Source organism: Bacillus cereus group sp. RP29 (assembly GCF_040459765.1).
GTDB lineage: Bacteria > Bacillota > Bacilli > Bacillales > Bacillaceae_G > Bacillus_A > Bacillus_A paranthracis.
Genome location: NZ_JARVHN010000001.1, coordinates 518,641 through 575,000 on the forward strand (window position 1 = coordinate 518,641; position 56,360 = coordinate 575,000).

Genomic DNA, 56,360 nt, shown 5'->3' on the forward strand with positions numbered 1-56,360 from the left:
AGGATGGATATACATAAGTTAACGGTAGAAGAAGCAAATGAGATAAATACGTGGACGTATGAAGAACCTTATCATTTGTATAGTTTTTCAGGCGAAGAAGAAGTAATAGAAGAATTATTAGATGGGACGTATTATGGCTGCTGTGACGATAATGGGGAGTTTATCGGCTATTTTTGTTTTGGAGAAAATGCACAAGTGCCAGGGGGACGAGATGCCCATTTATATGGTGGAGAAGATGTAATTGATATCGGACTTGGCATGAAGCCGGCGTTAACAGGGAAAGGGCTGGGAAAAATGTTTTTTCAAGTTGGCATAGCATTTGCTGTTAAAGAATTTAGGCCGAAAACGTTTCGACTTAGTGTAGCAACATTTAATACAAGAGCGATTACGCTATATAAAAACATAGGTTTTCAGCAAGGGCCCATTTTTTTGAGCCGCGGAAGAGAATTTATGCTCATGGAATATGAAAGACCGTCAGTATGACACTGACGGTCTTTCATATTTTATTATTCCGAATGCTCAGCTCTGTGCGCTAAACGGCTTGAAGCAGCGGCAGCGATTCCGCCAACGATATCATCAAGGAATGTATGCACCTTTCCAGTTGATTTATCATTTAAGTATTCTAAAATACCAGGTTTTAATTTATCGATATATCCAAAGTTTGTGAAACCGATAGAGCCGTACACATTAACGATAGAAAGTGCGATCACTTCATCAATTCCGTATAAGCCTTCATCACGTTTTACGATATCTTGTAACGGCTCACTTAACATGCCTTTTTCAGCGAGAACATCGAGTTCGATACCTGTAATCAGTGCGTTTTGTACTTCACGTTTTGATAATACACGCTCAACGTTATAACGGCATTCTGACATCTCTAAATTTGGATGATATTTTTTTTGAAGAAAATGAACAAGTTCAGCAATATCATCAATTGTTACACCGCGTTCTTGTAATAGTTGCAATGCTCTTTCTTGTAGTTGATTTGATTCTTTCATGTTTATCACCTTTTTTTCTTTTTAGTATTTGTATACGTTTCGTTGCTTTATCATGTGCATAGGAATGAAAGGCGAGCACAAGCTCATATATATAAAGAAAAACCATAGGTGGCGACTGCGATGATTCATCATATTTATGAGCATTATCATATGCATGTTAAAGAATTAATCCCCCTTGGCCCCTATAAAAGCTTTTGGATTCGCAACAAAATTTATGTACTTGTTCCAATTGGAGAAATGGAGGAAGAAGTACTTGTAGAGATGAAAAAGCTCAGTGATTATATGAACCAGCAAGGGGATATAACTGTAGCGACTTTCGTTCCGACTATACACGGCTACTATGTAAGTGAGATAGAAGAACAAAATTACTGCTTATTAAAAGGTATGCGCGCGTTAGAACGACATGCTATGTCATTAGGAAGTGAGCTTTCTATATTCCATAAACGAGGTGCATTCTTTCCAGAAGAAATTGAGCAACTAAGCCGCATTGGTGAATGGAAAGCATTATGGGAAAAAAGGCTCGATCAATTAGAAAAGTTTTGGCAATCACAAGTGATGAACCACCCTACAGACGTATTCGATCAATTGTTTATTGAATCCTTCCCGTATTACTTAGGAGTTGCGGAAAATGCCATTCAATATGTTGTTGATACAGAAATGGATGACACACCGCAACTAACGGATGCAGCAACCATTTGCCAAGAACGATTCACACCTTTATTATGGCATCAAACGAAGCGTCTCAAACTCCCTTTTGATTGGGTGTATGATCACCCAACTCGAGATATAGCAGAATTAATCCGCTATATGATGATTGAAAAAAAGAAAGACTGGGAGCAAACAATCGTTCAATTTGTTACAGATTATGAACGGAATTATTCGCTATCCTCATTTGGGTGGCGCCTATTATTTGCAAGGCTCCTGTTCCCGCTTCACTATTTTGAAACAGTCGAACGATATTACCAAACAGGAAACGAAGAACAAAAAAGCATGTATAGAGATCGTTTAGAAGCCATTCTACACGATGTGAACCGCTCTGAGCAATTTATGAAGCATTTTTATGGCTCACTCCGTTTACCAGTTGATAAGCTTGGGATTAGAAAATTAGATTGGCTGTCTTAAAAATATAAAAAAGAGACCGATTGAGGTCTCTTTTTTATATACCACAATTGTATGTAATACATTATGCCCCTACCTGTTGATCTGCACATATATTTAAAATGAATTGATGTTGTTCGATTTTTTCATTTACTTTACTCAATAATTCTTGCTGGATTTCTTTAAATAAAAATTGATAGCTCGCATTCCATGTCGGTATAACGGATGAAAGGTCTAATAAATACTCTTTTTTCTTTTCTAGTTCTTGAATTGTTAAAAACGTGTTCCCCATTTTTGGCATGTGTCGTCCCCCTATGTTTTTTACTTTATATGTGTGAACGATTCACTATATAGTATCAATTATCGCATTTTTTGAGAAGGATTTCCAATTTTGCTTTATGATGTTAACGGATAAATGTGATTTGTATAAAAAAAGGAGACCAAATTTGGTCTCCTTTTAGCAAGTGGCTTTGAACGAGCCGCTAGATAATATCTAGCTCTAGCGGCTAAAATGTTCGGTGGCTAGAACAGTCGGCCATTTCGCGCCTTCCTGTGAGGCAAAAAGCGCCTCTTCGTCAGGAGCTCCAATGACCTCCTGTTCTGAACGAGCCGCTTCCGCTTTTAGATTAAAATACTTGTTCTACTTCGATAACGCCTGGTACTTCTTCAAGTAATGCGCGTTCGATACCAGCTTTTAGTGTGATTGTAGAACTTGGGCAGCTTCCGCATGCACCCATAAGGCGTAATTTTACGATACCTTCTTCAATGTCTACTAATTCAACGTCTCCGCCATCGCGAAGTAAGAATGGACGTAATTTATCTAATACTTCTAGTACTTGTTCTTGCATATGTGGGTTTTCCATTTTTATCGACTCCTTTCATCAGTTTTATTATAATCAAGATAGAGGGGAAAATCTATTTTTTCTGTTCTTGTTTTATTGCCGAAATTTTTTATCATGTTTACAACGTGTTTTTTCAGTATAGGGGTATGGAATAAGTTTGTAAAATGATGTGCTTATGTAATAAGACATCTGAATATACTGTCAGAACAAGAAGTGGGGGAGAAGAAATGGTTAATGTGCAAGTGTATGGGACGAAAGTAATTTGTGCGAGCTGCGTTGGAATGCCATCTTCAACAGAAACGTTTGAGTGGCTACAAGCGGCGATTGGTCGTAAATATGAAGGACAAGAAAATAAATTTAATTTCGAGTATATTGATTTTCAAGAAGAACAAGAAGATGAAGATAAAAAAGCATTCGCGGAGCGCGTAGTAGAGGAAGATTTATTTTATCCGGTCGTTCTTGTAAATGGAGAAATTGTTGGAGAAGGAAATCCTAGTTTGAAGGATGTTTACGAAGAAATCGAGAAATATTTATAAAGCAGGAAGCCTTTGCGAATTTGCAAAGGCTTTTTTTATTGGAGGGATAGATGTGGAGAATGTAGTAAAGCATGCGTTACCGAAAGAAGTAGAGCAGTTGATGGAGCAGTACATAGTAGGACTGAAAGAAATTTTTTTAGATGAAAAAATAGTCGGGGTGTATATTTACGGATCCATCGCACTCGGTGCATTTCATGCAGAAATGAGCGATGTTGATTTTGTCACGGTAATAAGTGATCCCGTGAATGAAGCTGAAAAACAGCAACTTGTAGAGCTTCATAAGAAACTTAGTGGTAGTACGTTAGGGAAAAGAATGGATGGTATGTATATTCCGCTTGCTGATTTAGGAAAATACAATGATGAAATGAATGAGTACGTGTATTGTGCAGATGGTAAGGCGAATATAGGGCATTGGGATATTAATGCAGTCACATGGTGGACATTGAAAAATCAAGGTATTACAGTGAGCGGGAAAGAAGCAGAAGACCTTTCGTTCCAAATAAGGTGGGATGATGTAGTAAATACGATGAAATACAACGTAGAACAGTACTGGAGCGGGAAGGCGAAGCAGCCATATGTATTCTTTATAGAAGAATGGGTAGAATCAGCGGTCGTTACGATGGGGCGTATTTTATATACACTAGACCATAAAACAATCGTTTCAAAAGATAGAGGATTGCAATACTTATTAGAACATTCAGCGGAAGAGTGGGAGCTTTTATTAAAAGAAGTAGCGAGAATACGGCAAAATCCAAAAGAAAAGCGAATGCTCTCAAGGTGGAGAAGGGCAGATATGACGAAGAGGTACTTACTGCATTTGATTGAAACATGTAGAGAGAAATGGTAGGGAAGAAAATGGACAATACAGTTGAGTGTATTGTCTTTTTTTACGTTTAATTTGGTATATAATGGTTTGAAAGGTTTAATTATACTGGAGGGGATATAGTGGACACGGAATTAGTTACATATGAAGAAAAGAATGTACAAATGAGTATGCTAGAAGTAATCGGTATGATCGTAATTATTTTTGGGGTAATGTACGGAATTGGTTATTTGAACTTTTTATATGAATTCTCATTATATCCGTGGTATGTAAATCATCTCATTTCACCCTTCACGTTTTGTATGATTATTGTAATGTATGCACCGGCAAGAAATTACTGTGTGCATTTACTAAAATCAATACAATTCAATAACTCAAAACATTATGTAACAATAATAATGACAATGATCGTACTGCTTATATATCTTGCGGTATTAAATTTAGTTTTACCACATGTGCTTCGTGTGGGGGAATCTAATATAGTAATAGAGCCTACTAAAAATGAAATCATTTTATATGTAGTTGTACTCACGATTTTTGCGCCGATTTGGGAAGAGCTTGTATTCCGAGGTATGTTTTTTATGAAATTATCTCAGCGCTTCTCTACACTTAGTAGTGCCGTTATAAGTGCTTTCATATTTACTTTAGGGCATCCCCTTACAGTAGGGAGTATTTTATATATTTTTGGTATAGGCATAAGTTTAGCCTACACCTATAAGAAAACAAACAATTTACTCGTTCCAATTGGAATTCATGTATTAAACAATTCATTTTATTTATTAGTAAATTTTCAACTATAAAAAGACGCCCTTTTGAAAAGGGCGTCTTTTCTATTTTGTAGTAGGTAGAAAGGGCTTTACACGCATTGTGTAGAGGCAAGGTAATACAAAATATAAATAGTTTCATGTGAAACATTTTTATTATCAAATATACAAAATGATTAACTTAGTGTATTAAACCTATCATTCATAAGTATTCTAATATATTAAAAAGAAAAATGAAATAATAAACGAGAAATTGTCGGAATATATTCGATTTCCGTTCATTTTTATGAAATATATGTACTTCTTGTTAGATTCTTTCTTTTTCTTTCTATAAAATACACGTATGTAGAAAGAAGAAAAGGATGATGTACGTGAAGGACACTGTTTTACAAGAAACAATTTCTCCGCAAGAGTTACATAAAGTTGTTCAAAAGAATACAGCTTATTATGACTTTAAATGGGGCAAAGTAGAAAATCCAGCGCAAGGGAATACGTGGAATTGGGTAGCCTTTTTCTTCCCAACTTTTTGGTTAGCTTATCGTAAAATGTATAAGTTGTTTATTATACTTACGTTATTGGCGGTACCTAGTATCATTGTAACTCCTTTTATAGATATTCCAGATGGGATTTATTTAACATGTAGTTTAGTTCTTCAGTTAGGAACGATGATATTTACTGGATGGCAAGGAAACCGTTTATATTATAAGCATGCTGTTCGTGTATTACATAAGGGAGAAGATATGCCAGATCATGAGAAGGCGTATTACTTACAATCAAAGGGTGGCGCTAGTTTTGCTGGTATGGTTGGTTTCCAGGTTATAGTTGGAATCATGTTTGGTGGAGCTATGTTCGGACTCTCACTTTTACCAACTGAGCCGAATATTAAAAATGTCGTTCGTTCAAGTAGTGAAGGTGTGACTTTAGAGATTATGACGGATAATCCAACTTGGAAGTTTGTGAAGAAAGAACAAGATTATGATGTAGTAGAATTTACTGGTTATGATTATACAGAGAAGAAAAACGTGAAAATTAAATTTGCTGTTTATTTTAGTGAAGACTATTTTGAATGGCAAGAAGTATATGAGAATAATAAGAAGTTAAGTGAAGATGAGCTAGAAGAGTATCAATTTTATATTGAAGAAAATGGTTGGGGGTTCTAGTCAGAACTCGTTCATTTTGAAAAGGAGGATCTTGTGAAGGTTCTTCTTTTTTACTTGGAAACACCATACGAATTGAAATTTTGTAAAATACAATAAAAAATGAGAATTTGAGGTAGGCTTGTCAATAACGTGAGACTATGGCACTATATAGAAATGCTATATAAATTTTATTTATCGAGATGTAAACATCAATTTTGATTTTTACGTATAAATAATGAACGGAGGAAATGAATTTATGGCTACTTTACCAAATTGTCCAAAATGTAATTCAGAATATACGTATGAGGATGGCGTTCTTTTCGTATGTCCTGAGTGTGCTCATGAGTGGGGCCAAGAAGCAGAAGCTGAAAATAATGATGGTGCAAAAGTTGTAAAAGATGCGAACGGAAACGTTCTTCAAGACGGCGATGCTGTTACTGTCATTAAAGATTTAAAAGTAAAAGGAACTTCTTCAGTTGTGAAGATCGGTACGAAAGTAAAGAGTATCCGTCTAGTTGATGGCGATCACGATATTGATTGCAAAATCGACGGTTTCGGAGCTATGAAGTTAAAATCACAATTCGTGAAAAAGGCGTAAGTAAATAAAAAGAGGAGGCGTATAGGCCTCCTCTTTTTATTATGTCATTTTTTGTCGGTAAGTCGATATTCCTTGTCGAATCGTCGATATATTTCAAAAATCGTTGATATATTTTGAGTTATGATAGATATATTCGAAAAATCGTCGATATAATTTCAATCACCGAGAAAGGTGCATCATTTACCGAGCAAAAAGCTAGATTACCGTCCACCATAGTCAATATCCTTCAACTGACACCTCTTATTAAAGAATGTTTTATAGCCAAGCTGTAAAAAGATAATAACCGCAAAAGCGGTACTTCCTGAAATACCGAGTATAATTGCGATTTGATATTGAATGGCTGTAAATGGTGATACACCAGATAAGATTTGTCCTGTCATCATGCCTGGTAAGCTTATAATTCCCATTCCGACCATAGAATTGATCGTTGGTAAAATGGCAGAGTCAAAAGCGTCGCGTATGAGCGGGGCAGCGGCTTCTTTCGGCGTTGCGCCGAGCATAAGTGCTCCTTCAATTTGACCTCTTTGCGATTTCATATTGTTTAAGAACGTATTTGCACCGAGAGAAACACCTGTCATTGCATTCCCAACTAACATTCCGGTAATCGGAACGATATATTGCGGGGCGTACCACGGATCATGTCCGATAATAACAAAGATAAATAGTAGAAGTGGCCCAATTGATCCGGCTACCATGGAAAGGGCGGCTACTCGTTTTAATTCTTTAGACATTGGGATATTCACTCGTTTATAAATATTAAAAATTGCAAAGGTAGTAATAGAAGTAATAAGAGCAATTGTATAAAATGGATTACTGTTTTCAAATACGTATGTAAGGACATAGGCAACAAGTACGAGCTGAATCGTCATACGGAATGTTGCGAGCGCGATTTGTTTTTCGCGAGGTATTCCTTTTAACTTCACAAGCCCAATTAAAATAAGAATGAAAATATATGCAGCGGCAAGTTGCCAAATTTGGAGTTCAATCACGCCCTTCAACTGAGAGCACTTCCTTTCTAGTTGCACCGTTTGCTTTACTAATCTCAATAATATCGTCTGCAATTTCTTCTGGAAGCTGTTGTGAGTGTGTGATGAAGATGACTGTTTTTTTCTTTTCTTTTGCTAGCATAGTGAATTGCTTCATAACGCGTCGTTCTGTATCGCTATCTAACGCCGAAGTTGGTTCATCTAATAAATAGACAGGTGGATCCATAAGTACGATACGTGCAAAAGCAAGTCGTTGTTTTTCGCCACCTGATAATGAATCAGCGTTGTCTTCTAAATTTTTTTCCAAGCTAACAGTCGTTAATGCACTTCGCAAGGCAGCATCATTTGGAAATGGCTTTTCAGAAAGACGAAGTCCCATTAATAGATTGTCTTTAATGGTTCCATCGAAAATAGGTGGCGTTTGCCCAAGCATGACTACGTCACGTCGTAATTGAATAGGGGGATAATCAGAAATTAGCTTTCCGTTATATTCAATTGTTCCAGATGTTGGAGATTGTAGATCATTTAACATACGGAGCAATGTGCTTTTTCCGCTCCCACTCTCGCCGATAATACATGTGATTTTTTCTTTTTGAATCTGTAAATAAGGAATGTGCAGTATATCTTTATATGTAACGTCTTTTAATATAAACATAGATGGCTCCTTTCTGATTCTAGTTCTATCGTATCAAAAAAGAGAAGGTAACGGTTATAAAGAGCAACGTTTTTTCTTCGTCTTGATTTCTATTAATAAGTTAAGTAAACGATCTAATTCTTGGCTGAAAGAAATTACTTTATGATGAGTGAATCCGTACTTTTCAACGAGATAGATCAATTCTTTCTTCTTCGCTTCTATGCGATCATTTAGTTTCGTTACGTTCATAAGTGAAATGAAATGCCTCCTGTAAAAGTATTTACAACACAAAAAATAAGACCGAATGAATTCGGCCTTAAAGGAAATAAAACAACTTATCAATAGCATACACTGTTTATTGGTAGTTTTTAATATAAAAATGAAAAATAAATCATGATTCATATTGAGAAAGATGTGTCTGATAATTATATTTTAACGAATAAGAGAGGCTGCCTAATTAGGAGACAGCCTGTAAAGTATTAACCGTTATGATATTTGTACATCCAGAGGATACCGGATTTTAGTAACCTTGGTACACGTCCCATTAATGGTTGGTTTGCTAGCAAACCAAAGCCATGCTTCTTACCAAGAGAGCCGAGAACACCTTTTAATTTAATGACAGGTAGTTCGTCAGGAAGTGGTTCATTATGCCAACGTTTTAATAATATTTGGACAATTTGTTCCCCTTGACCTTCAGCAAGTTGTGCAGATGGTGCGTGTGGAAGTGCTGCACAATCTCCTACAACATATACGTGCTCGTTATTTGGAATATTGTGATATTTTGTTAAAACAACCCGTCCGCTACCATCTTGTTCAACTGGAAGGTTTCGAACAACTTCATTTGCTTGAATACCAGCTGTCCAGACGATTGCATCACATTCAAGTGGTTCATCGTGGTTGTACACAATATTTGGCTCTACTTTTGTAATGTTAGAGTTTCGTATAATAGTAACTTTATGTTTTACGAACCATTCTTCTACATATCTACTTAATTTCTCTGGATATGGGAATAAAATTCTATCTTTTCGATCAAATAAGTAAATTTTTAAATCAGAACGGCTTTCGCGAAGTTCACTTGCAACTTCAACGCCACTTAATCCAGCACCAACGACAGCTACCGTTGCATTTGGTTCTAGACTATTTAATTGTTCATATGTCTTACGTGTTTGTTCAATCGATTGTAGGCTATGTGTATATTCCTTCGCCCCAGGAACGTTATGATATTTATCCTCACAGCCAAGTCCAATAATTAAATCATCATATTGGATTGCTTCGCCGCCATCGAGATGAACAGCTTTTTCTTCGAGATCAATATTTGTTACTGTGCCGTATTGAATATTGAGGCGTGAGTGTTCAGGAAACGGTATACGAATATGCGTTTCTGAAATAGTACCCGCAACTAATGCATAATATTCAGTTTTGAAGCAATGATATGGTACTTTGTCGATTAATGTCACTTGTACATCATCCGGAAGTTGGTTGCTTGGAAGTAGCCGTTGCAGAATTCTCATTCCACCGTAGCCGCCACCTAATATTACGAGGTGTTTCATGATGGATTACCCCTTTTCTGTTGAAATATCCCCTAATCATAAAATTTTATATTAATAAAATATTTTGACTTTACTCAATCAAATTATATCGAATTTGTGAACAAATAACAATGCATGAATGAATACTCTGTTGTACAATAAGAAGAAAAGTAGAGTAAACGATCTGCATTATTTAGTTACCATTTCATCGTAAATAGCATGTTATATAGAAGGAATCATCTATTTTGAAGTGAAATAATGAAGTAACTAAATAGTTTAGAAGGTGTAATGAAAACAACAAGAAACAGCTTAGTTTTTTTCTTATAGATGAAGTCAGAAAGTAATTTGTTTTGTAGTACAGGGGGGGGAGAATTTTGATTAAACCATTAATTGAATTTTGTGTAGGTAACCTTGCGAGTGGTTCACAAGCCGCTTTAGAGAAATTAGAAAAAGATCCGAATTTAGATGTAATGGAGTATGGTTGTTTAGGATATTGTGGTATTTGTTTTGAAGGACCGTTTGCTCTTGTAAATGGTGAAGTGGTACAAGGGGCTACAGTAGAAGAACTTGTTAATAATGTATATGAGTATTTGGATGAAAATCCAATGTTTTAAGGTGTTGCAATCGGCAGCACCTTTTTCTTTTTCTATTAGATAAAATTTTATTTCGCAGGGGAGGATAATATTGTATATAAATAAAAAAGGCCCTTTTTAGAAGGGCTTTTTTCTTACACAATTTGCGCAAGAATGGCTCATCGCCAAATGTTGTCAAATATGAGAAACGGGGGACATTCATATTGTGTTCTAAAAGCGTGCATTTTATACTTGAAATAACAAATTATTTTTGGAGTGAATACAAATGAGCCAATTTTCTTTTACAAAAATGCATGGTCTTGGCAATAGTTATATATATGTAAATATGTTTGAAGAACAAATTCCTGAAGAAGATTTAGCTCTTGTGGCGGAAAAGGTTTCAAATATTAATACTGGTATTGGAGCAGATGGAATGATTTTAATTTGTCCGTCTGACGTAGCGCCGGTGAAAATGCGCATGTTTAATAATGATGGATCAGAAGGAAAGAGCTGTGGTAACGGTCTACGCTGCGTAGCGAAATATGCGTATGAGCATAAACTAGTAGAAGATACAGTTTTCACAATTGAAACGTTAGCTGGCATTGTAACGGCTGAAGTAACGGTAGAAGAAGGGAAAGTTACGTTAGCGAAAATTGATATGGGAGCACCGCGTTTAACGCGTGCAGAAATACCGATGCTTGGCGAAGGTGAAACACCATTTATTCGTGAAAACTTCTTATACAATAACCATCGTTATGCATTTACAGCTGTTTCAATGGGAAATCCGCATGCAGTTATTTTTGTGGATGATGTAGAACAAGCACCTCTTACAACACTTGGACCAGTTCTTGAGACACATGAAATGTTCCCAGAACGAGTAAATGTTGAATTCATTGAGATTTTGAATGAGGAAGAGATGAACTTCCGCGTTTGGGAACGTGGATCTGGTGTAACACAAGCTTGCGGAACAGGGGCGTGCGCTGCAGTTGTAGCCTCTATTTTAAATGGAAAAATGGAACGTGGTAAGGAAATTACAGTTCATTTAGCTGGTGGCGATTTAATGATTGCATGGACAGAAGAAGGCAACGTTTTAATGAAAGGACCAGCAGAAGTAATTTGCCACGGAGTGTATGAGTACAAGATAGAAGCGTAAAGATGTATAATAGAACGAGAACAGAAAGGATGGTGTATTTCATGATTGAAGTAACAGAACAAGCAGCTTTTCAAATTAAAGATATGTTAAAAGATGCTGAAGATGGAGAGAAGTACGTGCGCCTTGCTGTACACGGCGGCGGATGTAGTGGTCTTTCTTACGGCTTAGGATTTGAAGTAGAACCAAAAGAAGACGACACAGTTCTTGAGTTTTTCGGTGTCGAATTTGTTATCGATAAAGAAAGTGCTCCGATTGTTAAAGGAGTAAAAATTGATTATAAACAATCTATGCTTGGCGGCGGATTCACAATTGATAATCCAAACGCAATCGCATCATGCGGATGTGGATCATCTTTCCGTACAGCGACGAATGCTGGTAAGCCAGAAGAGTGCTAAGTTTTTAGGTGAAATAGAAAAAGACCTTTTTAGCGATGAAATAAAATCGCTAAGGAGGTCTTTTCTTTTGGTGTAAAAGTCCAATTGATAAGAGCTTATTAAAGTTTTACTGTATCTTTGCATAGATACAAGTATCAGTTAGTTGTTTGCCGGCAGCTGAAACATCTTCATTACGTAATACCCCTTCAAGCTCAAAACCTAATTTTTCAGGGATCGCACGACTTTTCGTGTTATTAGATTCACATCGTATTTCAATCCTTCTAAATTTAAATAACTGAAATCCAAGGTTTGTTAACGCACGTACTGTTTCTGTTATGTATCCACTGCCACTAAATTGCGTGTTAACCCAGTATCCAATTTCACATTTAGAAACATTCCAATCAATTCGGTGAAGGCTAGCTGTTCCAATAAAATTATTCGTCTCCTTATGGTAGATAAGGTAGCGAAAGCTTTCTCTGTTCAAAAAATTTATATGGGCATTTCTCAGAAGAATTTCCGTTTCTTCAACAGTAGGAATGGACTGGAATAAAGACAACCATTGCTTTAATTCACGAATGGAATCTTTAATAGCTTCGTGTACTACATTCCCTTCACCAGCTTGCAGTGGTGCTCGAAGAATGAGTCTATCTGTTTCTATTTGTAACGGAACATCTAATAAAATAGGATTCATATTATTTCTCCTCTCAAAACCTTTAATTGGGATATAATTAAATTTATGGAAAAAATCACCTGAGAGCTAGAAAACAATAAATATATATTCACTTCATCATTTAGAAATCCCTTTTCACATATTGAAAACGAAATTGCTAGTTGATACAAAAAATAGCTGCTGAAGTAGCTTTAAGTTGGTCAAATCTTGCATGATTATTTATTTGAGCTTCTTTTAAAGTTCTCTTTTTTCCAGTTATAATTGAAGGGTAGAAAGAGGGGATATATGCTGGAAAATATTTTTGAATTTATATTGAAGTACGTTATAGGTCCTATTTTTAGATGTATAAGATACCTTGTGATAGATATTATAATAGAATGCATAATAGAAGGTGTAATAAACGGTATAAGGAAATTACGTGATAAGTGGCGAAAGTGGCGTGAAAGACGTTATTGGCGGTAATAGGTACATAAAAAATTGGCAGTAAAGAGATAGAGGATAAAAAGCCTTAAGGGAGATGATTCATTCATTTCCCTTAAGGCTTTTTATAATGAAGTAGTAGCAACTCATCTATATTTAGAATCTGTACTCATGCCAATTGGTGACGGCATGACGGTTTCTAAAGTGAAGCAATAATTATTATCTTACAAAAGTGTAATGTTCATGTCATGTTTTTGAATTTCTTCTTTAAGCTTTGGGCTTTAAGATAACAATATAAGAAAAAACATATGAGGTGAAGGAAATGAAAAGATATATTGCACTGTTTAGTATTTTAGTTGTATTCGCAAGCCTTTTAGTTGGTTGTGATATTAACCGTATGGGGAAAGATCAGTACTATGTTCAAATCACAGCTGATGGAATTGAAAAAAATGAGAAGTCTGATAGCGGAGAGCCATACAAATATTTTGAGTATAAATTAAAAGGATTCGATAAAGACGGAAAAGAAAAAGAAATAGAATTCACAGCTCATAAAAATCTCCGTAAAGATGCATTCCTACGTGTATATCACTCAGATAAAAAAGGTGTAACAGCTTGGGAAGAAGTGAAAAAAGATGAACTTCCAGCGAAAGTGAAAGAAAAATTAGGTACAAAATAAGAAAGAAAAAAGGAATTGACGAACAGGGTCAATTCCTTTTTATATTTTCAAAATCATCTTCTGAAATGACTGTAAATCCATGTCTTTTGAATAAAGCAGTTGTTACTCCATAACCAGTTTGTTTATTCCCGTTAAATTCTCCTGTATAAATTGTGGAACTACCACAAGAAGGACTGCGTTCTTTTAAAATAATATATTCTGGGCGCAAATCTTTCATTTGTTCTAATGCTTTATAAGCACCATTTACAAAAGCTTCCGTGACATCTTCACCGTCTTTTGTCATCACTTTCGCTTTTCCATCCAAAACGTCATCGCCATTCCCGCCAATAATTTCAGCTGAGGGACGAGGCGTTGGCAATCCTCCTAATACTTCGGGGCAAATGAGGAGTGTCTCTTCTTGTTGCAGCAAATCCCCTATTTTTGAAACGAGATTGTCATTTCCATCATACCGACAAGCGATACCACCTAAACAAGCGCTAATTACGATCATATTTTCATCTCCACTAAAAAAATATTAAATAGCACGCCAAATCCCCTTCCTGCCTCTTACTTATAAATGAGGTGATAAAAATGGGAAGCTTATATAACTTAATGAAACCATATAGTGAATTTCGAAGTAAAGAAGAGTTTAATACATATCAAAAACAAGTTTTGAAATGCTACCGATTTCAATTGAATAAAACAGATGCTACCATTATTCATTTTTTAGGAAAGTATGCAGTGAATGAGAAACAGAAAACAGTGGGGGTTGCTTGTCCATTAATGGAGACGATTGCGACAAATGTTGAAAAAAGTATTCGTACAGTACGCCGCTCCATTGCAAAGTTAGAGGAATTAGGAATTATAAAGCGTGTTGCAACGAAAGAAAGACATAAACGCGGCGGGTATAGTGCGAACTTATATGTATTTCTTATATCTGCAATTGACCGCATGGATGACCGTATGAAATTGTCCGCATGTGAAAGTGAGAATGATGCAGCTGGCTGTAGTGGAATGGGGCAAAAATATGAGGGGGAAACAATTCTTTCTAAAAACATTCCACAAATAAAAGAGAATAGAAAAGGAACGTACGAGCTTGATGAGACGTATTGCCGTCATGATATACCGAAGCCTTTTATATATGCACTTCTGCCGATGACGAGTAATCCGAAGAAGATTAATATATTTTGGAGTAAGGTGGAGCTTGCTTATAAAAAGAGCGGATTATTAGAGCAAGGTGTTTTACTGGAGCAAATATTAGCTGATGAAGAAGTGTATGGAAATTTCATTTGGCGCGTAAAAAGTGTTGTGAGAGCGTATAAATACGGAGAAATCCGTAAAAATGTTAAGGCTCTTTTATATAGTACAGTGCGAGATTTATTTTTAGAGGTTGGATTAGAATGGGGAGCAGCTGTGAGAAGAAGTAAAGGGATACCGTTATTTGATCCGTTTAAAAAGGAGCCATGCGTAAATGCATGACTCCAAGTAGTTAATCAAACTTTCTTACAACTGGAACACGAATCGCTACAAATAGTACGAAGACGATAACGGCGATTGCACCACTTTTCATAACGGTTACGATTGGAATTCCTATTGCAAGCGCGATTGATGTGAATGCATAAGAGAGCGGGATAAAGCCCATTGATGATAGCATAAGTAAACTCATTACGCGTCCCATCATTTCTTCTTTTACTGTCGATTGAATCATCGCCATAAGCGGAACGATAGCCATTGCGATTGTAATACCGTAAAACATACCAGCTAATAATGCTTGCCAAAGTACGGTGCTAAAGTTGATGGATAAGAAGAAAACACCAGACAGTAGCATCATGATAATGCAAAATAGACCGCGTCTACGATTAATATTTTTTAAACCGACAATGACTGCGCCTATTGCCATTCCGCCTCCTACAGATGCTTCTAAGTAACTGAATTGAAGCGAGTCACCGTGTAGAACATTTTTAATGAAAAGCGGGAAACCGACTTGCATCGGACCGATTAAAAATAAGTTTAGAAAGGCGCTACAAATAAGGAAAGTTGAAAGGAATGGAGATTCCTTTACATATAAAATTCCTTCTTTAATAGAAGTGAACATGCTTTTGTCTGTATTTTGCTGCTCTGGCATCGTAAATTGTATTTTTTGAACGAGTATGGCTGCGACAATGAGTAATAAAATTGTAATCGAGAAAATCGTTTCATAGTTCGTAAATTTAATAAGAATGCCGCCAAGTACAGGGCCTAAGATGACCGATGCTTGGTTCGTCATTTGTGTAAGTGAGTTTGCTTGTGTTAAACGGCTTTTTTCGACAAGTTCAGGCAAGATAGATCCATCAGCCGACCAGAAAAAAGCATCAGCAAGTCCAAAGAATAAAGCGAATAAAGCAAATGTATATAGTGTTACATCACCTACGATAAACCATGTAAGGATAGTTGCGACGAGAATAGCACGAACAATATTAGAATAAAACATAATGTTTTTTTTCGGGAATTTATCAGCTACAGCGCCGCCGATAATCATAAAAATAAGCCTTGGAACACTAAGAGCTACGAAAACCACACCGAGTGATGCCTCAAGGTTTAATGTTTTTGCTATGTACCACGTTTGTGAAAAAGTAAAAAAGGCTAAAGCGAAACTTGAAAAAAGAGTAGCTGCCCAAAGAAAAAGGAAATTCGTATTTTTTAATAACGGTTTTCCGCTTCCTTCTAAAGCAGATTTATTTTGTTGTAGTTCCTCCATATTGCTTCCTTTCTATGCGACAAATTTAAACTAAAAAACTTGTTAACAATCACTTTATCCCGCGTTAACGGGCAGTAAAACTCCTACCTCAAAATTTGGCTCGAGCAAAGAAGTTAGGTGGGAGACTAACTGCCCGTAAACGTCCGATTGGTGAGGGCTAATACTCAGTGGTGGGGGATGAATACCCCCCACCACTGAGTATAGTTTCACTTTATACAGTTTCTAATATTTCTATACTGCACTTTCTCATTGTAGACAATTATGTTGGATTTGCACAGTGGCTATTTAACGACAAAAAAGAAGATACCATTTGGTATCTTCTTTTTTGTCGTTTAGGCTAATGCAATATAAATATCTAATTGTACGTTAGTTGGATCTAACGCTCTTTCATCATAAAGCTCAAAGTCTGTTGTAAAAGCACGTTTGTTTTCCTTTGACCATTTCCAAATATATTCCCAAGCCTCGCAAACGACTTCAGCAACCGGTCCCTTTCTCGTTGTAAATACCGCATACGTAGCGGCAGGTATTGTTAAAGTTGTCATATTTTCAGGAACGTCTTCTAATGAAGAAACGGGCATACCGATTGTGAATTGATATGTACCCGTTTCGTCTGATTCGTAGTTTGAATAGAAAGCGAATGTTTCTTTCGTTTGTTGATTTGGAATGTGCTGCATCATTTGTTCTTGAAAGTATTGGTTCCAAAGCCCGGGAATTTTCCCTTCAGTAGATGCCTCTTTTTCGTTGGTCGTCGTAATCGAAATGCCGATTGCTTGGAAAGCTTCTTTTTTTACGATGATAGGTTCTTTCATTTTAAAATATCCCCCTTATTATATAGAACATTCGTTCTTGTTTAATATAACATATTTTTACATATAACGGTTACTATTTTTAAAAAATTTCAATGATACATAACAAACTGGAATAAGTAAAAAATGGTAAATTTATCATTGTATGTATAAATAGATTATGGAGTATGTTAAGATTTTTATGTATCCTTAAACTGTTATATAAACCTATATCATAGGGGCTTTTTACTATAAGTAAAAAGTGGTAGAGGTTTATATGAGTATCCGATATATATACTATTTTTGATAAATTAAAATAGTAATATTCTATGAGATTTATATTGTTGAAATAACGATTTCAACGATAGATTTTCATAGGACGGATTGTTGCGAGTGGATATATATTGTTATGTTTTCGTCTATAAGTAGACGGATAGCAAATATATAGGAAGGAGAAAGGTACAAGATATGAAGAAATCGTTGAAGTGTTTTAATGTCGTAACAATAATCGCACTTCTCCTATCCATCACCTTGCCTTCACCTAGTGCTTTTGCAGAGATGCATAAGAAGAGCTGGGATGAGTTACAAGGAAATGATGTAAGAATTAAGGCAGAGCAAGTAAATGCTGAAATATATAGGGGAGAAGTAGCTGAGAGGGAGCACGTATTTCAATATACGATTGAAAATACGGGAGATACACCAATTCAAGAATTGGTGCTTAAACAAAGTAATGAAAATGAAATTACGTTCCTCTCGCAATCTGTGAAAGTAAACGGAGAGAAGTTACCTGAAAATAAAGTGGCTGATTTCTATGTAGAAGAAAAAGATAAGGGAGGAAAGCTTCTTTCTTCTAATCTTAAAATTCGAGATTTAAAATCACATGAAAAAATGACGGTGTTAATAAAAGGTAGTCGCACGCAGCATTTTAATAAAGAGTACAAACAAAAGATTAGTGTGCAAAAAGATCAAGTACAAATAGGGAGCATGTCCGTTGATGTTGAAGGGATTCCCTCTGAAGAAAAAGTAGAAGCTAATGCTGATGATGAGCCTGACAGTAGTAAGAAAGAAGTAGGTCCATCAGCTGATAGTACAACTAAAAAAGTTGATGAAAAGCTAAAAGTATCTGCAGAAGATAAAAATAAATCTACATTAAAAACAGAACTGCCAAAACAACCAGTAACTGAAGCTGAGAAACAGCCAGAAAAAGAGGCAGCAAAGCAGAGTAATGCAGAAGTACAAGCTGCGTCAGAGAATGCTTCGAAGGTTCAAATCCAAGTAGGAGATAAGCAAGGGTTTGGAGATCCGCTGTATTCTACAATTGCTGCTGGTAATTTAGTACAGACTGGTAATGTAACACTTGGTTTGACAACTGATCATTATGGCAGACAAAGTATGGGGTATAAGACGAATAAAATGACTGTGGACGTTGATAACGATGATAGTACTTTTAATTCGTCAACAGGAGCTTTTCCTAATATTCCCGCTGGAAGTAAAGTGAAAAAGGCCTATCTATTTTGGACAGCAGCAATGGGGTTACCGGGAAATATTGCTGATAGAAAAGTTACCGAGGATCAAGTAAGGCAACCAGTCAAAATGAGAATGGGTAATAAAGAATATGCAGAGGTAAGTGCTGATAGCATACGAAAAGCGGATAGCTTACCTTTTATTTCTAATTACTCAGGTGCTGGTGCTGGTTATGTTGCATATGCGGATGTAACAAATGTAATTGCACAACAAGGAATTTCTCAAACGTTGACAGTTGCGAATGTACCACAAATTAAAGATGTAACAGGTGGCGGCTATTACTGGGGCAATTGGAATCTTATATTAGTGTACGAAAACTATAAAGAAACCGTAAAAGATATGAAGATTTGGGAAGGGTTAGTTTCTCAAAAAAGCGCAGCTTGGACAGATATTAGTATTAATAAAATAAACACGCCAAAAGAAGGTGCTTTTAAGGCGAAATTTAGTTATTTTTCTTCACAAGGTGATCCAGCTGAGAAAGATGGATATGCATATGATTATGGAGAATACGATTTTGGCGCTGGATATATAAAAATAAAAAACATTAATGGTAAAGATAATGATGCAAATGATTCTTCTATGACAGAAGTGCAAGTAGACGGCACGAATGAATTTGTTACAAAAAAATATCCAGGATATAACCCGGATTGGACAAATTCATTCAGTACTGATATTCATACGTATCATCTTGAAGGACCGAATCAAGTAAAAAATGATTTAAAAGAAGCAAAAATGCGTTTTAGGGCAAATAGTGGCTATGGTGATATTTACGTATTAAACAATGCTACATTCGTTACAGAACATAATGCGCCAAATTTACAAGTAGATAAAAAGGCATTAGATAGTGCCGGAAAAGAAATTAAGGAAGTTAAAGCTGGCGAAGAGATTACGTACCAAATTGAAGTGAAAAATGATACGAAGAACAATCAAGCGCCGGTATCTAATGTAAAAGGATTTGATAAATTAGATGATCGATTAGAGTATGTCCCGGGATCAATTCAATATGTTACTGGTAGCAATACAGGACAAAAAACAGATGATATAAGCGATGATGAAGCAGAGTTTGTAAATAATCAAATTGATTTCCGTATTGGTGAAGGAGCAGATGCTAAAGACGGTGGTGTTTTAAAGCCTGGGGAAAGTGCCGTTCTTACATTTAAGGTGAAAGTGAAAGAATCTATAAAATTAAATACAACAGTAAAAAACGTCGTTGCTGTAAAGGGACAAGATAGTGCCGAGATAAAGTATGAGAGTGAAGACGATGCAAATGTTACGGTTACGATTCCAAAAGAGGTTCCTGGAGAAATAGAAGCGAGAAAAATAGCTTCTAATAAATCACCGAAGTTAGGTGATGAGGTAGAGTATCGTATTACATTTAAAAATAAAGTCAAAGATGGACGTCTAGATGTATTGACGATTGAAGACCAATTACCGAGTAGGCTTGAGTTTGTGAAAGACAGTTTGAAAGCTGAAGGTGTACAGCCAGAGCCAGTAGAACTGAAATTTGAAAATGGAAAAATCATTGCAAAGTATCCAGCAATTACGGATATGGAAGAAAGAAGTATTGTTTTTAAAACAAAAGTAAAAGAAACTGCAAAAATTGGTGAAGAAATTGTTAATAAAGCAGTTGTTAGTGATAAAACAAATCCACCAAAGAATATAGAAGAAAAGATTACACCGCAGCATAAGGCTGGCAAGATTAATGCAAAGAAAAAAGCAACAAATAAGCATCCGAAGCTAGGAGAAGAATTTGAATATCAAATTAGCTTCAACAATACGGTGGAAAACGGAAAACTAGAGGCCGTTACAATAGAAGATGAAATTCCAGCTAACTTGGAATTTGTTCAAGGCAGTGAGAGAGCTGAAGGTGCTGGACCAAGTCCAGTAGAGTTAAAAGTAGAAAATGGTAAGGTAATCGCAAAATATCCAGAAATTACGGATACAAAAGAGCGAAGCATCATTTTTAAAGTGAAAGTAAAAGAAGAAGCAAAAGCAGGAGAAACAATTGTTAATAAAGCAGTTGTGAGCGATCCGAATGGTCAGTCTGAGCATCCAGAAGAAAAGGTTACGCCAGATTATAAAGACGGTAAAGTAGATGTAGATAAAAGTGTAACGAATCAAACACCAAAACTAGGAGAAGAAGTGGAGTACCGCATTACATTTCATAATACGGTAGAAAACGGAAAGCTAGAAAAGGTATTGGTAGAAGATACATTGCCTGCAGGTGTTGAATACGTGAAAGATAGTTTGAACGCTGAAGGCATCAAACCAGAGCCAGTAGAACTAAAAATGGAAAATGGCAAAGTAATTGCAAAGTATCCAGAAATTAAGGATACAGAAAAAAGAAGTATTGTTTTTAAAGTAAAAGTAAAAGATTCGGCAAAAGTAGGGGAGGCAATTGTAAATAAAGCAATTGCAAAAGATTCGACACATGATCCTGTGGATGCAAAAGTTGTTATTACACCGCAAAGTAAAAAAGGTGAAATTGCTGCTACAAAGGTAGTTAATAATGAAAAGCCAAAGCTAGGAGAAGAAATCGAATATCGAATTAGTTTTCATAATACGGTAGAGAATGGAAAACTAGCAGAGGTGCGAGTAGAAGATACGATCCCAAAAGGTCTTGAATATGTAGAAAATAGCATTAAGGCTGAAGGGGAAGCACCGGGTCCAGTAGAATTAACAGTTGAAGCTGGGGTAGTTAAAGTTAAGTATATCGATATTACGGATACGAAAGAAAGAAGTATTGTCTTTAAAGTAAAAGTGAAGGAAGAAGCAGAAGTAGGCAAAGAAATTGTTAATAAAGCAATTGTTGATGATACGAAACATCCGGCAATTGAGCCGGAAGAAAGAATTACCCCGCAATATAAAGAAGGGATAATTGATGCGGCTAAGATAGTAGATAATCCATCACCAAAACTAGGAGAAGAAGTGGAATACCGAATTAGCTTTAAGAATACGGTAGAAAACGGAAAACTAGAAAAGGTAAAAATAGAGGATACAATCCCTAACGGTTTAGAGTATGTAAAAGGTAGTGAAAAGGCGGAAGGCGATAAACCAGCTCCAGTAAAGTTACATGTGAAAGATGGAAAAGTTATTGCTGAATACGAAAATATTACAGATACGAAAGAAAGAAGTATCATCTTTAAAGTAAAGGTGAAAGAAGAAGCGGAAGTAGGCAAGGAAATCGTCAATCAGGCAATTGTTGATGATACGAAAGATTCGAAAAAGCCAGAAGCAAAAATTACGCCATTACACAAGGACGGAAAAATTAAAGCAAAGAAAAGCGTAAATAATGAAACACCGAAGTTAGGAGAAGAAGTAGAATACCGAATTAGCTTTAAAAATACGGTAAAGAACGGAAAACTAGCAGAGGTGAAAATAGAAGATACTTTACCAGAGGGCTTAGAGTATGTAGAAAATAGTTTGAAAGCAGAAGGTGCCGGACCAAATCCAGTAGAGTTGAAAATGGAAAATGGGAAGGTAATGGCGAAGTATCCAGAGATTACGGATATAGAAGAAAGAAGTATTACTTTTAAAGTAAAAGTAAAAGTAAAAGAAGAAGCAAAAGTCGGTGAGAAAATCGTCAATCAGGCAATTGTTGATGATACGGAACATGATCCAATTAACCCAAAAGCAGAAATTACTCCTCAGTATAAAGATGGGAAAATTGAAGCGGAAAAGGTTGTAAATAATCGATCACCGAAGTTAGAAGAAGTAGTAGAATACCGAATTAGCTTTAAGAATACGGTAGAGCATGGAAAGCTAGCGGAGGTAATAATAGAAGATGATTTACCAAATGGATTAGAGTACGTGAAAGGTAGTTTACAAGCGGAAGGTTCTAAGCCGGATCCGGTGGAATTGAAATTTGAAAACGGTAAGGTAATGGTGAAGTATCCAGAGATTACGGATACAAAAGAGAGAAGTATCACTTTTAAAGTGAAAGTAAAAGGTAACGTGAGCGATACAATTGTCAATGAAGCAATTGTGAGCGATACGAAACATCCGCCAGAGACACCGAAAGCAGAAATTATTCCGCAGCATAAAGACGGAAAACTTGAAGCGAAAAAAGTAGTAAATAATCTATTACCGAAGTTAGGAGAAGAAGTAGAATACCGAATTAGCTTTAAAAATACGGTAGAAAACGGAAAACTAGCAGAGGTAAAAATAGAAGATACTTTACCAGAAGGTTTAGAGTATGTAGAAAACAGTTTGAAAGCAGAAGGTGCCGGAACAGATTCAGTAGAACTGAAATTTGAAAACGGTAAGATAATGGCGAAGTATCCAGAGATTACGGATACAAAAGAGAGAAGTATCACCTTTAAAGTGAAAGTAAAAGATGAAGTGAAAATTGGTGGAAAAATCGTCAATAAAGCAATTATTGATGATACGAAAAAAGAGCCAGAAACACCGACGGCAGAAATTACACCGCAGCATAAAGATGGAAAACTTGAAGCGAAAAAAGTAGTAAATAATCCGTCGCCGAAGTTAGGGGAAGAAGTAGAATACCGAATTAGCTTTAAAAATACGGTAGAGAACGGAAAACTAGCAGAGGTGAGAATAGAAGATAATTTACCAAATGGCTTAGAGTATGTGAAAGATAGTGTGAAAGCAGAAGGATCTAAGCCAGGGCCGGTAGAACTGCAAGTAAAAGACGGAAAGGTAATCGCCAAATATCCAGAGATTACGGATAAAGAAGAAAGAAGTATCGTCTTTAAGGCGAAAGTAAAAGAAGATTTCAAAGTTGGAGAAGGAATTGTCAATAAAGTAGTTGTTGATGACACAAAAGATCCAACGACTTCAGAAGTAACGATTACCCCAGAATATAAAGACGGTAAGCTGAAAGCTGAGAAATTTGTAAATAATAAGAAGCCGAAATTAGGAGAAGAAGTAGAATACCGAATTAACTTTAAAAATACGGTAGAAAACGGAAAACTAGTAGAGGTTAAAGTAGAAGATGAAATTCCAGCTGGACTAGAGTATGTGGAGAACAGTTTACAAGCAGAAGGTTCTAAACCAAGTCCGGTAGAACTGAAATTTGAAAACGGCAAGGTAATGGCAAAGTACCCAGTAATTACAGATACAAAAGAAAGAAGTATTGTCTTTAAAGCGAAAGTAAAAGAAGAAGCAGAAATAGGCAAGGAAATCGTTAATAAGGCAATCGTAGTAGATACAAAAAATGAGCCAAAAGAACCTTATGTGGAAATTACGCCGCAATATAAAGATGGTAAAATTGCGGCGGAGAAAGTGGCGAATAATCATAAGCCAAAACTAGGAGAAGAAGTAGAATACCGAATTCGTTTTAAAAACACGGTAGAAAACGGGAAACTAACAGAGGTAAACATAAAGGATACATTACCAAAAGGTTTAGAGTATGTAGAAGGCAGCATCACGGCAGAAGGTTCTAAACCGAAACCAGTAGAACTTAAAGTTGAGAATGGAAAAGTAACAGCAAAGTATCCAGCAATTACAGATACAGAGGAAAGAAGCATTGTCTTTAAAGCGAAGGTAAAAGAAAGCGTAAAAGCGGGAGAAGAAATCGTAAATGAGGCGATTGTAGATGATACAAAAAATGTACCAGAAGAGCCTTATGTACCGATTACACCGCAATATAAAGACGGAAAAATTGAGGCAAGAAAAGAAGTAAGTAATTACGAACCGAAGCTAGGCGAGGAAATCGAATATCGAATTATTTTTAATAATACGGTGAAGGATGGAAAGCTAGCAGAGGTGAAGATAGAAGATGAAATTCCAGCTGGCTTAGAGTTTGTACAAGGAAGCGAAAAGGCAGAAGGTGCAGAGCAAAAACCTGTGGAGTTGAAGGTAGAAAATGGTAAGGTAATTGCAACGTATGCAGAGATTATGGATACGGAAGAAAGAAGTATTGTCTTTAAAGTAAAGGTGAAAGAATCAGTTACAATAGGAAAGGCTATTACAAATAAAGCAATTATTCATGTGGATGATCCGAACCATCCTATAATTGAACCAACCGCAAAAATTACACCGCAACATAAAGAAGGTAAGATTGCTGCTCATAAAAAGGTAAATAATGATAAACCGAAGCTAGGAGAAGAAATCGAATACCGCATTTCATTTAGTAATACGGTGAAAGATGGAAAGCTGGCAGAGGTGAAGATAGAAGATGAAATTCCTTCTGGTTTAGAATATGTGAAAGATAGTCTAAAAGCAGAAGGTGATGAGCCGGCGCCAGTAGAGTTGAAAGAAGAAGCTGGTAAGGTTACCGCGAAGTATGAAAATATTACTGACACGAAAGAAAGAAGTATTATCTTTAAAGTGAAGGTGAAAGATTCAGTTGAAGTGGACAAAGCAATTGTAAATAAAGCAATTGTTGATGATACAAAAAATCCACCAGAGCGACCAGAAGTAGATATTACACCGCAACATAAAGACGGTAAAGTTAAAGCCGATAAAAAGGTAAGTAAAAAGGATCCAAAGCTAGGAGAAGAAGTAGAGTATCAAATTCGTTTTAAAAATACGGTAGAAAACGGAAAGCTAGCAGAGGTGAAAATTGAGGATCAATTACCAACTGGTTTAGAGTATGTGAAGGATAGTTTAAAATCAGAAGGTAATGAACCAAATCCAGTAGAGTTAAAAGAAGAAGCTGGGAAAATTGCAGCGAAGTATGAGAATATCACTGATACAGCTGAGCGTAGTATTATCTTTAAAGTGAAAGTAACGGAAGTAGCAAAAGTCGGTAAGAAAATTGTGAATACGGCAATTGTGGATGATGATAATCCGAAGAATCCTCCGCAAAAACCAGAAGCAATTATTACGCCGGAGTATAAAGATGGAAAACTAAAAGCTGAGAAAACAGTAAATAATCCAGCTCCAAAATTAGGAGAAGAAGTAGAGTATCGAATTACTTTCCGTAACGTAGTAGAGCATGGAAAAGTAACGAAGGTGAAGATTAAGGATGAATTACCAACGGGCTTAGAGTTTGTAGAAGGTAGTGAAAGAGCCGAGGGAGAGAATCCGAAACCGTTGTATGTGAAAGTGAAAAATGGAATCGTCCTTGCGGAATATCCAGAAATTACGGATACGAAAGAAAGAAGTATCGTCTTTAAAGTGAAAGTGAAAGAAAAAGCTAAAGTAGGCGAAGAGATTGTGAACAAGGCGATTGTGGAAGATACGATAAATCCACCAGAGCAACCGAATATCTCTATTCAGCCTCAATATAAAGATGGTGCATTACAAGCAGAAAAAACAGTAAGTAATCATGAACCGAAGTTAGGAGAAGAAGTAGAATATCGAATTAGCTTTGAAAATACGGTAGAAAACGGTAAAGTAGCCGAGGTAAAGGTAGAAGATGAAATTCCAGCCGGTTTAGAATACGTACAAGATAGTATAAAGTCTGATGGGCCGGAACCACATCCGGTGGAACTTAAAGTAGAGAATGGAAAAGTAACAGCAAAGTATTCAGAAATTACGGATACGAAAAAAAGAAGTATCATCTTTAAAGTGAGAGTACAAGAGACGGTACAAGTAGGAAAAGAGATTGTAAACAAGGCGATTGTTGATGATAATAATCCGACGACTCCGCCAGTTGAGTCACTTATACCAATCACACCGCAATATAAAGATGGGAAACTAGAGGCAAGGAAAGAAGTAAGTAATCATGAACCGAAGCTAGGAGAAGAAATTGAATATCGAATTACTTTTAACGGCACAGTAGATGGCGGGAAGTTAGTTGATGTGAAAATTGAAGATGAAATTCCAGCCGGTTTAGAATATGTGAAAGATAGTCTAGAGGCTATAGGTGATAAGCCTGTACCAACAGAGCTTAAAGTAGAGAATGGAAAAGTAACAGCGAAGTATCCAGACATCATGGATACGAAAGAAAGAAGTATCATCTTTAAAGTAAAGGTAAAAGAAACAGTAAAAGTTGGAGGGGAAATAACAAATAAAGCGATTATTCATGTGGATGATCCGAACCATCTAGTTATAGAACCGACAGCGACAATAAAGCCAGAATATAAAGATGGTCAGTTAAAAGCAACGAAGACAGTAAGTAATAAAGAACCGAAGCTAGGAGAAGAAGTAGAATACCGAATTAGCTTTAAAAATATGGTAGAAAACGGTAAAGTAGCCGAGGTAAAGGTAGAAGATGAAATTCCAGCTGGTTTAGAATACGTGCAAGATAGTCTTAGATTTGAAGGTGCTGAGCCAAATCCAGTAGAGTTAAAAGTGGAGTTTGGAAAAGTAATCGTGAAATATCTAGACATTGTGGATATGAAAGAACGTAGTATTGTTTTTAAAGCGAAGGTAAAAGAAGCACCAAGTAAAGGGATAACAAATAGAGCGGTAGTGGATGATGGAATAAATCCGCCACTTGAGCCTACAATTACAATTTTACCGAAAACAAAAGAAGATTTTAAGATACCGGAAGAACCAGAAGTGAAACCGGAAGATCCGAAAGAACCAGAGGTGAAACCGGAAGATCCGAAAGAACCAGAGGTGAAACCGGAAGATCCGAAAGAACCAGAGGTGAAACCGGAAGATCCGAAAGAACCAGAGGTGAAACCGGAAGATCCGAAAGAACCAGAGGTGAAACCGGAAGATCCGAAAGAACCAGAGGTGAAACCGGAAGATCCGAAAGAACCAGAAGTGAAACCGGAAGATCCGAAAGAACCAGAAGTGAAACCAGAGGATCCGAAAGAACCAGAAGTAAAACCGGAAGATCCGAAAGAACCAGAAGTGAAACCAGAGGATCCGAAAGAACCAGAAGTGAAGCCGGAAGATCCGAAAGAACCAGAAGTGAAACCAGAGGATCCGAAAGAACCAGAAGTGAAGCCGGAAGATCCGAAAGAACCAGAAGTGAAACCGGAAGATCCGAAAGAACCAGAAGTGAAACCAGAGGATCCGAAAGAACCAGAAGTGAAACCGGAAGATCCGAAAGAACCAGAGGTGAAACCGGAAGATCCGAAGAAACCAGAAGTAAAGCTGGAGAAACCGGAAGTAAGATTGGAAAAATTAATTAAAGAGCCGCAAGTAAAAGTAGAGAGAGAATTACCGAAAACAGGGGCAGCGTCTCCGTGGATGATGTCAGTTGGTGCGGGAATTTCATTCTTAGTTGGCGGAGTATTATTTGTATTAGGTAGAAGAAGAAAACAATAATTCTTTTTAGATGAAAAGCAAAATGAGTTCGATTTTGTATCGGATTCATTTTGCTTTCGTTTTCTGATATAAAAGGAAAAGCTCCTTCCATGCGTGGAAGGAGCTTTATTTTTGTATATTAAAACATACTAGAGCTGTGCATCGGTTGGAGTTTTGCGTTTGGATCGAAGTAAGCTTTCGCATTGTTTACTGCTGTTGGTGCTTCACCGAAGCCGCAAGCAATGAGTTTTACTTTTCCTTCATATGTACAAATGTCACCAGCAGCGTAAATGCCAGGAATATTTGTTTCCATTTTCGAATTCACGAGAATGCTGTTTTTTTGTATATCTAAGCCCCAGTTTTTAATTGGGCCAAGAGAAGAAACGAAGCCGTAGTTTACGATTACATCATCAACATCGATGATAATTTTTTCTTCCGTTTTTACATGCTGAAGAACGACTTGTTCAATTTTGTCATCACCAATGAGTTCTACTGGAACGTATGGTGTGCTTACTTCTGCACGAGAGTTCATTAAGCTTTCTACGCTATGTTCATGCGCGCGGAATTTATCACGGCGATGAACGATTGTAACTTTGTCAGCGATCGGCTCTAACATCATTGTCCAGTCAACAGCTGAATCGCCGCCGCCAAATACTACGACGCGCTTACCAGCAAATTTATTCATATCATCAACGAAATAATGTAAGTTTTTCTTTTCATACTTTGCTGTTCCTTCTAATTCTAAGCGGCGTGGTTGGAAAGCACCATTGCCAGCAGTAATAATAACTGATTTAGAATAGTGAGTTTGCTTATTCGTAACAAGTTTAAATATACCGTCAGCTTGTTTCTCAAGCGTATCAACAGCTTCTTCTAAACAAACGGTTGGATCAAATTTCTTCATTTGCTCTTTTAAGTTATCAACTAATTCTTGTGCGCGCACTTTCGGGAATCCGGCTACATCATAAATGTATTTTTCAGGATAGAGCGCGGATAATTGTCCTCCAAGCTGAGGTAAGCTTTCAATAATTTTTACACTTGCTTGTCTCATACCACCATAAAATGCTGTGAATAGTCCTGTTGGCCCACCACCAATAATTGTTATGTCGTAAACTTTTTGATTTTCTGCCACTTTCATTCCCCCTATAGATGGAATTTTGATATTGATTTCATATATTGTTCATATGTACACGAAAATCCTGCAAATGATGATACTTTCAAATAAATGATAGCATATTTGAGTGCATAATACTTCTGAAAACGACTGAATTGTGTGTAAGTTTTCGCATAGATGTTTTTTACATTGTATAAAATATACAGAAAGGAAAATACATGAAAAAAAGGCTGAAAAACCCTTGAAAACGCTATGTTATTTTAAAATATTGATAATTCTCCAGACGCTTGAATTCTGGAATAAAACCGACTAATATAGGGAAGTATTATGTTAAATTTCTATGACAAAATTCGTACGATTTTTTGACTGCGTTTTGTTATGATATAGAATGTGATAAATTCCACATTCTTGACAAATAGAGTTTTTAGTACTTGGTATTATTTTTCATTACTATTATATAAAGAAAAGGGTTGTGATTTGGTGAAGACTCCAAAAATCGTAGTTTTAGGTGCAGGTTATGGCGGGATGATTACGACTGTTCGTCTGCAAAAAGCATTATCTGTAAATGAAGCTGAAATTACGTTAGTAAACAACAACAGCTATCACTACCAAGCGACTTGGTTACACGAGAGCGCAGCTGGTACATTACAAGATGAAAAAATCTGTCTAGATATTCAAGACGTTATTGATACAAATAAAGTGAACTTTGTACAAGATACAGTAGTAGAAATTAAAGCAGCTGAAAAACGCATTATCTTAAAAGACGGCGAGTTAGAATATGACTACTTAGTAATCGGTCTTGGTTTCGAATCAGAAACATTCGGAATTACAGGATTAAAAGAGCATGCATTCTCAATCGCTAACATTAATGCAACTCGTCAAATTCGTGAGCATATGGAAGCTAGCTTCGCTAAATATGCAGATGAAAAGCGCGATGAGTTAGTAACAATCGTTGTTGGTGGTGCTGGATTTACTGGTATCGAGTACGTAGGTGAGCTTGCAAACCGTGTTCCGGAACTTTGCAAACAGTACAATGTACCACGTGAAAAAGCACGTATTATCTGTGTAGAAGCTGCTCCAACAGCACTTCCAGGTTTCGATCCAGCATTAGTAGAATACGCTGTGAAACAACTTGAGAAAAAAGGTGTAGAATTCCGCATCGGTACAGCAATTAAAGAAGCAACTGAAGAAGGTATTATCGTTGCAAACGGTGATGATACTGAATTAATTAAGTCTGAAACAGTAGTTTGGGCTGCAGGTGTTCGTGGTAACGGTATTGTGGAAGAGTCTGGCTTTGAAGCAATGCGCGGACGTGTAAAAGTTGATGAGTACATGCACGCTCCAGGATACGAAGATGTATTCATGGTTGGTGACGCAGCGTTAATCATTAACGAAGAGATTAACCGTCCATACCCACCAACAGCACAGATCGCAATTCAACAAGGTTACAACATTGCGCACAACTTAACTGTGTTAGTTCGTGGTAAAGGCGAAATGAAGAAATTCGTATTCGACAATAAAGGATCTGTATGTTCTTTAGGTCATGACGATGCAATGGGCGTTGTTATGGGCAAAAAGTTAACAGGTTGGAAAGCTTCCTTCATGAAGAAAGTGATCGATAACCGTTACCTATTCTTATTAGGTGGACCTTTATTAGTTCTTAAAAAAGGTAAATTAAAGTTCTTTTAATATATAGTAGAAAAAGCAGAAACGGCTAAGAGCTGTTTCTGCTTTTTTCATTTAAAAAATATAGTATAATATATAAAAAAAGAAAGAATATTCTGTCCGTTCTAATAGAGGAGGGTATGACATCATGGAGAAGCGAGGAAAAGTATGGTTAGCTGTCAGTGGCCTAGTAGCTACAAAAGATGGCAGGTGGTTATTCGTTAAGAAGAAATACAGTGGGTTAAAGGGGAAATGGTCTTTACCGGCTGGTTTTGTAAATGAAGGTGAGACCGTTGATGAAGCTGTGAAACGTGAAGTGTTAGAAGAGACAGGTATTGTCGCTCATGTAAAGGGGATCATTGGTGTTAGATCGGGCGTAATTCGCAATGAGATTAGTGATAATATGATTATTTTCCTTTTGGAGCCTGAAGGGGAAGAGATTATTGTACAGGAGAAGGAATTGTCTGAAGTAGCGTTTCTACATCCAGATACGATTGCGGACGATCCAAATACGTCTGTACTTATTACATATTTGTTAGAAAGACAATCAGAATTACATCTTGAAATGGACAAAACATTAAATCCAGGAGAGCAGTTTGGTTATACAGCCTATCACGTATTTACGGCACATACGAAGGAGAGGGAGAAAGAGTGAGTATACCGGTATTACTTATTTCAATGATGTTATTTTTCATTTTGTTTTTTGGAATTGGATTTTTACTCAACATGATATTGCGAGCGACATGGGTAATGGTTATTGTATATCCGATTGTTTGTATGCTTATTATTAATAAGGCGAGTATGTGGGATTATTTTTCAAAGCCAAAAGAAACATTCTCTTCATTTGGGACAAGTGTATCGCATTTAGGACAAGCAGATGTGTTTATTTTATCTACTGGATTGATTGGTGCTGCTTTAGCGGGAATCGTTATTAAGAAACTTCGGAAAAGCGGATATCAAATGTTTTAATCTCCAATGCAATTGGAGATTATTTTTTTGCATATTCTTTCATCGTATAGGGAATGATTAACGATGAAGGAGTGTGGCATATAAAAATGTTAAAACGATATTGTATTCGCATTATGATGACTTGTTTACTTGCAATTGCATTATGCGTAACATGGAATGCTTTCACAGGAGTTTCTTTATTAGAGATTGTAAAGAAATATGAGGGAACGAGTGCAAAAGAAGTACATGCAGCAGAAGTTAAAAGAAATGTTGCTCCGAGTAAAGAAGTGATAAATGCTTTAGAGCAGGCAAACGACTGGTCTAAATATCGTTCAATTGAAATGACTGCAACAGGTTATACGTCGGGAATTGAGTCAACTGGTAAGAGGCCGGGACATCCGGAGTATGGTATTACATATTCAGGTGTTAAGGCGAAACGGGATTTATATTCCACAATTGCAGCAGACTTACGCGTATTCCCAATTGGAACAATCTTATTCGTACCAGGTTATGGGTATGGTGTAGTAGCTGATAAGGGCGGTGCAATAAAAGGAAACCGTCTTGATTTGTACTATGATACAGTGAAAGATGTTTATAGCCAATGGGGTAAGAAAAAAGTAAATGTATATGTAGTTAAGATAGGAAATGGTAAGTTTTCAGAAGAAGAGTTAACGATGTTAAACCAAGATGAGACGATGCAAGTGTTTCGTGGTCAATATTTAAAACAAAGATAGTCTAGTGGTAAGTACGCTAGACTTTTTTTATTTTATATAGGGTATAACAGAAGTTAGAATTGTCGCATTTTATCGAAAATAAAGTTATAATAAAGATAGAGTAGAGAAATTTAGGGGGTCTGAACATGTTCCAAGTACAAAAAGAATTAGCAAGCCATGAAGCGGTGATTGTTGCCTTATTTGAAGAAGAGGAAACGAGTAACTTTGTACAAGAACTGGACAAAGCGTTTGAAGGACAATTACAAGTTTTATTAGAAGAGAAAGAACTTTCTACGAAGAAGAAAGCTATTTCAAAAGTACATAGTTTAGGAAAAACAGAAGTGAAACGTTATTATTTCGTTGGTTTAGGCAAGAAAGAATCTTATACGACAGAAACATTACGTTCGGCTCTTGGTAAGACGTTTAAAACACTGCAAGCAGCAAAAGTACAAGATGCAGCAATCTTACTTGATTCTTTCGTAACAGAGAAATTAGACGCGATTGATGTCGCTCATATTGCGGCAGAAGTACAAGGCCTTGGTACATATGAGTTACAAACGTATAAATCAGATAAAAAGGATCGTGTAGAGTTAGAGAAGTTTACGGCTATTACAGCGGAAGATGCACAGGAAATTGAAGCGGCATTAACAGTTGGCTACGTACATGGACGTGCAACAAATTCAGCTCGTACACTTGTAAATATGCCGCCAAACGTATTAACAGCGACGAAGCTTGCTGAGTATGCTGTTGAGTTAGCGGAGAAGTATGATATGGATTATAAAGTTCTTGAGAAAGAAGAGATGGAAGAGCTTGGTATGGGTGCGTTACTTGCAGTAAACCAAGGTAGTGTAGAGCCACCAAAAATGATCGCTCTTATTTATAAAGGAAAAGAAGAGTGGACAGATGTTATTGGATTCGTTGGAAAAGGAATCACATATGATACAGGTGGTTATTCTTTAAAACCACGTGAAGGCATGGTCGGTATGAAAGGTGATATGGGCGGTGCGGCTGCTGTATTAGGTGCGATGGAAATTATCGGTGAACTTCGCCCAGAGCAAAATGTGATCGCTGTTATTCCATCAACGGATAACGTTGTAAGTGGTACAGCATTTAAGCCAGACGATGTAATCACATCTATGAGCGGAAAAACAATTGAAGTATTAAATACAGATGCAGAAGGTCGCTTAGCATTAGCTGACGGTATTACGTATGCGAAAAAATTAGGTGCAAACTATTTAATTGATGTTGCGACATTAACAGGTGGTGTAATTGTTGCACTTGGAAATCATACGACAGGTGCAATGACAAACAATGAAGAGTTATTCGAGCAAGTGCTAGAGGCATCTATGGAAACAGATGAATCAATTTGGCAATTACCGATTTTTGATCGTGACAAAGAACGCGTGAGAAACAGTAAGTTTGCTGATTTAAATAACTCACCAGGCCGCGAAGGACATGCGGTTATGGCAGGTACATTCCTAGGTGAATTCGCTGAAGATACACCTTGGGTACACTTAGACATCGCTGGAACATCTGAATCATCAGGAGCGCATGATTTAGGTCCAGCTGGAGCGACAGGTGCAATGGTACGTACACTTGCAACGCTTGTTGAACGTTTCGGCGAAGAATAAGATCGTAAGAGAGGGCTGTTCCTACATTTTGGAACAGCCTTTTTTATTGATATATGTGGTGTTACGGCCGGTGTAATTTCACTTTATAAAGAAATCGTATATAACGTTCCGTTTAAAGCAAAGGAAGTGCGGCCCGTTTCTTCAGAGACAACTAAAATAAGGGCATCGCTTTTTTCTGATAAGCCAATTGCAGCTCTGTGACGTGTTCCTAGTTCAGGATCAACTTCTGTGCTTTTCGTGAGCGGAAGAATATTGGCAGCTGAGACAATATGATTATTTTTAACGAGAACGGCTCCATCATGAAGAGGGTTACCTGGATAAAATATTGATTCGAGTAATGGTGCGGTTAAATGAGCGTTTAATGTCGTTCCAGTTTGAATGAAAGCTTCAAGCGTCTCGTTTCGTTCCACAACGATAAGAGCGCCATGTTTTCGGGCGCTTAAATGTTGGATAGCTGTCGTAATAAAAGATGAACTTTCCGTATAAGGTGATAAATATGCTTGAATATAGTATGTAGCTGCCAATGTTTGTACATTTGCTAACATATGATGAATATCTTCCATTTTGCATAAAATACATTCGTCTTCTTTATCGATTGCGCTCCTCATAATCGATAGTTCTTTTTCAGCAATTTCAATCATTTGCTTTGTTTGTATTTTGAGCTCTTCTGACAAGCCCCATTCGCGCATAATCCTCATTCCCTTTAGTGGAGTATTTAACAATAGTGTATACAAATATTCCTAGTAAAATCCTGCTAGATTTTATAAAATATTGAGATACAGCATGTTTTTTTCATATAATAAAGGTATGACGAGCGAGAGGAGAGAGAAGAATGAATTGGAAACAAGAATTTAATCGCTGGCTTTCTTACGCACAATTAGATGCAGAATTAAAAGAACAGCTAGAAAATATGAAGCAAGATGAGAAGAAAATCGAGGATAGCTTTTATAAAAATCTAGAGTTTGGCACAGGTGGTATGCGTGGTGAACTTGGTGCTGGTACGAACCGTTTAAACGTATATACAGTTCGTAAAGCGACAAAAGGATTAGCAAGCTTTATCGAAAAGTTAGGTGAGGAAGCGAAAAAACGCGGTGTTGTTGTAGCATATGATTCTCGTCATAAGTCACCTGAGTTCGCAATGGAAGTTGCTGCTACACTAGGTGCACACGGCATTACAACATATGTGTTTGAAAGCTTACGTCCAACGCCAGTGCTTTCTTTCGCAGTTCGTCATTTACATACAGTGAGTGGAATCGTTCTTACTGCAAGTCATAATCCGCCTGAATATAACGGTTATAAAGTATACGGTGAAGATGGTGGACAGTTGCCTCCGAAAGAAGCTGATGAATTAATTAGCTACGTAAACGCAGTAGAAGACGAGTTAACAGTTGAGGTTGCTAATGTGGAGCAATTAAAAGCTGACGGTTTATTACATATTATTGGACAAGAAGTCGATGATGCATATGCTGCAGAATTGAACAATGTCATTATTAATAAAGAAATGGTGGAAAAGGCCGGCAAAGATTTAAAAATCGTCTTCACACCACTACACGGAACATCAAATATTTCTGTACGCCGTGGTTTAAAAGAAGTTGGATTTACAGATGTAACAGTTGTAAAAGAGCAAGAGTTACCAGATCCGAACTTCTCTACAGTAAAATCACCGAACCCAGAAGAGCATGCAGCATTTGAATATGCAATTCGTGACGGTGAGAAGGTAGGAGCGGATGTGTTAATCGCAACGGATCCTGACGCAGATCGCCTTGGTGTAGCAGTTCGTAATCACGATGGTGAGTTCCAAGTATTAACTGGTAACCAAACAGGTGCATTAATGCTTGATTACTTATTATCTCAAAAGAAAGAAAACGGAACGCTACCAGAGAACGGTGTCGTATTAAAAACAATCGTAACGTCTGAAATTGGTCGTACAATCGCGAAAGCATACGGTTTAGATACAGTTGATACGTTAACTGGATTTAAATTTATCGGTGAGAAAATTAGACAGTATGAAGAAAGCGGACAATATGAATTCCAATTCGGTTATGAGGAAAGCTATGGTTATTTAATCCGCCCATTCTGCCGTGATAAAGATGCAGTACAATCTGTTCTATTTGCATGTGAAGTAGCTGCGTACTACAAATCACAAGGTAAAACGTTATACGATGGTCTATTAGAAGTGTTTGAGAAGTACGGTTTCTTCCGTGAAGATCTTGTATCGTTAACGCTAAAAGGAAAAGATGGAGCGGAAAAAATCCAAGAGATGATGGCAACATTCCGTGAAAATCCTCCGAAAGAAGTAGCGGGCTTAACAGTCGTGGCAGTTGAAGACTATAAAGCAAGCATCGTTACATCTTTACAAGATGGACATAAAGAAGAGATTCACTTACCGAAATCAAATGTGTTAAAATATCAATTAGAGGATGGTTCATGGTTCTGCCTACGTCCATCTGGAACTGAACCGAAGATTAAGTTCTACTTTGGTGTAAAAGATAGTTCTTTACAAAATAGTGAACAAAAGTTACTTACTATTAAAGAAGATATTATGAATCGTTTATAATATAAAGTAATTTTAAGTAGTAAGGAACAAAAGGGAGCGAAATCTCCCTTTTGTTTTATGTAGGAAATGATTGCTATTGATTCCGACAGGAGAGAGGGTATTTTGTGATGAAAAAAGTAAGAAAAGCGATAATCCCAGCAGCTGGATTAGGAACACGTTTTTTACCAGCAACGAAAGCGATGCCGAAAGAAATGTTACCGATTGTTGATAAACCAACTATCCAATACATTGTAGAAGAAGCAGTAAAATCAGGAATCGAAGATATTATTATCGTTACTGGTAAAACGAAGCGTTCTATTGAAGATCATTTTGATAATGCATTTGAGTTAGAGCAAAACTTATTAGAAAAGAAAAAGTATGAGTTACTTGAAAAAGTACAGGCTTCTTCAAAAATGGTAGACATTCACTACATTCGTCAAAAAGAACCAAAAGGATTAGGTCACGCTGTTTGGTGTGCGCGTAAATTCATTGGTGATGAGCCATTCGCTGTTTTATTAGGTGATGATATCGTTCAAGCTGAAAAACCATGTTTACGTCAATTAATTGAAGAATATGATAAAACGCTTTCTTCTGTTATTGGCGTACAAACGGTTCCAGAAAATGAAACACACCGTTACGGAATTATCGATCCGTTAGAGCAGGAAGGACGTCGTTACCAAGTTCGCAATTTCGTTGAGAAACCAGCAGCAGGTACAGCACCTTCAAACTTAGCAATTATGGGACGTTACGTTTTAACACCTGAAATCTTCATGTTCTTAGATCAGCAACATGTTGGTGCTGGTGGCGAAATTCAGTTAACAGATGCAATCCAAAGCTTAAATGAAATTCAACGTGTATTTGCTTACGATTTCGAAGGAAAGCGCTACGATGTAGGTGAAAAGCTAGGATTCGTTCAAACAACAATCGAAATGGCACTGCAACACCCAGAATTACGTGATGACATGGTTGCAATGATGAAGAAAATTTTAGAAGAACAAGCGAATCAAGAGTCTTAATAAAAAAAGAGTTATTTCAGCAAGCTGAAATAACTCTTTTTTTATTAAGAAATCGTCGAATGAGAATGCTGATAAGCAGAACGACGCACAGCATAGTATATGCGAGGTGCGATAATAGCACCGATAATTGTAAATGCAATATCTTTTACTGCAAACCACATCATAATCATCCAAGCAGCTTTATAGCTCATATTACCGCCCATAAAGAGATTGACTGCCCCGTACATGTAAGTAGTACCGATAATATAAGTTAAAATGATTCCTGTGAAAGAGGCAGTTGCAAATGTACGAAATGTTGGTTTTTCCTTTTGTTCTACGAGTTTTCCTGATACGTAAGCAACGATAATAAATGCGATAATAAAGCCACCAGTAGGATCTAAAAGTGCTCCAAATCCAGCTTTGAAGTTAGCGAAGATTGGTGCACCTGCTACTCCAACTAGCATGTAAACAGTCATTGATAATGCACCAAGTCTACTTCCAAGAAGAAGCCCTGCTAAAATTGCGAAAAATGGTTGCATAGATAATGGGATGCCCGCTACTTGCAGGAATGGTGCCCAAGATACAATATTTGCACCAATGGCCATAAGAGCGACGAACATGGCGGCTAATGCTAAATCTAAAACATGAAATCTCCTCATAATGTTAACCTCCTGTTGTTTTTAAGTTAACATTATCGTAGCGAAACTATTTACTTGTTGTCAATTAAAATATTTTGATAAGAAGGCTTCAAATACTCTCTTAGCAACGTATATGGAATACGAAATTGTGGAATGCCGCTTGAATAAGGCGCAATTTCATATAAAGGGAAATAAATGACGAGATTGTTCGGTTCTAAAAAGAAGTGAAACTTTTTCGTGCTCATGACTTTTTCAGTTGCATCAGGAAAATAAATACTTTCATTTTGTTTAATTTGTCTTACAATCTCAGCACGAATTACGTCTTTATATTTATCTTCTTGTTGAAATAAATCGTCTAAGTGTAGTAACTTTTTTTCTTTTAAATCAAATGTGTTAGCCTTCCACGTATAAAGACCGTGTGCTCCGCCTGTATATTGATAGTAATTCAAATATAGGCTGAGCAAAGGTGATTTATTTAAGGAGACTTTATAATCAACATTCGCCACGTACGGATGAAATGGTGTACTAGATCCTTCTGTTTCTTTATAATATTTTTTTGCGTCTTTTTCTAATTTTGTTTTAAATTTTTCAGTAGATTTTTTGTAATAGAAATTTAGCTTATTTTGAAACTTAGAATCGGAAAAGTTATGAAACGAAGGCCTATTGATTTGATATTCTATATAAGGTTTCTTACCTTTTTGCGTGACAGTCTGAACATCGATTGTCAGGTTGGATGCTTTGGCTGCTAGTGCACAATTTGGTACAATAGTCAGCAAGGAGAACATAAGCGATAGTATAAAAAATTTCTGTTTCATTTAGGTGAAACCTCCTTATATAAGTGTTATACGTAGTTTGAAAGTAAATAGGTAAAATTATACATTTAATTAAAGTGAGAGAAGGGGGAAACGATATGGCAAAAACTTTAATGGATTCGCTTGGAATTGAGTTGTTAGAGATGACAGAAGATAAGGTAGTTGCTACGATGCCTGTTGATGAACGTACACATCAGCCGTTTGGTTTTTTACATGGTGGTGCATCTCTTGCGTTGGCGGAAACAGTAGCAAGCGTCGGTTCATACAATTTAATTGATCAAGAGAAATGTATTTGCTTCGGTCTAGAAATTAATGCAAACCATATTCGCTCAAAGAAAGATGGAATTGTAACAGCAATCGGAACACCGATACATAGAGGAAACTCAACGATGGTTTGGGATGTACGTATCATTGATGAGAATGACGATTTATTATGTATTTCAAGATGTACAGTAGCAATTAAAGAAAAACGTGAAAAGTAAAAAAAGAGGCTGCTCTAATGAGCAGCCTCTTTTTCTTATAATTAGAACTGGATTTTCTTCTCTAAGAAACCTTTTAGTTCGCTAATTGGCATACGCACTTGTTCCATTGTGTCACGGTCACGTACTGTAACAGCTTTGTCTTCAACTGAGTCGAAGTCATAAGTGATACAGAATGGTGTACCGATTTCGTCTTGACGACGGTAACGTTTACCGATAGAACCAGTTTCGTCAAAGTCTACCATGAAGTCTTTAGCTAGTTCTGCAAATACTTCAGTAGCACCTTCAGATAGCTTTTTAGATAATGGTAAGATCGCTGCTTTGTATGGTGCTAAAGCAGGGTGGAAACGAAGAACTGTACGAGAATCGTTTTCTAATTGCTCTTCTTCATATGCATCACATAAGAACGCTAATGTTACGCGGTCAGCACCTAAAGATGGCTCGATGCAGTACGGTACGTAACGCTCATTCGTTTGTGGATCAATATAGTTAAAGTCTTCGTTAGAGTGTTCCATGTGACGTTTTAAATCGAAGTCTGTACGAGATGCAACGCCCCATAGTTCGCCCCAACCGAATGGGAATTTGAATTCAATGTCAGTTGTTGCGTTACTGTAGTGAGATAATTCCTCTTCACCGTGGTCACGAAGACGCATGCTTTCTTCAGTCATACCAAGTGAAAGTAACCAGTTCTTACAAGTTTCACGCCAGAATGCGAACCACTCTAAATCTTCACCAGGCTTACAGAAGAATTCAAGTTCCATTTGTTCGAATTCACGTGTACGGAATGTGAAGTTACCAGGCGTGATTTCGTTACGGAAGCTCTTACCGATTTGGCCAATACCAAATGGAAGTTTTTTACGCATAGAGCGTTGTACGTTTTTGAAGTTTACGAAAATACCTTGTGCTGTTTCTGGACGAAGGAAGATTTCGTTTGTGCTAGACTCTGTAACACCTTGGAATGTTTTGAACATTAAGTTGAACTGACGGATTTCAGTGAATTCTTCACTACCGCAATCAGGACATTTTACTTCATGTTCTTTCATTAAGTCAGCCATTTGGTCGAAAGTAAGACCATCAACAACCATTTCGATGCCTTTTGCATCTAATGCATCTTCAATTAATTTGTCTGCACGGTGACGCGCTTTACATTTTTTACAGTCGATCATTGGATCGTTGAAGTTACCAACGTGACCAGAAGCGATCCAAGTTTTTGGGTTCATTAAAATAGCAGCGTCTAAACCAACGTTGTATGGAGATTCTTGAATGAATTTTTTCCACCAAGCTTTTTTAACGTTATTTTTTAATTCGATTCCAAGTGGACCGTAATCCCAAGTGTTTGCAAGACCACCGTAAATTTCAGAACCAGGGAAAACAAAACCGCGATGTTTCGCTAAGTTTACTACTTGTTCCATTGAATACATAATAAAATCCTCCTTTTGAAAGTTAACGTATTGGCGATGACGTGCTCAGGTAACTTGTGAAACGAGCAGTATATGCTTTGAAAAACATAAAAAAACGCTCATCCCAAGGCTTAATTGCCTAGGGACGAGCGTTTGCCCGCGGTTCCACCCTAGTTGATACACAAAAGGTGCATCCACTTTATCACGTATTGCTCGAGACTGCCGTTTCCTTGCGGCTTCAGGCTTTCACTATCCCTGAATCGCTTTTTGTGCAAGTACTTATAAGTCCGTCATCGCTACTTATATTAATAATAATGAACATATTCTAACACGTTCTTTTTTAAATCTCAATAGAGGAACGCGTCTATCTATGATAGAGTCTCGCCTATTTTTTCGTTATTTATTCCGTAATTTTGTTTAATGTGCTTAATTGCTTCACGCCTGCTGAGTGGAGCAAGCTCGTTATTTTGCACGTATTCCCAAACGACATCGGGCTTTGTTTTTGCATATTCACGAAGGACCCATCCAATCGCTTTTTGAATGAAAAATTCTTTCGAAGAATGTAGTTGTCCAATAACCCAAAAAAGAAGTTCTTCATCCATCTTTTGTTTATATTTTAGCTGGAATAAAATAGCGGCGCGTTGTAACCATATGTTATCTGATGCAATCCATTTTGGAATATAGGCAGAAATCAATCCGGGATGTTGTAAAAAAATATCGCCTAAAAATGTAGGGACGATGCTATCGACAGTGTCCCACCAAGATTTTGTTACAATAAGTTCTTCTAAGAAGGGAATATGCGTTTCGTTTATATGCTTTTTATATTTTTGCATCATATCGAGTGCGGCTGCCTGAAATTCTCGTTCTGGTAAATCCCACAGCTCACGTACGATAATTTGGAAGTCTTTTGGATCTGGGAGAGTATGTATTTGGATGACGTCTTTTAGTAATTGTCTTCTTTCAGGTGTTTGAATACCGAGAAATGGGAAGTGATTTTTCATATAACGTGCCATCGGTTCTGCTTTTTCCGGATTTTTGTGAGCTATGAAATGCTCTTGTAATGTTTTTACAAATGGATGCATCGGTTGTTCTCCTCTCTTATTATGTTACTCCTATTATTATACAGAGAGTTTGGTTGAATTTTAAAACATAACTTGCAATGCAATGAAATATGTTGAGAGTAGAGAGGAGAGGATAAGATGGAAGATCAAGGCTTACTAGCAGGTTTCTTTGCTCTTAGTTTTGCGTTTATTCTTGTTATATTGATTTGGGCAGTTATTGCGTATTTGTTAACGGCTTTTGCACTGTATACGATGGCGAAAAATGACGGTGCAACGGATGGAGTTCTAGCATTTATTCCTTTTTTAAATAGTAAAATATGGGGTGATTTAGCGAAAGATAAATTACCCGATTTCTTGAAAGAAGAAGCAGGATGGAAAGTATTCGGCATATATGTCGCATGTTTCATTTTTAATTTCGTACCAATTTTATATTTAATAGCAACAGCTGTATCCATTGTGTTGTCTATTTATCTTATCTACGCTATTTTAGACAGATATGGAACGAACTCTATATTATTTACGATTATTCATGTCATCACATTTTCAGTGTTCTTGCCGATTCACTTGTTCATTATCAGAAATGAGCCGGTGAGGTATAACGAGTAAGTTTAATTTAAATATGTGTAATGAAAAAAGCGCCCTGGTTATCAGAGCGCTTTTTGTGCTACATAAGGTAGCGTACATAAATATAAATATGAGAAATGATTAATGAAACGATCATAATTGGGAAACCGACTTTTAAGAAGTCCATGTAGCTAAATTTATGTCCTTCGCGGCTTGCGATACCTGCGACAATTACATTAGCAGAAGCGCCGATTAATGTTCCGTTTCCGCCCAGACAAGCACCTAATGCTAATGCCCACCATAATACGTCGATTTGTGCGTCAGCAGGTGATAAACCTAATCCGACAGCCATATCGTTAATAAGAGGAATCATTGTTGCAACGAATGGAATGTTATCAATTGTTGCAGAGGCGATACCAGATACCCATAAAATAAGGATAGATGCGTAAGAAATATCTCCGCCTGTTATGCCAATTACTTTTTGAGCTAACATTTTAATAAGACCGATATCGATAAGTCCTCCAACGAGTACGAATAGTCCTGCGAAGAAGAAGATTGTTACCCATTCTACACTTGCGAATACTTCTTCAATTTCATGTTCTTTCACACCGATTAACATAAGTACAGTAGCACCAGTTAAAGCGATGATAGCTGCATCAACGTGGAAAATGGAATGAGTCATGAAACCTACAATTGTAAGTCCAAGTACTGTTAAAGATTTTTTCATTAATACTGGATCTTTAATGTATTGCTTTTCATCTAAACTCATTAATTTTTTAACTTGTACAGGATCAGCGATTAATTGTTTGCGGTACATGAAGTAAAGTATTGTCGCTGTCACACCAATGATAATAATTACGATTGGCGCTAAGTTTAGTAAGAAAGCATTGAAATCTAAATGCTTATTGGCAGAACCAATCATAATGTTAGGTGGATCACCAATTAATGTTGCTGTTCCCCCAATGTTTGAAAAAATAATTTCAGAAAGTAAATAAGGGACAGGATTTACTTGCAGTATGCGCGTAATAGATAAAGTAACTGGAACAACAAGAAGTACAGTTGTAACGTTATCTAAAAACGCGGAACCAAGTGCAGTAAGTAAGGAAAGTGAAATTAAAATTTTAATTGGATTTCCTTGCGCTCCTTTTGCTGCTTTAATGGCAACGTATTGGAAGACGCCCGATTTACTCGTAATGTTCACCAAAATCATCATACCGATGAGTAGTGTAATCGTCCCCCATTCAATATGTTTCGTAAAGGCATTGTGTAAATCAACAACCCCCATAATTACCATGAGTGCTGCGCCAAGAAGTGCGATGACAGCGCGATTAATTTTTTCAGAAATAATAATGGCATATGTAATTAAAAAGACTGCGATAGCAAAATAATACTGCCAGTTTGCGAGCTCTTGCGTTGTTTCGTGCAAAACTCTCATCTCCTTTCATTCACTTTTCTTAGTGTGTCAAAAATTAACTAGATGAAACACACATAACGTCATTATAAAGTAGAAAAATGTCGGATGTAAATGAAAGGGCTTATTTTGTTATATTTTCTGCAAAGGTTACTTTTTCTTATTTTTAAAAATATTTGCGGGCATTTGACATATATATAAGATACATCCAATCTGAATATTTAAAATGGAATTAGCATTCGAGCTTGTTCGTGTAGGAGTGTCAAATAGAAAGGAATGACAAAGATGATAAGGAAGGGATCGTATGAATGAACAACAATTTTTATTTTTGGATTTTGAGTTTACGATGCCCCAGCACAGAAAAAAACCAAAAGGATTTTTCCCGGAGATTATTGAGGTAGGACTCGTTTCGGTTGTTGGCTGTAAGGTAGAAGATACGTATTCAGCTCATGTTAGGCCGAAGACTTTTCCTTCTTTAACGGATCGATGTAAGAAGTTTTTAGGGATTAAACAAGAAGTCGTAGATAAAGGAATTTCGTTTCCAGAACTCGTTGAAAAACTTGCAGAATATGAAAAGAGATGTAAACCGACCATTGTTACGTGGGGAAATATGGATATGAAAGTGTTGAAGCATAATTGTGAAAAAGCGGGAGTAGATTTTCCTTTCCAAGGACAGTGTCGTGATTTATCACTTGAGTATAAGAAGTTTTTTGGTGAGAGAAATCAAACAGGACTGTGGAAAGCAATTGAGGCGTATGGAAAAGTAGGGACGGGGAAGCATCATTGTGCGCTAGATGATGCGATGACGACGTATAATATTTTTAAGTTAGTAGAAAAAGATAAAGAGTATTTAGTGAAACCAGCACCTCCAACATTAGGGGAACTCGTTGATTTTTCAAAAGTGTTAAAGAAAGTGAGTACACAGTAACGACCAAATTGCACAGTATGTAATTTGGTCGTTTTGTTTTTTAAAGTTTGTAGTCTTTTTTTAACTGCTCTAATGTTTCTAGACTACGAACCGCAAAAGGTGAATCATCTTCAGAAAATGAATTCATTTGAGTTTCTAATGCTAATTTGAGTGAATCTGTGTAATCTGGAATTTCTCCTTCATATTTCTTCACCATTTGCTCTGGAATGTTCGTCTGTTCACGAAAAGCTAAAGCACGTCTTTCGTGGAAAAATGGTACGTCAGCTTGTTTTACGTTATGTAAGTCACCTTGCACCGGATGTTTTAAAACAGCTAATACTTTTACGACGTAACTGCCAGGGCGGCTATTTGTAACCTCGCCAATGTATTTTCCCGTTTTATAAATACCAGTAACGATTTCGCCAATTTCAAATGTTTCTCTCATATTTTTCACCTCAAGTTTATAGTAAGGAAAGTAGGAGAAGGAGTCAAAGAAATCATTCGCTTTCGGAACGCCCCTTGAGAATATGAATAGGTTCAACTATAATTTAAATGTATATAACAGAAAATTCTGATGCTTTTCGAATCCTATAATTAAGGAGTGTTCGTTATGATGCCTTTATACTTTCCGGAAGATAAAACAGAATATATTATTCCAGGGATTGTTTGTGTTCTATTTATTATCGGTGCGATTGCTACATGGCGTATGTTCGTTCGTGTATCAAAACGAGAAGCAGATCGATTACAGAAAGTTGAAGAAAAGCTGTTAGCTGAAAAGAAACAGTAACTCATTTTTGTATGTTTCCCTCTATGCTCGGACAATCTAAGGGCAGAATGTATTTTGGAGGGAATAAAATGAAAAAACGGCTTTTTTTCAGTTGTTGTTTACTATTTCTGATGGCAGGTTGTGACCAAGGAAAGCCGAAAGAAATTGACGTGAAATTACATAATGCTTCAGGTGATGAAGTGGGGACTGCAAAAGTAACTCAGCAAACAAGCGGAGTGAAAATTACGATTAAAGGGGAAGGTTTCGCACCTGGCCCGCACGGACTACATGTACACGAAATTGGAGAGTGTAAAGCACCTCGTTTTGAATCAGCTGGAAATCATTTTAATCCAGATGATAAAAAGCATGGACTACTCAATCCGAAGGGTGCAGAAAACGGTGATTTACCGAACGTAATTGCAGATGGTTCTGGAAAGATTAAAGCAGAAATTGATGCGCCGCATATAACGCTTGAAGAAGGAAAAACGACGATTCATAGAAAAGATGGAGCGTCTATTATTATTACAGAAAACGCTGATGATGGCATGACACAACCGACAGGTAAATCAGGTGATCGAATTGCTTGTGGTGTTATTGTAAAAAAAGCGTCGGATATGAAGAAAAAGTAAAAGCTACCGTGCGCGGTAGCTTTTTTGTGTAGTGTAAGTGAAAATATATCAGCGATTATTGGAATATATCGACTGTAACTTAAAATATATCAGCGATTATTGGAATATATCGACTGTAACTTAAAATATATCGGCGATTATTGGAATATATCGACCGTAACTCAAAATATATCGGCGATTTTTAAAATATATCGACTTACCGACAAAAGTTGACAAAGGAGGCTGTCCCAAACAGTCTCCTTTCTTATTATGAAAACGTATGGCGCAGTCTATTTAAAATTTCTTCTAAAACAGACCTTGGACAGCCGATGTTAATTCGAATATGTTCTTCGCCGCCTAATCCGTACTTCTCACCAGGCTCAACAATAATTTTTCCTTTTTCTTCGAGCAATTTAGTGCGCTCATCTTGAGAAAGCTGTAGGCGAGAGCAATCAATCCATAATAAAAAGCTACCTTCTGGCTTCGTTACGGAAAGAGTAGGTATGTGATCTTTCATATATTTACAAGCAAATTGAGCATTATCTTCTATATATAATCGAATTTCATTTAGCCAATCGTTACATTCTGTATAGGCACTTACCATCGCTGTATAGGCAAATATATTTAATCCGTGGAAGCCTTGTCTATATTGGATAGATGTAAAGGCTTGACGGAGTTTTTCATTTGGAATGATAATAATCGATGCTTGTAATCCAGCGATATTAAATGTTTTACTTGGAGCCATACAAGTAATCGTGCGCGCTGCTAATTCTTCGGATAAAGAAGCGAACGGTGTATGTGTATGATCTGCGTAAATAATATCGGAATGAATTTCATCTGCGACAACGATTACATTATATTTGGTACATAAAGATCCAAGCTTTGTTAGTTCCTCTTTCGTCCAAACACGCCCTATCGGATTGTGAGGACTGCAAAGAAGCATGAGTTTAATGCCTTGTTGAAATTGCCTTTCTAAATGCTCAAAGTCTATCGCATATGTATCATTTTGTTTCTGTAATGGACTTACGCATAATTGTCTGTTGTTTGTTGTGACCATTTCGAAAAATGGGGGATAAATAGGTGGTTGTACGAGAACGGATTCGTTTTCCTTTGTGAAGGCCTGTATGCTCGTACTAAGAGCTGGAACGATTCCGGCGCTAAAGACAATCCACTCTTTTTGAATATCCCAGTTGTACTGTTTTTTTGTCCAGTTACAAATAATATCGCCAATATTTTCGGGAGGAAGTGTATAGCCGAAAATAGGATGCTCGATACGTTTCTTTAAAGCAGCTTGAATTGGTTGTGGTACTTCAAAATCCATATCAGCAATCCAAGCATGGATAAGTTCTTCGTTTTTATATGTATCCCATTTTATACTATGGGTTCCACGTCGATTGACTGTTTTATGAAATAGTTGCATAAGTTTGCCCCCTTCTTCTGTAAAACCGTTAAGTTATGAAAGTTCTCTCTCTTCTTATAGAATAGCTGATGTGATAGGATAAAGAAAAGTATTAAAAAGTGAAAAGGCGGGAAGCGAATGGGTACATATGAAAAGATGATAGAGGTTGTGAAGAATTGGGATCCGTTTCAAATGGGACCGGAGTTTTATGAAACAGAAGCGAGCGATGTTGTGAACGTCGCAAGTGTGTTTGATGATTCAAAATACATCGCAAAGAAGATTCAACATATATACTTTATGTCTTTTGAGGAAGTACCTGCGCTTGAAAAATGTGAGAAGTTAGCTGTGGAATTACTTGTAATAAAAGAAGGCGGAAGTTGTTCATTGTAGGCTGTCGGAATTTCCGACAGCCTTTTTATATTACTGCGCAGAAAAAGCCATAATTTCTTCATAAACATGTTCCGGTTTTTCTTCAGGTAGTAAATGCCCTGTATTTTCGTAAGAAATAAATTTCGAATTCGGTAAATCTTTGTGCAGACGATGACCCACATGTACAGGGACGACCCGATCTTTTTCACCCCAAATGAGTAGCGTAGGTGTTTCGATTTTTTGTAATTCAGTTGAAGATAAGTCACCTTCACGATCTCGTATCATACGAGTTAAAGCGGGGAATATACGGTTGTCATAAAAAGGAGCAGAGTAACCGGCCTTCATTTCATCGTCAATTAATGAATGATCATGAACGACATTCATTAAGTTATGAACAATGCCGCGCCGTATAATCCAATTCTTTACGTATAAATGAAAGAACGGTAAATAAGAAGAGTACAGTAAAGGTAAAGTTGCGCGTGCTAAATAGCTAGAGCTACATAGTAAAATTGTCTTTGAAATTAATTCAGGACGTATACGGTTTACGTAAAGTGAAATTTGGCCGCCCATAGAATGTCCAACTAACACAATGTTTGAGAGAGATAAGTGTTCAATTAAATCGATTATAATCATTGCTAAATTATGATAAGAATACTTAAATAGATGAGACTTATCACTCTTCCCGAACGGTGGTAAATCAAGGGCAATGACTGTTCCTTCTTTTGATAATAAAGGAATTAGACGGCGGTAGCTGAATGAGGAAGATAAAAAGCCGTGAACGAGTACGAAAGTAGGACGTTCTGTTTTATTTTCATGTTCATACAATTCGTAATGAACAGTAGTGCCGCGAGTGGAAAAAGTGAAATAAGGACAAGTAGATTCGTGATTCATTTTTTGTCACTCCATTGATTTTTGTTCATATCATTTCCAAGGCAGAAAAAAATATGTTAACAAAAAAAGGCAAGATGACGATGTCATCTTGCCTTTCGTATATTCAGTATTACCCGCGAACAATATTAGGCGGTGTTTTTCCTTGTAACGCTGTAACTAAATTTTCAGCGGCGGTCATAGCCATTTGTTGCCTAGTTTTTAATGTTGCAGATCCGATATGTGGTAAGGTCACAACATTTTGTAATGATAAGAGCGGATTGTCTTTTTGAATCGGCTCTTGTGTAAACGTATCGATGCCTGCTGCAAAGATTTTCTTTTCTGTTAACGCATCGATTAACGCTTCTTCATCTACTGTTTTCCCGCGAGAAGCATTAATGAAGATAGCTGTTTCTTTCATGAATGAAAATTCCTTTTCTCCGATAAGATGGTACGTTTCATCTGTTAATGGAGTAAGAAGAACGATAAAGTCAGACTGCTTTAGAAGTGTCTGTAAATCACAATATGTAGCATCGAATTTTTGTTCAGCTTCTTCTTTTCGGCGACGGTTATAATAAAGAACATCCATATCAAATCCGAATTTCGCTCGTTTTGCAACAGCTTCACCAATTCGGCCCATACCGATAATGCCGATTGTACTATGGTGTACATCTAGCCCAAAGTGCTCTTTTCCAATTTCCGCATTCCATTTACCATTTTTTACGTAGGAGTCGAGTTCACAAACACGACGACCAGCAGATAACATAAGAGCAAAAACGAGGTCAGCTACTGTATCATCTAGTACGTAAGGTGTATTTGTTCCGATGACATTGCGCTTTTCCATCGCTTGTAAATCAAAATTATCGTAACCGACAGAAATGTTGCTTACTACTTTTAAGTTAGGAGCCGCCTCCAATAATTCTTCATTAATAGCAGATCCGAAATTTAATAAACCATCTTTATCTTGTATTTTCTCTAGTAGAACATCACGAGGTACCTTCTCATTTTGCTCCCATTTTTCATAATCACAGTGTTCTGATAAATAGTTTTCTACAAATGTTGGAACTGGTTCAGCAATATAAACTTTTGGTTTCACGATTCCATCCCCTTTCGCTTTATCATGCATTTTTCTGCTGAGTAAAGTTTCACTTTACCCCGCTTTAACGAGCAGTAAGACTCCCACCTAAAAAGACGGTTGAGACAAAGAAGTGAGGTGGGAGATCAAGCCCGATTGGAGCGGGCTAATAATCCATGGGGTGAACCTTTCCGTGGATTAAAGTTTCACTTTATTTTGACATAATTCACTAAAAAAATCTTCTTTTCAAACTGGAAAGGCTATTTGTATAATTTAGACACAAACGAAAAGGAAGGATGATTTATATGGTGACAGAAAAAGAATTAGAATTATTAGCTTGTCTTGAAAAAAGTAGTCGATTATCTGTAGATATATTAGCGAAGCTGTTAAATATAGAAGTAGAAGAAGTAAAGAAAATGGTTGAAAAATTAGAAGCGGAAAAGATTATCGTGGATTATGTAACACATATCGATTGGACGAAGGTGAAAGAACATACAGGTTTAACGGCAATGATTGATGTGAAAGTTACGCCAAAGCACGGCGTTGGGTTCGATGCGGTTGCTGAGCAAATTTATCGTTATTCAGAAGTGAAATCTGTGTATTTAATGTCAGGGACATATGACCTTTCTATTACATTAGAGGGAAAGACAATGGGAGAAGTGGCGATGTTTGTTTCTGAGAAATTAGCAACAATTGAATCTGTCGTTTCTACGACAACGCATTTTATTTTGAAGAAGTATAAACATGAGGGGATTATTTATGAAAAAAACGATGATGATAAGCGAATTGTGGTGACACCATGAAGCAATTTGAACTATCTAGAGCAGCGGAATCTTTACAACCATCTGGTATTCGAAAGTTTTTCGATTTAGCAGCAAATATGAAAGGTGTTATTTCGCTTGGAGTAGGAGAGCCTGATTTCGTTACACCTTGGAATGTGAGGCAAGCATGTATCCGTTCTTTAGAACAAGGATATACGTCATATACAGCAAATGCAGGATTATTGGAGCTCCGTCAAGAAATAGCAAAGTATCTAAAAAAACAATTTGCAGTTTCTTATGATCCAAACGATGAAATCATTGTTACAGTTGGAGCAAGTCAGGCGTTAGATGTAGCGATGCGCGCCATTATAAATCCTGATGATGAAGTACTCATTATTGAGCCAAGTTTCGTTTCTTATGCCCCGCTTGTGACATTAGCTGGAGGCGTTCCAGTTCCTGTGGCGACTACTTTAGAAAATGAATTTAAAGTACAACCAGAACAAATTGAAGCAGCTATTACAGCGAAGACAAAGGCAATTTTACTTTGTTCACCAAATAACCCAACAGGTGCAATGTTAAACAAGTCCGAGCTTGAAGAAATAGCAGTGATTGTTGAGAAGTACAATTTAATCGTATTATCTGATGAAATTTATGCAGAACTTGTATACGACGAAGCATATACAAGTTTCGCGAGTATTAAAAATATGCGCGAGCATACGATTTTAATTTCGGGATTTTCAAAAGGATTTGCAATGACAGGATGGCGTCTTGGTATGATTGCAGCTCCTGTTCATTTTTCAGAATTAATGCTCAAAATTCACCAATATTCTATGATGTGTGCCCCAACGATGTCTCAGTTCGCAGCACTTGAAGCGTTACGTGCCGGGAATGATGAAGTAATTCGGATGAGAGATAGCTATAAGAAACGCCGTAATTTTATGACGACATCTTTCAATGAAATGGGATTAACGTGTCACGTGCCGGGCGGAGCATTTTATGTCTTTCCTTCAATCTCTTCAACTGGACTATCTTCAGCGGAATTTGCAGAACAGTTATTATTAGAAGAAAAAGTGGCTGTTGTACCTGGAAGTGTATTTGGCGAAAGTGGCGAAGGGTTTATTCGTTGTTCGTATGCAACATCGCTTGAACAGCTTATGGAAGCAACGAAGAGAATGGAACGGTTTATAGAGAATAAAAAAAGGACAAAACACAATACGTTTTGTCCATAAAAGGGGGGAATACTAGAAAGCCATGTGTTAGTATTCTATCCTAATATTGGAGAATTATACTTACTTAAGGAAATTTTTTCATGAATTTTGAATGAGCTCTGTCATAGTGGTATAATTTACTAATATAAGGTATGCGTATCCTGAGTAGCTTTACTTACGGTACGTATTAACTAATCGGATATTTAACAATAAATCATCTGCTTTGCTATCTACAATTGTAGAGAAAATGGTAAACGTATGGGAGTGTTTCATATGTCAGAACAATATACAACAGGAGTGGTTGTAACAGGGAAAGTGACTGGGATTCAAGATTACGGTGCATTTGTAGCGTTAGATGCAGAAACACAAGGACTTGTGCATATATCTGAAATTACAAATGGATATGTAAAGGATATTCATGACTTTTTAAAAGTCGGCGATACAGTAGAAGTAAAAGTACTTTCAATTGATGAAGAACACAGAAAAATGAGTTTATCGTTAAAAGCGGCGAAAAGAAAACAAGGACGGATTCTTATACCGAATCCATCTAAGGACGGATTTAATACGCTGCGAGAAAAGCTAACAGAATGGATTGAAGAGTCTGAGTTAACAAAGTAAAAGAGGAGCGCATATGAGCGTTCCTCTTTTACTTTTTCTTATGATATATATTTGCAAATATGATTGCATGCAATCATATTCGTATGTCGAAGGTGAGTAAGGACATACTGACTAGCGAATTTCGTTCGTTTCTGGGTGAGTACCAAGATTTTCTGATGGTTTAAAGAGTAAACCAAGATTGATCAGCCCAGAAATACCGACGATGCCGTAAATAATACGTGCAAGAGCTGAGTTTTGTCCACCGAAAATGGCTGCCACTAAGTCAAACTGGAAGAACCCAATTAATCCCCAGTTTACAGCGCCAATTACAGTAAAGACTAATGCGATACGTTGCAAAGTACTCATGAAAAAGCCCCCCTTAATTGTGAAGCATGAGCAAGCGATGAGTTAATTAACTCTTTTATAGAATGGGGTAGTTATGTTGTTTTTATACATAAAAAATGTTCGAAATAGGATGTATATACATCTATACCGAAAAATGCGAATTTTTATGCAAAAAATGAACTTTTTTTAAAAAATATATATTGGTTACGTTTACAAGGGGTGAATCGCTTGATTTACAACTTCAGTTTCGCTAAAGTGAATACAGAAATACATATCCATAATTGGAGGGAAAAAGATGAGTACACATGTAACGTTCGACTATTCTAAAGCGTTATCCTTCATCGGTGAACATGAAATCACTTATTTACGTGATGCAGTGAAAGTAACACATCACGCAATCCACGAAAAAACTGGAGCTGGGAACGATTTCCTTGGGTGGGTAGACCTTCCGCTTCAATATGACAAAGAAGAATTTGCTCGCATTCAAAAATGCGCAGAAAAAATTAAAAATGACTCTGACATTTTACTTGTTGTAGGTATCGGTGGTTCTTACCTAGGAGCACGTGCAGCAATTGAAATGTTAAACCATTCTTTCTACAACACACTTTCTAAAGAACAACGTAAAACTCCACAAGTGCTATTTGTTGGACAAAACATTAGCTCCACTTATATGAAAGATTTAATGGATGTACTAGAAGGCAAAGACTTCTCTATTAACGTTATTTCCAAATCAGGTACAACAACAGAGCCAGCACTAGCATTCCGTATTTTCCGTAAGTTATTAGAAGAAAAGTATGGAAAAGAAGAAGCTCGCAAACGTATTTATGCAACGACAGATAAAGCGCGTGGTGCATTAAAAACATTAGCTGATAATGAAGGTTACGAAACATTCGTTATTCCAGATGATGTTGGAGGACGTTTCTCTGTATTAACGCCAGTTGGTTTATTGCCAATCGCAGTGAGTGGCTTAAATATTGAAGAGATGATGAAAGGTGCAGCTGCTGGTCGTGAGGACTTCGGTACATCAGAACTAGAAGAAAACCCAGCTTACCAATACGCAGTAGTTCGTAACGCTCTATACAATAAAGGAAAAACAATTGAAATGCTTGTTAACTATGAGCCAGCACTTCAATACTTCGCTGAGTGGTGGAAACAGTTATTTGGTGAAAGTGAAGGAAAAGATCAAAAAGGTATTTTCCCATCTTCAGCAAACTTCTCAACTGACTTACATTCATTAGGTCAATACGTTCAAGAAGGTCGTCGTGACTTATTTGAAACAGTTCTAAAAGTAGGTAAACCTACACATGAACTAACAATCGAATCAGAAGAAAACGATTTAGATGGATTAAACTACCTTGCTGGTGAAACTGTAGACTTCGTAAACACGAAAGCATACGAAGGTACATTACTTGCACATAGCGATGGCGGAGTACCAAACTTAATCGTAAATATTCCTGAATTAAATGAGTACACATTCGGTTACCTTGTATACTTCTTCGAAAAAGCATGTGCGATGAGCGGCTACTTATTAGGCGTAAATCCATTTGACCAACCAGGGGTAGAAGCATACAAGAAAAACATGTTTGCTTTACTTGGTAAACCAGGATTTGAAGAATTAAAAGCAGAATTAGAAGAGCGTTTAAAATAATAAAAAGCGGCCGGAATCCGGCCGCTTTTTATTATTTCATCGAAAAGTCCATCAGTATATTCAAACTAGAGTGGGTATGCTAAAGAAAAAGTCTAGGAGGGATGGACTTGATTCCGATTCATTCAAATTTAGAAGGACGTACATATGCGTTATATAAGTTAGAAGAAATAATGAAGCCACTCGGATATAGCATTGGTGGCAATTGGGATTATGATAAAGGATGCTTTGATTATAAAATTGATGAAGAAGATGGCTATCAATTTCTGCGAGTGCCATTTACAGCCATTGATGGAGAACTAGATGTACCAGGCGTAATAGTTCGTCTTGGAACGCCGTATATTCTTTCGCACGTATATCAAGACGAACTAGATGATCATGTAAATACGTTAACAGCTGGAACGAGTGGGATGGATCAATTTGCTGAGCCGAAAGATCCAGATGGAGATGTGAAAAGAAAATATATCAATATTGGGAAAGTGCTCATGCAAGAATTAGAGCGTCATTTTACTAATGGTGAATAACAATGAGTATGTCGCTTTCAATGAGAACAAAGGAATGAACTGGATTAATCATATATTGTTCGTCGCGCTTTATACCTAGTAAGAGAATGTTTTGCTTTAAAAGAGTATAGCTACAATTGGCAAAAGTTTGTCCGGTGCAGGACATAGGAAGCTCCATCAGTTGTAATTTATTATCAGAGATTTCGTCGTAAAGTGAAAATAGTACACCTGAAATGGAAGGGAATAAAAGAGAAGCGGTAAATACATAGCTCGTTAATTTATTTCCTTCTATAATTTCTGACACGCCAGCTCTCGTTGCATTTTGTATTTGTTCAGAAGTAAGAAGTTCAGCGATGCAGTGAATGTTTGGGTTGAGCCCTTTTGCAGTTAAAATATTTAAAATGGACTGTGTATCCGCTAAGCTTTCATTTTTTTCTTTATCGGCTGTTATTAATATGGTGTGTGCCGTTGTAATATTAGCTTTTAATAACGTTTGGTCGTGATGGGGGCACCCCTTTATAAATTCTAAATGATGAAATGGTTTTGGCAGTAAAGAAAGTGTTTCATCAATTAAAACGATATCAAGGTTTGGTTGTAGTACGTGCATTTGTTTTACAACATGTTTTGCTCGTTCATTCCAGCCGACAATAATCATATGACCGTTAGAAGTCGCAGCTTCTTCTCCTTTAACTTTCATATATTGTTTATTAATCATTTCAGTAGCAAACAGCACCATATAATAAGAACAAAATCCAGTTCCTAATAAAATAATACTCATACCGATAAGTTTCCCGATTAGTGTATGAGGGGCAAAGTCACCATAGCCAACAGTGAAAATTGTAACGATTGACCACCAAATTCCATCAAACCATGTGGTAAAGTGTGATGGTTCTAATCTATGTATAAGAAAGCCGGAAAAAGCAGTAAGTATAACAATAAAGCAAATTAAACGAAAAATAATGGAATCACGAAATGTATCTACTAAATTCGGACGGGATTTCAATTGCCTATTCCTCCTTACTTTGCAGGACTACATTCATTGTTGCCATTATAGAAAAAAGAAAAACTCTCTAATTTAAAAGAGAGTTTGTTTTACGTTACATACTTTCCACTTCAGTTTGTTGAACACTTTCGAGATGCTGGAGAGCATAGTAAACATCAGCAGTATGTCTTTTTTGATCGATACATAATTTAAGATGTAAATAGTGAGAACCATTTTCTAACGTTTTAAGCTTCATATTCTTCACTTTTATATCCATTTCTTTTATTTCCTCAATTACAACTGGGATATTGTCCATATTTCGCACAACAAGTTTTACTGCGATATCACGTTGACGAAATGATCTAGGTCCTACAAATTTCATTGTTAATGGTATAAGTTCAACGCTAATCATAAGG

General features: G+C 36.8%; 56 protein-coding genes and 1 pseudogene (1 of these 57 running past the window's edge). 32 read left to right on the forward strand and 25 right to left on the reverse strand.

Translation table 11 applies throughout. The features are described from left to right. Positions 1-3 precede the first annotated feature (3 nt). Positions 4-483 (forward strand): GNAT family N-acetyltransferase, encoded by a 480-nt coding sequence (locus QCI47_RS02590; RefSeq protein WP_000351171.1) that lies wholly within the window; start codon positions 4-6, stop codon positions 481-483. Positions 484-506: 23 nt separating this feature from the next. Here the strand turns inward: QCI47_RS02590 and QCI47_RS02595 are convergent, their stop codons facing one another. Beyond that, positions 507-998, reverse strand: coding sequence for a phosphatidylglycerophosphatase A family protein (locus QCI47_RS02595; RefSeq protein ID WP_000665103.1), 492 nt, complete (start codon positions 996-998; stop codon positions 507-509). A gap of 120 nt (positions 999-1,118) precedes the next feature. Between QCI47_RS02595 and yutH the strand changes: the two genes are divergently transcribed. After that, positions 1,119-2,120 carry a spore coat putative kinase YutH gene (yutH, locus tag QCI47_RS02600; RefSeq protein ID WP_061131748.1) on the forward strand — a complete coding sequence of 334 codons (1,002 nt, stop codon included), beginning with the start codon at positions 1,119-1,121 and terminating at the stop codon, positions 2,118-2,120. Between the two features lie 61 nt (positions 2,121-2,181). Here yutH and QCI47_RS02605 read toward each other — a convergent pair whose 3' ends face one another. Next, positions 2,182-2,397 (reverse strand): hypothetical protein, encoded by a 216-nt coding sequence (locus tag QCI47_RS02605; protein WP_001125488.1) that lies wholly within the window; start codon positions 2,395-2,397, stop codon positions 2,182-2,184. A 325-nt stretch (positions 2,398-2,722) separates the two neighbouring features. Then, the gene (locus QCI47_RS02610; protein ID WP_000431159.1) at positions 2,723-2,959 is read right to left on the reverse strand and encodes a NifU family protein; all 237 of its coding nucleotides are present in this window, start codon (positions 2,957-2,959) and stop codon (positions 2,723-2,725) included. A gap of 206 nt (positions 2,960-3,165) precedes the next feature. Between QCI47_RS02610 and QCI47_RS02615 the strand changes: the two genes are divergently transcribed. From QCI47_RS02615 to phnA, 5 genes are all read left to right on the forward strand, one after another. Further along, on the forward strand, positions 3,166-3,474 hold the full coding sequence (locus QCI47_RS02615; protein ID WP_074614927.1) for a YuzD family protein: 309 nt from the start codon (positions 3,166-3,168) through the stop codon (positions 3,472-3,474). 52 nt (positions 3,475-3,526) lie between these two features. After that, the gene (locus QCI47_RS02620) at positions 3,527-4,321 is read left to right on the forward strand and encodes a nucleotidyltransferase domain-containing protein (RefSeq protein WP_353811686.1); all 795 of its coding nucleotides are present in this window, start codon (positions 3,527-3,529) and stop codon (positions 4,319-4,321) included. Between the two features lie 98 nt (positions 4,322-4,419). After that, on the forward strand, positions 4,420-5,097 hold the full coding sequence (locus QCI47_RS02625) for a CPBP family intramembrane glutamic endopeptidase (RefSeq protein WP_086707136.1): 678 nt from the start codon (positions 4,420-4,422) through the stop codon (positions 5,095-5,097). 329 nt (positions 5,098-5,426) lie between these two features. After that, a complete protein-coding gene (locus QCI47_RS02630; RefSeq protein WP_353811687.1) occupies positions 5,427-6,221 on the forward strand; it encodes a DUF2628 domain-containing protein in 795 nt (264 codons plus the stop codon). Positions 6,222-6,456: 235 nt separating this feature from the next. Next, on the forward strand, positions 6,457-6,798 hold the full coding sequence (phnA, locus tag QCI47_RS02635) for an alkylphosphonate utilization operon protein PhnA (protein WP_000212737.1): 342 nt from the start codon (positions 6,457-6,459) through the stop codon (positions 6,796-6,798). 200 nt (positions 6,799-6,998) lie between these two features. Here the strand turns inward: phnA and QCI47_RS02640 are convergent, their stop codons facing one another. The 4 genes from QCI47_RS02640 to QCI47_RS02655 all read right to left on the reverse strand — a co-directional run bounded on the left by QCI47_RS02640 (position 6,999) and on the right by QCI47_RS02655 (position 9,968). Beyond that, positions 6,999-7,796 carry an ABC transporter permease gene (locus QCI47_RS02640; protein WP_000679250.1) on the reverse strand — a complete coding sequence of 266 codons (798 nt, stop codon included), beginning with the start codon at positions 7,794-7,796 and terminating at the stop codon, positions 6,999-7,001. After that, a complete protein-coding gene (locus QCI47_RS02645; protein ID WP_000470273.1) occupies positions 7,780-8,439 on the reverse strand; it encodes an ABC transporter ATP-binding protein in 660 nt (219 codons plus the stop codon). Before QCI47_RS02645 ends, QCI47_RS02640 begins: the two co-directional genes overlap by 17 nt. A gap of 54 nt (positions 8,440-8,493) precedes the next feature. Continuing rightward, positions 8,494-8,667, reverse strand: coding sequence for an aspartyl-phosphate phosphatase Spo0E family protein (locus QCI47_RS02650; protein ID WP_001103328.1), 174 nt, complete (start codon positions 8,665-8,667; stop codon positions 8,494-8,496). Positions 8,668-8,897: 230 nt separating this feature from the next. After that, the gene (locus QCI47_RS02655) at positions 8,898-9,968 is read right to left on the reverse strand and encodes an NAD(P)/FAD-dependent oxidoreductase (protein ID WP_309422192.1); all 1,071 of its coding nucleotides are present in this window, start codon (positions 9,966-9,968) and stop codon (positions 8,898-8,900) included. A gap of 353 nt (positions 9,969-10,321) precedes the next feature. Here QCI47_RS02655 and QCI47_RS02660 point away from each other — a divergent pair, with 353 nt between their 5' ends. From QCI47_RS02660 to QCI47_RS02670, 3 genes are all read left to right on the forward strand, one after another. Further along, positions 10,322-10,561, forward strand: coding sequence for a YuzB family protein (locus QCI47_RS02660; RefSeq protein WP_000595026.1), 240 nt, complete (start codon positions 10,322-10,324; stop codon positions 10,559-10,561). A gap of 244 nt (positions 10,562-10,805) precedes the next feature. Continuing rightward, positions 10,806-11,672: a diaminopimelate epimerase gene (gene dapF, locus QCI47_RS02665; RefSeq protein ID WP_000077385.1), complete on the forward strand. Its 867-nt coding sequence runs from the start codon at positions 10,806-10,808 to the stop codon at positions 11,670-11,672. Between the two features lie 41 nt (positions 11,673-11,713). Beyond that, entirely contained in the window at positions 11,714-12,067 is a 354-nt protein-coding gene (locus QCI47_RS02670; RefSeq protein ID WP_000573822.1) for a HesB/IscA family protein, read from the forward strand. Between the two features lie 106 nt (positions 12,068-12,173). On the opposite strand, the gene QCI47_RS02675 is transcribed toward QCI47_RS02670, so the two are convergent. Then, positions 12,174-12,737 carry a GNAT family N-acetyltransferase gene (locus QCI47_RS02675; protein WP_309422193.1) on the reverse strand — a complete coding sequence of 188 codons (564 nt, stop codon included), beginning with the start codon at positions 12,735-12,737 and terminating at the stop codon, positions 12,174-12,176. 525 nt (positions 12,738-13,262) lie between these two features. Between QCI47_RS02675 and QCI47_RS02680 the strand changes: the two are divergent. Further along, positions 13,263-13,352: pseudogene (locus tag QCI47_RS02680) on the forward strand (methyltransferase); the annotation flags it as partial. A 106-nt stretch (positions 13,353-13,458) separates the two neighbouring features. Continuing rightward, positions 13,459-13,812 (forward strand): YxeA family protein, encoded by a 354-nt coding sequence (locus tag QCI47_RS02685; protein WP_000833136.1) that lies wholly within the window; start codon positions 13,459-13,461, stop codon positions 13,810-13,812. A gap of 28 nt (positions 13,813-13,840) precedes the next feature. On the opposite strand, the gene QCI47_RS02690 is transcribed toward QCI47_RS02685, so the two are convergent. Beyond that, on the reverse strand, positions 13,841-14,302 hold the full coding sequence (locus QCI47_RS02690) for a 2-thiouracil desulfurase family protein (protein ID WP_000635515.1): 462 nt from the start codon (positions 14,300-14,302) through the stop codon (positions 13,841-13,843). A gap of 80 nt (positions 14,303-14,382) precedes the next feature. Here QCI47_RS02690 and QCI47_RS02695 point away from each other — a divergent pair, with 80 nt between their 5' ends. Then, on the forward strand, positions 14,383-15,270 hold the full coding sequence (locus tag QCI47_RS02695; protein ID WP_000535248.1) for a helix-turn-helix domain-containing protein: 888 nt from the start codon (positions 14,383-14,385) through the stop codon (positions 15,268-15,270). Between the two features lie 10 nt (positions 15,271-15,280). On the opposite strand, the gene QCI47_RS02700 is transcribed toward QCI47_RS02695, so the two are convergent. After that, positions 15,281-16,528: an MFS transporter gene (locus tag QCI47_RS02700; RefSeq protein ID WP_000391922.1), complete on the reverse strand. Its 1,248-nt coding sequence runs from the start codon at positions 16,526-16,528 to the stop codon at positions 15,281-15,283. A gap of 332 nt (positions 16,529-16,860) precedes the next feature. After that, the gene (locus tag QCI47_RS02705) at positions 16,861-17,337 is read right to left on the reverse strand and encodes a GyrI-like domain-containing protein (protein ID WP_309422195.1); all 477 of its coding nucleotides are present in this window, start codon (positions 17,335-17,337) and stop codon (positions 16,861-16,863) included. A gap of 444 nt (positions 17,338-17,781) precedes the next feature. On the opposite strand from QCI47_RS02705, the gene QCI47_RS02710 reads away from it, so the two are divergent. Further along, positions 17,782-27,969 (forward strand): isopeptide-forming domain-containing fimbrial protein, encoded by a 10,188-nt coding sequence (locus tag QCI47_RS02710; protein WP_353811688.1) that lies wholly within the window; start codon positions 17,782-17,784, stop codon positions 27,967-27,969. 118 nt (positions 27,970-28,087) lie between these two features. On the opposite strand, the gene QCI47_RS02715 is transcribed toward QCI47_RS02710, so the two are convergent. After that, positions 28,088-29,077, reverse strand: a complete 990-nt coding sequence (locus QCI47_RS02715) for an NAD(P)/FAD-dependent oxidoreductase (protein ID WP_000829779.1) — start codon at positions 29,075-29,077, stop codon at positions 28,088-28,090. Positions 29,078-29,539: 462 nt separating this feature from the next. Between QCI47_RS02715 and QCI47_RS02720 the strand changes: the two genes are divergently transcribed. The 5 genes from QCI47_RS02720 to pepA all read left to right on the forward strand — a co-directional run bounded on the left by QCI47_RS02720 (position 29,540) and on the right by pepA (position 34,016). Next, positions 29,540-30,748 carry an NAD(P)/FAD-dependent oxidoreductase gene (locus tag QCI47_RS02720; protein WP_000856615.1) on the forward strand — a complete coding sequence of 403 codons (1,209 nt, stop codon included), beginning with the start codon at positions 29,540-29,542 and terminating at the stop codon, positions 30,746-30,748. Positions 30,749-30,872: 124 nt separating this feature from the next. Beyond that, entirely contained in the window at positions 30,873-31,379 is a 507-nt protein-coding gene (locus tag QCI47_RS02725; protein ID WP_000415311.1) for an NUDIX hydrolase, read from the forward strand. After that, positions 31,376-31,693, forward strand: a complete 318-nt coding sequence (locus tag QCI47_RS02730) for a YuiB family protein (RefSeq protein ID WP_000027014.1) — start codon at positions 31,376-31,378, stop codon at positions 31,691-31,693. Before QCI47_RS02725 ends, QCI47_RS02730 begins: the two co-directional genes overlap by 4 nt. 86 nt (positions 31,694-31,779) lie before the next feature. Further along, positions 31,780-32,406 (forward strand): 3D domain-containing protein, encoded by a 627-nt coding sequence (locus QCI47_RS02735; RefSeq protein WP_000920101.1) that lies wholly within the window; start codon positions 31,780-31,782, stop codon positions 32,404-32,406. 125 nt (positions 32,407-32,531) lie between these two features. Beyond that, positions 32,532-34,016, forward strand: coding sequence for a cytosol aminopeptidase (gene pepA / locus QCI47_RS02740; protein ID WP_242231267.1), 1,485 nt, complete (start codon positions 32,532-32,534; stop codon positions 34,014-34,016). An 83-nt stretch (positions 34,017-34,099) separates the two neighbouring features. On the opposite strand, the gene cdaS is transcribed toward pepA, so the two are convergent. Next, positions 34,100-34,705, reverse strand: coding sequence for a sporulation-specific diadenylate cyclase CdaS (cdaS, locus tag QCI47_RS02745; protein ID WP_001209528.1), 606 nt, complete (start codon positions 34,703-34,705; stop codon positions 34,100-34,102). 143 nt (positions 34,706-34,848) lie between these two features. On the opposite strand from cdaS, the gene QCI47_RS02750 reads away from it, so the two are divergent. Together QCI47_RS02750 and galU are read left to right on the forward strand one after the other, a co-directional pair. Then, the gene (locus tag QCI47_RS02750; protein WP_071742205.1) at positions 34,849-36,573 is read left to right on the forward strand and encodes a phospho-sugar mutase; all 1,725 of its coding nucleotides are present in this window, start codon (positions 34,849-34,851) and stop codon (positions 36,571-36,573) included. Positions 36,574-36,680: 107 nt separating this feature from the next. After that, on the forward strand, positions 36,681-37,568 hold the full coding sequence (galU, locus tag QCI47_RS02755; RefSeq protein ID WP_061131951.1) for a UTP--glucose-1-phosphate uridylyltransferase GalU: 888 nt from the start codon (positions 36,681-36,683) through the stop codon (positions 37,566-37,568). Positions 37,569-37,612: 44 nt separating this feature from the next. Here galU and QCI47_RS02760 read toward each other — a convergent pair whose 3' ends face one another. Beyond that, entirely contained in the window at positions 37,613-38,206 is a 594-nt protein-coding gene (locus QCI47_RS02760) for a biotin transporter BioY (protein ID WP_001252157.1), read from the reverse strand. 50 nt (positions 38,207-38,256) lie between these two features. Further along, entirely contained in the window at positions 38,257-39,000 is a 744-nt protein-coding gene (locus QCI47_RS02765; protein ID WP_000810358.1) for a DUF3298 and DUF4163 domain-containing protein, read from the reverse strand. 95 nt (positions 39,001-39,095) lie between these two features. Here QCI47_RS02765 and QCI47_RS02770 point away from each other — a divergent pair, with 95 nt between their 5' ends. Then, positions 39,096-39,479 carry a hotdog fold thioesterase gene (locus QCI47_RS02770; protein WP_001140608.1) on the forward strand — a complete coding sequence of 128 codons (384 nt, stop codon included), beginning with the start codon at positions 39,096-39,098 and terminating at the stop codon, positions 39,477-39,479. A 41-nt stretch (positions 39,480-39,520) separates the two neighbouring features. On the opposite strand, the gene QCI47_RS02775 is transcribed toward QCI47_RS02770, so the two are convergent. Beyond that, entirely contained in the window at positions 39,521-40,897 is a 1,377-nt protein-coding gene (locus QCI47_RS02775) for a glycine--tRNA ligase (RefSeq protein WP_000287154.1), read from the reverse strand. A 347-nt stretch (positions 40,898-41,244) separates the two neighbouring features. After that, complete coding sequence (locus tag QCI47_RS02780) at positions 41,245-41,958, reverse strand: DNA alkylation repair protein (protein WP_000553331.1); 714 nt, start codon at positions 41,956-41,958, stop codon at positions 41,245-41,247. 117 nt (positions 41,959-42,075) lie between these two features. On the opposite strand from QCI47_RS02780, the gene QCI47_RS02785 reads away from it, so the two are divergent. After that, entirely contained in the window at positions 42,076-42,543 is a 468-nt protein-coding gene (locus QCI47_RS02785) for a hypothetical protein (RefSeq protein WP_000390057.1), read from the forward strand. Between the two features lie 58 nt (positions 42,544-42,601). Here QCI47_RS02785 and QCI47_RS02790 read toward each other — a convergent pair whose 3' ends face one another. Further along, the gene (locus tag QCI47_RS02790) at positions 42,602-43,927 is read right to left on the reverse strand and encodes an ArsB/NhaD family transporter (RefSeq protein ID WP_000545225.1); all 1,326 of its coding nucleotides are present in this window, start codon (positions 43,925-43,927) and stop codon (positions 42,602-42,604) included. Positions 43,928-44,216: 289 nt separating this feature from the next. On the opposite strand from QCI47_RS02790, the gene kapD reads away from it, so the two are divergent. Next, the gene (kapD, locus tag QCI47_RS02795; protein WP_001005369.1) at positions 44,217-44,840 is read left to right on the forward strand and encodes a 3'-5' exonuclease KapD; all 624 of its coding nucleotides are present in this window, start codon (positions 44,217-44,219) and stop codon (positions 44,838-44,840) included. A 40-nt stretch (positions 44,841-44,880) separates the two neighbouring features. Here kapD and kapB read toward each other — a convergent pair whose 3' ends face one another. Beyond that, positions 44,881-45,264 (reverse strand): kinase-associated lipoprotein KapB, encoded by a 384-nt coding sequence (gene kapB, locus QCI47_RS02800; RefSeq protein ID WP_001209341.1) that lies wholly within the window; start codon positions 45,262-45,264, stop codon positions 44,881-44,883. 165 nt (positions 45,265-45,429) lie between these two features. On the opposite strand from kapB, the gene QCI47_RS02805 reads away from it, so the two are divergent. Together QCI47_RS02805 and sodC are read left to right on the forward strand one after the other, a co-directional pair. Then, entirely contained in the window at positions 45,430-45,606 is a 177-nt protein-coding gene (locus tag QCI47_RS02805; RefSeq protein WP_000982758.1) for a hypothetical protein, read from the forward strand. Between the two features lie 68 nt (positions 45,607-45,674). After that, positions 45,675-46,214, forward strand: coding sequence for a superoxide dismutase [Cu-Zn] (gene sodC / locus QCI47_RS02810; RefSeq protein ID WP_000746504.1), 540 nt, complete (start codon positions 45,675-45,677; stop codon positions 46,212-46,214). Positions 46,215-46,461: 247 nt separating this feature from the next. Here sodC and QCI47_RS02815 read toward each other — a convergent pair whose 3' ends face one another. Further along, on the reverse strand, positions 46,462-47,613 hold the full coding sequence (locus QCI47_RS02815; RefSeq protein WP_061131733.1) for a MalY/PatB family protein: 1,152 nt from the start codon (positions 47,611-47,613) through the stop codon (positions 46,462-46,464). Positions 47,614-47,730: 117 nt separating this feature from the next. On the opposite strand from QCI47_RS02815, the gene QCI47_RS02820 reads away from it, so the two are divergent. Then, the gene (locus tag QCI47_RS02820) at positions 47,731-47,982 is read left to right on the forward strand and encodes a YugE family protein (RefSeq protein WP_000537636.1); all 252 of its coding nucleotides are present in this window, start codon (positions 47,731-47,733) and stop codon (positions 47,980-47,982) included. Positions 47,983-48,012: 30 nt separating this feature from the next. Here the strand turns inward: QCI47_RS02820 and QCI47_RS02825 are convergent, their stop codons facing one another. Together QCI47_RS02825 and QCI47_RS02830 are read right to left on the reverse strand one after the other, a co-directional pair. After that, positions 48,013-48,852, reverse strand: a complete 840-nt coding sequence (locus tag QCI47_RS02825) for an alpha/beta fold hydrolase (protein ID WP_001015185.1) — start codon at positions 48,850-48,852, stop codon at positions 48,013-48,015. Positions 48,853-48,961: 109 nt separating this feature from the next. After that, entirely contained in the window at positions 48,962-49,954 is a 993-nt protein-coding gene (locus QCI47_RS02830; RefSeq protein WP_000543731.1) for a 2-hydroxyacid dehydrogenase, read from the reverse strand. Positions 49,955-50,208: 254 nt separating this feature from the next. On the opposite strand from QCI47_RS02830, the gene QCI47_RS02835 reads away from it, so the two are divergent. From QCI47_RS02835 to yugI, 3 genes are all read left to right on the forward strand, one after another. Beyond that, positions 50,209-50,706, forward strand: a complete 498-nt coding sequence (locus QCI47_RS02835; protein ID WP_309423432.1) for an Lrp/AsnC family transcriptional regulator — start codon at positions 50,209-50,211, stop codon at positions 50,704-50,706. Further along, positions 50,703-51,893 (forward strand): aminotransferase, encoded by a 1,191-nt coding sequence (locus QCI47_RS02840; RefSeq protein WP_000808516.1) that lies wholly within the window; start codon positions 50,703-50,705, stop codon positions 51,891-51,893. The genes QCI47_RS02835 and QCI47_RS02840 overlap by 4 nt, the downstream gene beginning before the upstream one ends. Before the next feature lie 252 nt (positions 51,894-52,145). Further along, positions 52,146-52,490, forward strand: a complete 345-nt coding sequence (gene yugI, locus QCI47_RS02845) for a S1 domain-containing post-transcriptional regulator GSP13 (protein ID WP_000003767.1) — start codon at positions 52,146-52,148, stop codon at positions 52,488-52,490. Positions 52,491-52,601: 111 nt separating this feature from the next. On the opposite strand, the gene QCI47_RS02850 is transcribed toward yugI, so the two are convergent. Continuing rightward, on the reverse strand, positions 52,602-52,835 hold the full coding sequence (locus QCI47_RS02850) for a DUF378 domain-containing protein (protein WP_000105788.1): 234 nt from the start codon (positions 52,833-52,835) through the stop codon (positions 52,602-52,604). Positions 52,836-53,109: 274 nt separating this feature from the next. Here QCI47_RS02850 and QCI47_RS02855 point away from each other — a divergent pair, with 274 nt between their 5' ends. Both QCI47_RS02855 and QCI47_RS02860 read left to right on the forward strand, forming a co-directional pair. Then, the gene (locus tag QCI47_RS02855; RefSeq protein WP_000103660.1) at positions 53,110-54,462 is read left to right on the forward strand and encodes a glucose-6-phosphate isomerase; all 1,353 of its coding nucleotides are present in this window, start codon (positions 53,110-53,112) and stop codon (positions 54,460-54,462) included. A gap of 107 nt (positions 54,463-54,569) precedes the next feature. Then, complete coding sequence (locus tag QCI47_RS02860) at positions 54,570-54,983, forward strand: YugN-like family protein (RefSeq protein ID WP_000612285.1); 414 nt, start codon at positions 54,570-54,572, stop codon at positions 54,981-54,983. On the opposite strand, the gene QCI47_RS02865 is transcribed toward QCI47_RS02860, so the two are convergent. Together QCI47_RS02865 and QCI47_RS02870 are read right to left on the reverse strand one after the other, a co-directional pair. Next, complete coding sequence (locus QCI47_RS02865; protein ID WP_000842331.1) at positions 54,970-55,965, reverse strand: potassium channel family protein; 996 nt, start codon at positions 55,963-55,965, stop codon at positions 54,970-54,972. The two genes, QCI47_RS02860 and QCI47_RS02865, sit on opposite strands and share 14 nt — an antisense overlap. Before the next feature lie 94 nt (positions 55,966-56,059). Beyond that, positions 56,060-56,360, reverse strand: partial view of an MgtC/SapB family protein gene (locus QCI47_RS02870; protein WP_000386681.1) — the 3' portion only. The gene runs 380 nt beyond the window's last position; the window shows 301 of its 681 coding nt (coding positions 381-681); its start codon lies off the right edge, out of view; the stop codon is at positions 56,060-56,062.

Excerpts from the sequence above, each read along its gene's own strand:
- QCI47_RS02590 (WP_000351171.1), top strand. The coding sequence starts at position 4 with ATGGATATACATAAGTTAACGGTAGAAGAAGCAAATGAGATAAATACG.
- QCI47_RS02595 (WP_000665103.1), bottom strand. The coding sequence starts at position 998 with ATGAAAGAATCAAATCAACTACAAGAAAGAGCATTGCAACTATTACAA.
- yutH (WP_061131748.1), top strand. The coding sequence starts at position 1,119 with ATGATTCATCATATTTATGAGCATTATCATATGCATGTTAAAGAATTA.
- QCI47_RS02605 (WP_001125488.1), bottom strand. The coding sequence starts at position 2,397 with ATGCCAAAAATGGGGAACACGTTTTTAACAATTCAAGAACTAGAAAAG.
- QCI47_RS02610 (WP_000431159.1), bottom strand. The coding sequence starts at position 2,959 with ATGGAAAACCCACATATGCAAGAACAAGTACTAGAAGTATTAGATAAA.
- QCI47_RS02615 (WP_074614927.1), top strand. The coding sequence starts at position 3,166 with ATGGTTAATGTGCAAGTGTATGGGACGAAAGTAATTTGTGCGAGCTGC.
- QCI47_RS02630 (WP_353811687.1), top strand. The coding sequence starts at position 5,427 with ATGTACGTGAAGGACACTGTTTTACAAGAAACAATTTCTCCGCAAGAG.
- phnA (WP_000212737.1), top strand. The coding sequence starts at position 6,457 with ATGGCTACTTTACCAAATTGTCCAAAATGTAATTCAGAATATACGTAT.
- QCI47_RS02645 (WP_000470273.1), bottom strand. The coding sequence starts at position 8,439 with ATGTTTATATTAAAAGACGTTACATATAAAGATATACTGCACATTCCT.
- QCI47_RS02650 (WP_001103328.1), bottom strand. The coding sequence starts at position 8,667 with ATGAACGTAACGAAACTAAATGATCGCATAGAAGCGAAGAAGAAAGAA.
- QCI47_RS02655 (WP_309422192.1), bottom strand. The coding sequence starts at position 9,968 with ATGAAACACCTCGTAATATTAGGTGGCGGCTACGGTGGAATGAGAATT.
- dapF (WP_000077385.1), top strand. The coding sequence starts at position 10,806 with ATGAGCCAATTTTCTTTTACAAAAATGCATGGTCTTGGCAATAGTTAT.
- QCI47_RS02670 (WP_000573822.1), top strand. The coding sequence starts at position 11,714 with ATGATTGAAGTAACAGAACAAGCAGCTTTTCAAATTAAAGATATGTTA.
- QCI47_RS02675 (WP_309422193.1), bottom strand. The coding sequence starts at position 12,737 with ATGAATCCTATTTTATTAGATGTTCCGTTACAAATAGAAACAGATAGA.
- QCI47_RS02685 (WP_000833136.1), top strand. The coding sequence starts at position 13,459 with ATGAAAAGATATATTGCACTGTTTAGTATTTTAGTTGTATTCGCAAGC.
- QCI47_RS02690 (WP_000635515.1), bottom strand. The coding sequence starts at position 14,302 with ATGATCGTAATTAGCGCTTGTTTAGGTGGTATCGCTTGTCGGTATGAT.
- QCI47_RS02695 (WP_000535248.1), top strand. The coding sequence starts at position 14,383 with ATGGGAAGCTTATATAACTTAATGAAACCATATAGTGAATTTCGAAGT.
- QCI47_RS02700 (WP_000391922.1), bottom strand. The coding sequence starts at position 16,528 with ATGGAGGAACTACAACAAAATAAATCTGCTTTAGAAGGAAGCGGAAAA.
- QCI47_RS02705 (WP_309422195.1), bottom strand. The coding sequence starts at position 17,337 with ATGAAAGAACCTATCATCGTAAAAAAAGAAGCTTTCCAAGCAATCGGC.
- QCI47_RS02710 (WP_353811688.1), top strand. The coding sequence starts at position 17,782 with ATGAAGAAATCGTTGAAGTGTTTTAATGTCGTAACAATAATCGCACTT.
- QCI47_RS02725 (WP_000415311.1), top strand. The coding sequence starts at position 30,873 with ATGGAGAAGCGAGGAAAAGTATGGTTAGCTGTCAGTGGCCTAGTAGCT.
- QCI47_RS02735 (WP_000920101.1), top strand. The coding sequence starts at position 31,780 with ATGTTAAAACGATATTGTATTCGCATTATGATGACTTGTTTACTTGCA.
- pepA (WP_242231267.1), top strand. The coding sequence starts at position 32,532 with ATGTTCCAAGTACAAAAAGAATTAGCAAGCCATGAAGCGGTGATTGTT.
- cdaS (WP_001209528.1), bottom strand. The coding sequence starts at position 34,705 with ATGCGCGAATGGGGCTTGTCAGAAGAGCTCAAAATACAAACAAAGCAA.
- QCI47_RS02750 (WP_071742205.1), top strand. The coding sequence starts at position 34,849 with ATGAATTGGAAACAAGAATTTAATCGCTGGCTTTCTTACGCACAATTA.
- galU (WP_061131951.1), top strand. The coding sequence starts at position 36,681 with ATGAAAAAAGTAAGAAAAGCGATAATCCCAGCAGCTGGATTAGGAACA.
- QCI47_RS02760 (WP_001252157.1), bottom strand. The coding sequence starts at position 38,206 with ATGAGGAGATTTCATGTTTTAGATTTAGCATTAGCCGCCATGTTCGTC.
- QCI47_RS02765 (WP_000810358.1), bottom strand. The coding sequence starts at position 39,000 with ATGAAACAGAAATTTTTTATACTATCGCTTATGTTCTCCTTGCTGACT.
- QCI47_RS02770 (WP_001140608.1), top strand. The coding sequence starts at position 39,096 with ATGGCAAAAACTTTAATGGATTCGCTTGGAATTGAGTTGTTAGAGATG.
- QCI47_RS02775 (WP_000287154.1), bottom strand. The coding sequence starts at position 40,897 with ATGTATTCAATGGAACAAGTAGTAAACTTAGCGAAACATCGCGGTTTT.
- QCI47_RS02780 (WP_000553331.1), bottom strand. The coding sequence starts at position 41,958 with ATGCATCCATTTGTAAAAACATTACAAGAGCATTTCATAGCTCACAAA.
- QCI47_RS02785 (WP_000390057.1), top strand. The coding sequence starts at position 42,076 with ATGGAAGATCAAGGCTTACTAGCAGGTTTCTTTGCTCTTAGTTTTGCG.
- kapD (WP_001005369.1), top strand. The coding sequence starts at position 44,217 with ATGAATGAACAACAATTTTTATTTTTGGATTTTGAGTTTACGATGCCC.
- kapB (WP_001209341.1), bottom strand. The coding sequence starts at position 45,264 with ATGAGAGAAACATTTGAAATTGGCGAAATCGTTACTGGTATTTATAAA.
- QCI47_RS02805 (WP_000982758.1), top strand. The coding sequence starts at position 45,430 with ATGATGCCTTTATACTTTCCGGAAGATAAAACAGAATATATTATTCCA.
- sodC (WP_000746504.1), top strand. The coding sequence starts at position 45,675 with ATGAAAAAACGGCTTTTTTTCAGTTGTTGTTTACTATTTCTGATGGCA.
- QCI47_RS02815 (WP_061131733.1), bottom strand. The coding sequence starts at position 47,613 with ATGCAACTATTTCATAAAACAGTCAATCGACGTGGAACCCATAGTATA.
- QCI47_RS02820 (WP_000537636.1), top strand. The coding sequence starts at position 47,731 with ATGGGTACATATGAAAAGATGATAGAGGTTGTGAAGAATTGGGATCCG.
- QCI47_RS02825 (WP_001015185.1), bottom strand. The coding sequence starts at position 48,852 with ATGAATCACGAATCTACTTGTCCTTATTTCACTTTTTCCACTCGCGGC.
- QCI47_RS02830 (WP_000543731.1), bottom strand. The coding sequence starts at position 49,954 with ATGCATGATAAAGCGAAAGGGGATGGAATCGTGAAACCAAAAGTTTAT.
- QCI47_RS02835 (WP_309423432.1), top strand. The coding sequence starts at position 50,209 with ATGGTGACAGAAAAAGAATTAGAATTATTAGCTTGTCTTGAAAAAAGT.
- QCI47_RS02840 (WP_000808516.1), top strand. The coding sequence starts at position 50,703 with ATGAAGCAATTTGAACTATCTAGAGCAGCGGAATCTTTACAACCATCT.
- yugI (WP_000003767.1), top strand. The coding sequence starts at position 52,146 with ATGTCAGAACAATATACAACAGGAGTGGTTGTAACAGGGAAAGTGACT.
- QCI47_RS02850 (WP_000105788.1), bottom strand. The coding sequence starts at position 52,835 with ATGAGTACTTTGCAACGTATCGCATTAGTCTTTACTGTAATTGGCGCT.
- QCI47_RS02855 (WP_000103660.1), top strand. The coding sequence starts at position 53,110 with ATGAGTACACATGTAACGTTCGACTATTCTAAAGCGTTATCCTTCATC.